Genomic DNA, 45021 nt, shown 5'->3' with positions numbered 1-45021 from the left:
CCTCCCTCCCTCCCGTTGCGTCGGCTCAATGGCCCGTCCCGGCTCACGCCGGGGCGGGCTTTTTTGTTTGCCCACGAAACGAAACCGCCTCCGGCAGGTTCGGAGCCCAAGGAGGGTTCCGATGAGAGACAACGACAACGGACGCGAAGATGACAAGGGGCTTCAGTTTCTTGCTCGGAGGCTGGCTAAAGAGGTCGGCATCTCCGAATCGGAAGCGCTCGGCCTGATCAAGCTCATCGGTGCCGACTGGAGTTCTTTGCTGCGCGAAGCCCGGTTCCTGAAAAATCCGCGTCGCCAGTCTTGATGGCGGCAGGCAGGGTCACAGCCCCGTGAAGCCCTTGCGCGGCCGGGGGGCTTACTGCATGTTTCGCCGTTGGGCTTCCGGGAGAAAGATCATGCCAATTCAACGAAAAGCAGCTGAGGCCGGTATTTTCGACGAATCCGAGTTGGCACTGCTTGGGCGAGTCTTCGACAAGCTTAAGCTGGACGATCCATCGCCAGATGCGCGCGACTTGATTGCCTCCAGGATCATTGCAAATTACATGGCAGGTGTGGTCGATGAGGCCGAACTGGTCTTGCTTTCAAAGCAGCCGCTGGGTCGTTAGGGACGTCTGGCCAGGCTCTCCAATTCGGGCTCGGCGGGCTTGTTGGAGGGTGCACTGCGGTTGATGCTGTCCGCCTTCGGCTAGTCACGAAATACCTGGAACCAGAAGCGGAAATCGGGCGTTCGCCCGGCGAAGTGCGCTTCCAAGGCGCAGTAAGCAACAGCGGTCGTCGCATCAGGCCCATAAACGTCCCGGCAGCCTTTGCAGCGGAAGCGCGGTCGACAATATCCGACAACATCAACCCGCGGTGGCATTAATGTCGTTCTTACTCCGGACGGTCAATGAGTGCCCTCAGCTTCGCTGGCAACTTAACCTTTCACCAGGCGCACCCAATCGATCGCAATCATGGTTCCAAAGCGCCACAACGACCTTGCCTTTATCGATCCTGGCAACATCGTCTGTCAACTCAAGATGAGTGGAACCTAAAATCTCCCGGCAGCTTGTTGCGGGATAGACGACCGAACGAACCCTGAAAAGATGGTGCCTCCGCCGCCGCCAAGATGGCAGAACGGCAGAGGCATTTGATAGCGGCTTCAGCCTTTGTGGTTGGGGTTTGCGCGCTGACCGTCTGGTGGTTGTTCTCTCGATGAACCAATTTCCTTCACAAATAGATATCAAATAATATCCCCGAGACAGTCGGTGCGGACGTCATCTCGATTGCCGAACTCACCCAGAAGCTTTTTGCGGATGCGAAAGCCTTGGCATCAGCAGCGCAGAAATCTGGGAAGACACCGTTAGCGTGTACAACACAATCCTTGATGCGAAAGTACACTATGAGGCCGGCATGGCGGACTGAGGGGGAGCGTCTAGCCTTCCGTTTCGATTGCTCCTGGGCGGAGCCGCCGTCTCAGGCCCGCCATTTTCTACATCCTGGGTCCTGAGCGCTTTCGGCGAGTTCCGGGTTCTCGATCACTTGTTGCAGTTTTGTGTTGGCGATGTGGTCGCACCACTGGCCGTGTTGTTGTCAACGTCGTTACCTGCGGAATCCTTGCAACGATCGTTCATCCCGTTAGGGCCTGTCGTCGTCGAGTTCGTCGAGTTCGTCGAATCCGGATCGGTGTTCACTGTACCGGTACCAGCGCCGTTGACGCTTGCGCCACCATTCACGGTTGCACCACCATTGGCACCACCGCTACCACTGGCATTGCCGCCTGTACTTGTCCCATTCGACTGCGCCAATGCGGAACCGGCTAGGGCGATACCCAGCAAGGACGCGGCTAGAACTTTCTTCAGCATGGAGGCCTCCTTATTTGAATCGCTGAATTGCGATCACTTCCGAACGAGGGTTATTGCTGATTGTTCCCAGTGAAATCGATCGTGATCGCGCCTACGGGTTCTGTGAATTCGGCCGTCCAGGTCCAGCCGACGGTGCACCACCGATCGAACCAGCTTTACATTCGCTCGTCAAAATAGGATTATTTTCTTGGGTGGGGCGACTCTTGAAAAGGTGTCACGATGGCTAGAAGGAGACTTTCCAAGCAGCTTTCACAGGCTGAGATCGAACGCTTCTTGGCAGAGGCTGAACGGCTTCACAAGAGCATTGTCCAGCCGCTTCTGTCGCCTACAAGCGATCACTACCGGGCACTCCAGCGCACCCATGAGGCGTTGCTAAAGACGGTGAAGGATATTACCGGGGAGGATGCACCGTTCATTAGATGGAATGGGACCGGACCGGTGCAGCCTCCTACGGCACTTTAAAGGGGAGGACCGACCAATCTCGCCAGGGTACAACGGCGCCCAGAACCGGCCCGACGGAACATTAGCCGCCTCTAAAGGTTGCATGCTTGCGGCAGGTGGTGCCCAGCACCACATGCTGAAGATCGGGACTCCGATCGGCCCGCGCTCACCGGCAAAGTGGCGCGGGTTTTCACTGACCAAGGGAAGAGATGACCGTAAAGCCTTCCATCACGTACATTGTCAGCGTTTTCGAGAGGGCGCATTGGCGAACGATTTTGCCAGCAGACTTGGTATGCTCGAGCCGGAGGAAATCTCCCAACTTCAGTAGATTTTTGAGTACGCGTGCAGCTTGCTCGGCCACGACCCTCACTCGCTGGAAGCGGAACACATTGCCCTGAAGATTATAGCGTCCTACTAAGCCGGAACGCTTGAAAAAGACGCTTTCCTGGACTCCCTGAAGGCCAGAACCGCAGCGATCAACAGTGCTCAACTTACAAAGATCCCGAGGCCGGATTCTTAACGGCAGTTCGGAACTACGGGTCCGGCTCGACGTTATTGCCACGTTTTTGAAGGGCGTTGGGGAAAATAACGACAGACAAGCCTAGTCTCCGGAAGTTTGCCTCCTATAAAAGTCTGCGTACAGAATTTGACTGATTGGCTATCGCTCGACAGACAGTTCTCTGTCGAAAACTGACGTTGCGGGCCAGCGGCCAGCAACTGCTAAAGGTGAAGGCAGACATGGCAGAACGAAAGAAGCAGCCCGTTGTAAGTTCTGGGATTGACGGCCTTGATGAGATTCTTCGAGGCGGATTGCCAGCCTCTAACCTTTACATCGTGCAGGGCGATCCAGGTGCGGGTAAGACGACTGCTGCTTTGCAATTCTTGCGTGCCGGCGTGGCGGCGGGAGAACGCTGCATTTACGTCAGTCTCTCGCAGACAGCCTCTGAGCTCCAGGCGATTGCATTTTCGCACGGCTGGACACTTGATGGAATTCGCGTCGAGGAATTGTCTGCCTCCGAGGCAGTGAGCGATGCAGCCGACCAGACAATCTTCCAGACCGCCGACCTTCGGCTGGATGAAACACGAAAGGCCATTGAAAGCGCGATAGAGGAATACAAGCCACACAGGCTGGTCTACGACTCGCTTCTTGAAATCCGACTGATCACCGGCGATACACCAAGATTTCGCCGCGAGCTCATTGGCTTCAAGACCTTCCTGGCTAGGCGAGGCATCATAGCGCTGCTCCTTGATACACAGACAAATGGCGGCGATCATAACGGCGAGGAAATCGAGGGGATCGCTCACGGCGTCATCCGGCTTGATAAATCGCTTGAGGATTACGGTGCCGTGCGCCGACGCATCGAGGTCAGCAAAATGCGCGGCGTGCCTTTCGCCGACGGTTATCACGACATGGCCATTCGCGAGGGCGAAGGCATTGTTGTGTTTCCGAGGATCGTGCCCGGATCCGGAGCCGAAATTGCCAAGCCACAACTGATAAAGTCCGGGGTCGAGGCTCTCGACGAGATGTTTGGTGGCGGTCAGGAATCTGGGACGATAACGCTCGTCATCGGCCAGTCAGGCACCGGAAAATCAACGATGTCATCCCTCTACGCAACAGCGGCGTTGCAGCGAGGCGAAAGCGTCGCGCTGTTTCTATTCGAGGAACGGTTGGAGACGTTCTTTCGACGCTCCGAAGGCTTGGGCATGGACCTTCGCCAGTTCCACAAAGATGGCCAGCTTGTCATTTATGATTTCAGCCCGAACGAGATCTCGCCTGGCGAGTTTGGCCAAATCGTGCAGCAGGTCGTCGCCCGCAACAATATACGCGTCGTGGTGATCGATAGCTTCACCGGCTATCTGAATTCACTGCCTCACCGCGAGAAGGCCGTGCTGGATATCCAGTCTCTGTTAAAGCATCTCGCGCGTGCGGACGTGCTGACAATGCTCATTGTAGCGCAGCATGGATTGTTGGGACAGAATGTCGGCATTGATGTGGACGTCAGCTTTCTCGGCGACACGGTGCTCCTGCTTCGGATGTCCGAGCATGAGGGTCGGCTCAGGCGCAACATCACCGTCGTTAAGAAGCGCCACGGCCCGCATGATCTCGATGTTCGAGAGCTTTTCATCGCTAGTTCGGGCGTCACAGTCGTTGCCTACAATCCCCTGCCCGAGACGTGAGCGACATCAAGCAAAACGGACTGGGTAGGCTTGATTGGGTCCTCATCTTGGCGCCCTACCGCAAGGATGCCGCCTACCTGGCCGCATTGCTGCAAGAGCGTGGCGTGCAAGCCAAAGCGGCAAGCGCGGCCGATTTCGAGGATTTTCTTTCGGAGTTCCCCGGAGTGCTTGTCGTTACCCATGAGGCGCTCAATCCAGCTGTGATCGCTGTCATTGCCAGATTTCTGCAAGACCAGCCAAATTGGTCGGAGATCCCCATTGTCGTCTTACTCGATCGCGTAGCACCCCAATCGCGCATCCTAGCGACGCTGAGCGCCGCCTGGCCGCGCTCACGCCAGATATTCTATCAGCGCCCGGTGGCCGCATTGGAGCTGATAAGCGGCATACAGTCGGCACTTCTCACCAGGTTCCGTCAGCGTGAGGTCCGCGATTACCTCGAGCGGGAAACAGAACTGCGGCTGGAGCTAAATCACCGCGTAAAGAACATCCTGGCAAGCGTGCTGTCCATTTTCGAGATGACGCGGCGCGGCGCTGTCTCGGCAGACAGTCTCGCCGAGGATTTCAGAGGTCGATTGACCGCCCTGTCAAACGTTCACTCAGCGGTTTTCCTTGCAGGTGGCGAGGCGGTGTCGTTAGCAGCCGTCGTGGATTCGACCCTCGCTCCCTACCGATCGGATGGACAAACTGCCATTGCTGTTGAGGGGTCTGAAGTCTTGGTTTCGCGCGAGGCCGGTACAACCTTGGCCCTCTGCCTGCATGAACTTGCGACGAACGCCATTAAATATGGTGCCTTGTCACAACCGACAGGTAATATACTACTGAAGTGGGAGTTGTCTTCAAATGTTGACCCAACACTGACTTTAAGTTGGATAGAATCCGGAGGGCCGCCAGTCGTCGAGCCTTCCCAGAAGGGCTACGGCACGCGCTATATGCGTTCGGCTCTGGCCGGTATGTTCGGAGAACCTCCTGAGTTTATCTTCGCTGTAGGCGGCCTGCGCTGCACCATTCGTGGACCGCTTTCTCGTTTTTCGCAAACATCTCGGTAACTTCCGTTTGCCCTTCGGCGACCACCCGCAAGGGCTAAGGCGATCCTCGATCGACGTGTCGGGCGGCTATGCCGATCCGTCGGAAAAAGCCTGAACCGGTGTCCTGAGCATAGAAGCTCGGAGCGCCGCAAGAATCCGGCAAAGTGTTTTGCCGGAGAAGTAACGGAATGACGATGGGCAGGAAGGTGCGCACTCCAGTTACTTGCGTACGCCTTTCCGGCCATGGATCACGGCAGCTGCGTCAGGGAGCAAGAGCGCTGGATCCAGGAATTCTCCGGCCAACGAGATGAGACGAGGCGGCAGGAGTCTTGTGTTCCGGAAGGCGGCAGTCCGAACACCGATTTGAGAACGAGAAACGAGAACCTGCTCGCAGTGACTCGCAAAGCACGGCTCTGCGGGCTGGTGCTGTGTTCTATGTGTGGCGCGATGGCGGCAGGAATGCGACACCGGCCGGTGCTCTCAACAATATTGCACAGTAATGCTCAACTCTGGGGTACTTCTCAAGTATAGAATTGAGTCGCGGGAGGAATGGATGAGCATATTAGCCGTCCGTAATACTTAGGCGGAGAGGCGACATGTTAGAATTGCACGATCGCGAGGCGGCCTGTCGCTTTCGCGCCTGGTGCGGGCGCGTGCGGCAAGTCTCGGCCTGGTTGCCGCGCTGGGCTTCATGCTGATGGTATCGCTGGCGGCAAGCGCAGCGATCACCGCGCTAAGCGAAGTCATCAATCACCACCTGCCGTTCGGCGAACTGGTGCTCGGCACGGTCAACACGGTTGTCTCTTTCTTGCTGATTGGGCTGCTCTTCGCAGCGATCTACAAGGTCTTGCCGGATCGCACGCTCAAATGGCGCGATGTTGCCGTCGGGTCGGTGGTCACTGCGTTGCTGTTCACCATCGGCAAGTCACTGATCGGCTGGTATATCAGAACCAGCGCGATAGCGACTTCCTACGGAGCGGCAGGCGCGCTGATGGTGGTGCTGCTTTGGGTCTATTATTCAGCGCAGATATTCCTCTTCGGCGCAGAAATTACGCGCGCTTACTCGGTCAGGCGTGGAAGCCGGCCAGATCTTGCGCCGGTAGTGGTGTTGAGCGGCAACAAGATAAATAAGCCGCGCCGGCCTGAAGTGCATGACGGCGAGATCGCCGCATGGATTGTCGTAAGCAGCCTGATCACCGCGCTGGTCTCGCAATGGTGGCGGCGAAAGCAGGATTGACGCCGCGCGGGGGCACCGTTGCAAAAAGCGAAAGCCGTAGCATCTTGATCCAGCCCCATATGGGCGCTGCACTACTGAGGATAACAGGATCCCGGCCGCTGCGCAGGAGCAAGGCGAAGGTTATCCCTGCTGTCCGGCAGCCTTGATCCGTGGAGCGCGGCGCGGTCGTCCCCGCGCGTTTGGACGCTCGACGCCTGTGGCTTTGGCAGAAGGAGTCGGTCTGCCACAGCGGGAGGTTCGGCACAGCGCAGGCCCGCGCTGTGCTCCGGCATTCAGGTCCCGTGGGGAGGACTTAGGCGGTGCGAAGGCACTGTTTCGTTACCCTCGGACCTGCAAATCGGGGCCTTGGTCTCAGCCCTGAAACATAAGCCCATCTAACGGCATGGAAAGCCGCACCATCCGTGATGCGATCGCGTGCGTCGATGCTGATCAGGCGGGCGGAACGGAACGATCCGGCTGACGTTTGTGCCAAGGATCGGCGCGACAGGAGGACTGCATGGCGGCCCCACGAGCAGTTTGGAAAGGGTTTCTAAAAGTCGGGTCCGTGTCGTGCGGAGTGAAGCTTGTGGGTGCAACCAGCGAGGCGTCGAAAATCCACTTCAAGATTTTGAATCGGAAAGATGGATTGCCCGTCAAGGCTGCCTATGTTGACGAAGAGACGGGCGATGTCGTCGATAGCGAAAACCAAGTCAAAGGCTATGAGGCAGACGCGGGCGATTTCATAAAGGTCGAACCGGACGAGATCAAAAAGCTCAAGATGACGTCTGAGCACACGCTTGAGGTCGACGAGTTTGTCGCCATCAAGGATATCGACACGCGCTACCTGGAAAAACCTTATTACCTGATCCCTGCCGACGGCGCCTCCACCGAGGCCTTCTCAGTGCTGCGCGAAGCGATGGCCAAGAAGGGTGTGGCGGCGCGGTCCTGCGTGGTGCTGTACCAACGCGGGCGCGAAGTCGTGATACAGCCCTATGGCAAGGGAATGCTGCTCACCGAGTTGCGGGCCCATGACGAGATGATCTCGGAAGACACGGTATTTGAAGATCTGAAAAGCCATGAATACGATCAGGACCTGCTCGAAATTGCGGGCCTGCTGATCGACAAGAAAGTGACCAAGTTCGATCCGTCGAAATTTGAAGATACCTACGAGGATGCGCTCATCGCGTTGATCGACGCAAAGCGCAAGGGCAAGCAGCCGCCCAAACCGGTTCCCCCGCCGAAGGAGAACGTTATCGATCTGGCGTCGGTTCTCCGCAAGAGTCTCGCCAAGGAAGGCATCAAGGACCGTCCCACAGCCAAGAAGGCCGGACGCAAATCGGCATAATCGCAGCTTCACTGCCGCTCAAGGTCCCGTCCACCAGACTGAACTCGATCTGCCTCAGGCCGACGACATCGGCATCAACGATCCGGCGAGCGACCCCGGCGATGCCATCGAGCTCGCCTCGATGGCGTTCGGGTCTGCGCCGGCCGGACCGAAAGGCGGGCCTGTGTTCAATTCGCTCCGAAAGGCCGGCAATTCGGTAAAAAGAAACGCTGCCTCGTTCCGGCTGCCGCGTTTTTCGAGTTCACCGGCACGAAACACCCGAAGGCGAAGCATCGCTTACGCTTAACGGCCCACCGTTCCTTGCGGTTACTGGATTTTGGCGGGAAGGCCGTCGGCAACAAGCCGCCGACCTTCCCCATGTGACGACCGACCTCGGCCCAGAGGTCGCACCAGGTGGTAGCACTTCAGCCGGAGAATTGGACGGCGTGGATCAATCTCACCGGGCCCGAGGCCGAGCTTTTGCGGGCGCTTCCCGCCGGATCGCTCGCGGTGGAGACGGTGCGCCTCAAGCGCTCGTGACTCAGTTGCGCAAGGATCTCGGGAACGCTCAGTAGCGCAAGATCGAGGATGCGCTTGTATTCTTCGGTTCGTCGACGGACACCCGTCACACCGCCGTTCTCTCGGTCGGTCCTTGGATGGCGCCGGATCCGAAGCAATGCAGCCGCCATTGCCATCGGGCACACCGCCGAGCAGCTTGTGGGTCATGGCAGAAGTCCGCGATCCAGGGAGGTTTCGATCAAGGCATAGTCATCTGGGAAAGCGACCTGATGCGGTCAACAGCGCTCGATGTTAGATGGGGCAGGGGCCCAGCTGGGTGGGAAAGCGGCATATAGGCGACAGCTACCGACTAACGAGGTCTTTAGCCAATCGAAGGCCCTGTCGGTCAGCCGGCCCGAAGATCGCCACTCAAAAAGGGCGCTGCGGTGTGACAGCGCCATATTTGATCTGAAACGATCCCTACCAGCCCTGCCGACCATACCAGTCGTCGACATCCCTACGAACACGATCCTTCTCGATGCCATAGCGTTCCTGAATCTTGCCTTCGAGCTGGTCGCGGTTGCCGGCAATTCGGTCTAGATCGTCGTCTGTGAGCTTGCCCCACTGTTCCTTGACCTTGCCTTTGACCTGCTTCTAATTTCCTTCGATGCGGTTCCAGTCCATGGTCTTTGACCTCCCTTAGGTTTCGGGTGAAATTGAAACGGGCGGCAGGCTCGGGGGTTCCGATCAGATCAATCGGATACCAAGGATCGATTACCTATTTTGATGATCAATAGCTGCGGGATCGCGCCGGATAGCAACAGCACCAGAGTATTGGGTGACATAGCGCCCCCTCGGACGGCGCGGCGTACGCTCTTCGGTTGGCGTTACCCGTCAACGGCTGCGGCGTGCAGGGGAAGTCTACATATTAGAGGCACTTCTGTATTGGAGCGGAGGCGGCCTGGTTGAAAGCTTCGGCGCCTTGCCGACGATGGGGCGATCCGCGAGCATTTTGGCGATAGGTGTCGTTTTGGGCTGCGAAGCGACCGCACGCCGACGGTTCAAGATCGCACCCATTAATTTTCTAACGTCCAAAGACATGATGACCTCCCATAATCATCAGCCCCTCCGCATACCCACACTATGCGCTTGCCGAGCATCCTGCATGCAAAATTGTGGTCCCGGTGAGCTTTTTTTCGCCACGCGTCATTCAACAGTCCTCAAGCACGCCACCCAGCCACTCTTGGTTGCCGTCGAGGCGCGGGTCTCTTTCAGCCTTCACAAGATGCCAACGAGAGTTTCACCATTGCCTGGAGAGGCTAAGCCACCTCATCGTTGCTGGTATCCGTAGGGGTGATGAACGGCTGTTTGAACCCGGCCGCCTGATGCGAGGAAGCCCGCGCCTCCGGCGGGAGGACGCGGGCCGATCGAGAGCCGATCTTCGACAGACATCGGAGGGCGATGTCAGTCGCCAACCTAGAATAATTAGAAAGCTCTAACGTTCCAAGCGAGATGTTTGACGGCTGGCTTCGGACCCTGCGCGTGGTCGACTAATGCCTTGTGGAAGGCCCAAACGCCGAATTCAGCCGGTTGCTGACATTCAGTCAGCCTTCATCCACAGCACCTGTTTAACTGAATCTTCGGCGGGAACGGGCAGACGTCGACATTCGTTGATGCCCCGAGGCGACCGGCGCAATGCACACTGGCGTTCTGGCGCGTGAGTCGACCGACTGAGCCCGCTACCTGCAATCCCCCGGGGCCTGAATTTCTCGGTCAAGGTTTGACACGCGGGGTTGCCGGCGCCGCTCCGTTTGAAGACACCCTTGCCACCGCCCTGAACCAAACTTCGACGACAGCAACGGAGTACGCGGCGCGCCATGCCGACATTTCTCGTCCCCTTTGAAACATCTTGGCTGTGCCAAACGATAGGATCGCGCGGAAGCAGCATGGTCGGACGGATCGCCTCGTTCAGAGGCGTCCTCTGGGGGATTCCGCTTCTTTGTCCTGAAATTGCGCAACGGCGCTTGTCAGCGCCTTCTCGGAAACGGGCTTCGACAACTTCGGGATTTGCTTGAACGCCTCGGGAATAATTGTCACGCTGTCATAGCCGGTCAGAAAAAGAAACGGAATACCACGCGAAGCGAGCAATTCCGCTATCGGGAAACTCTGTTCCCCGGCGAGATTGACATCGAGCACGGCACCGTCCAGCGGAACGCTGTCTATCTTTTCCAGTGCCTGTTTCACCGATGAAGCAGGGCCGATCACCTCGCATCCCGATTCCATCAACTGGTCGGAAAGGTCCATTGCGATCAGAAAGACATCCTCTACGACGAGGACGCGAAGGCCACGCAAAGGGAACTGGTCATTCATGCAATGGTCCGGAACGGAAGCGACGTATCGCTTCTCGTGCCCGTGCTGGAAAGCGGAATTTTCAAAAGGCAAACCAAGCCCGTTTTCCTGAACTGCAAATCGGCGCTTCCGCCCAACTCATATTCCAAACTCTGCTGAATGAATGTCGTTCCGAAATTCCTCTTGATCGATTCCTCCACGGCCGGCCCGTCGATTTCTTTCCAGGAGACAGACAGGGGACCGTCGGGCTCTCCGATGCGCCAGTCGATCTCGACGCGCCCGTTCTCGACAGCGAGCGCTCCGTATTTGGCGGCATTGCTCGCAAGCTCGAAGAACACCATTCCCAAAGTCCCGGCAGCACTCGCATCAAGCTGGAACGGAGCGCCTTCCAGGATAACATTCCGCTGACGGTCGGCCGCATAGGGAGCGAGCGTTGTCCGCAACAGTTCCTTGAGGTCCGTGCCCCCCCAGTTATGCCGCGACAGGAGTTCGTGGGTGCGCGCCATCCCCTGAAGGCGTTCCTGAAAGGCGGTTGAGAAATCGGCTATCGAATGGGAGGAGCGCACCATGCGGGAGGTCAGGGCGGCGACCGTGGCGAGGATGTTCTTTACCCGGTGCTGCAATTCGTGCAGCAGTCTTTCCTGGTTGCGCTCGGCCTGCTTGTGACGCGATATGTCGACCACGGTGCTGATCGCCCCGCGAACTTTTCCAGCTTCGTCGAACAGTGGAGTCGCGGAAACCATGACGTCTACGCCGACGGCGCCCGGTTTCTCGATGCGCGCCTCGTACTGCGCCACCGCCTCGCCCGTCCGGATCGCCGTTGCCAACGGCTGATTCACGGCTTGCACGGCCTTTCCCTGCCTTGTAACGTCGAAGCCACCCGGTATCGACGTCAGCTTGGCGCCGCTCAACGGTTCGCCAACCAGTTCAGCGGCGCGTTGATTGACCCGAAACTCTTGGCGATCGCCATCTTCGGCAATGACGATGCCCACGGGCACGAGATCCAGCAGCGTTTCCAAGCTTTCGATCCGGTTGCGCAGATCATGAGTCAGCGCGTCGATCTTCTCCTCCGCGCGGGCGATCTTCGTAACGTCGACGAAGGTGACGACCACGCCGGCGATGACATTGTCGAGCGTGCGGTATGGCAGCACGCGCATGATGTAGCGGGTGTTGCTCTCGGCGGTTTGGACCTGCCGCTCGATCGTGCCGAGCCGCCGCAGCACCTGCTCGATATCGGCCTGGAGGCCGTCGGCGGGGAATCGGGGGCGAACATGCGCAAGCGGCCGGCCCACATCGCTTTCGACGAGCCGGAACAGATCCCTGGTCGCCGGAGTGAAGCTTTTGATGGAGAGATCCCGGTCCAGGAAGATGGTTGCGATCTGCGTGCTTTCCAGCAGGTTCGCTATGTCGTTGTTGGCGCGGCTAAGCTCGTCGACACGGATATTGAGCTCCGAATTGACGGTCTGCAGTTCCTCGTTGATCGATTGCAGCTCTTCCTTCGAGGTCTCCAGCTCTTCGTTGGACGACTGGAGTTCCTCATTGATGGAGGACAGTTCCTCATTGGAGGATTTCAGTTCCTCATTGGAGGATTCCAGCTCTTCCGTGGTGATCTGAAGCCGCTCCCTGGTCTCTCGGAGTTCCTTTTCGAGTTGGCTGACATTCGCGCTTTCTACATCCGCGGTGAGGTGCGCAGACCCGCTTTCGGCGTCCGGCTTCAGGTCGCCGACATCCCGGAACACCAGCATGTAAAGCGGATCGGACGCGTCATGCGGCGGAAGCGGCTGCACGACCAGGCTGATAGTCTGGTCGCCGCCATTGGTGGCGATCGTGATGTTGTTCTGGAGCGACACCTGTCCCGTGTTGACCGATTTATGCAGGCCGGCCCGAAGGTCCATTCGCAGGCCGCGCCGCGCCATTGCGAAGACGTTGTGATCGGGAGCGCCGGCCGCCAGTTCAAGGTATTTTCCGGTACCGGCTGAACTGTGCACCAGTTCCCCAGCCGCGTTGACCACGACATAGGCAGGAGAATACCGGTCGAGAAGCAGGCGCTCCGCGCGCTCATGCGCTCCTCCTCCAGCCACCGTAGAGCGCGCCTGCTGGGGTGCACGCCGCGGGGCCGCAGCAAGGGGAAATTCCGGCAGTTTTTGGGCCATGCCTCCGCGCCTTTGGAAAATGCGACTTGGCTTGTCAATGGTGGCGAACAGGCGCGCGTGGCGGGTGACGTTTTCCGAAGAGCCGAGAAAGAGATAGCCGTCCTGGCGCAGCGCATAGTGAAATAGCGGGATGATCTTTTCCTGCAATTCGGACCTCATATAGATGAGGAGGTTACGGCATGAGATGAGGTTGAGTCGCGAAAAGGGCGGGTCGCGCAACAGATTGTGCACTGAAAAAAGGCACATTTCCCTCAGTTCGGAGGCAACCCGGTACGTTCCATCCTCCTGCGAGAAGAACTCCTTCAACCGCTTCGGCGACACGTCCGTGGCGATGGCCGCCGGATACCGGCCTGCACGTGCTACTTCCAGCGCGCGCTCGTCGATATCGGTCGCGAATATCTGCAGTTTGGGCGATGCCGTGCCCCGGAGCGCATTCTCCCGCAGCAGCATGGCTATTGAATAAGCTTCCTCTCCGGTGGCGCAGCCCGGCACCCATACCCTTATCGTTTCATCGGGTTTCAGGTCCTCGAAAAGCTTCGGCACGACGAGGCGTTCCAGCGCTTGGAACGCCTGCGGATCGCGAAACAAGTTGGTCACGCCGATCAAAAGGTCCTGGAACAGCAGATCGATTTGCTGTGGCTCCTCCCGCAAACGTTGGTAGAACGCGGTCGGATCGTCGATCTGTAACACCTGCATCCGGCGCTGAATGCGTCTCAGTATCGTGTTATCCTTGTAGCCGCTAAAATCGTGACCGGTGCGGGCGCGAAGCAGGCCGGCGATCCGGGAGAGCTGTTCGGAGACATCGCGCTTGCGGCGGTCCCCTTCACCATCGGCCGCGACGCGGCTGGCGTGCCGGAAATAGTCCATCAGCTTGGCAGCCATGTCCTCCGCCGGCACGACCATATCGACCTGGCCGGCATCAACGGCGCTGCGCATCATGCCATCGTATTCGGCTGCCTCCTGCGCCAGCGTAAGTCCGCCATGCTCCTTGATGGCTCTCAGCCCAATGGTGCCGTCGCTGCCGGTACCGGAGAGAATAACCGCGGCAGCGTTTTCCCCCTGGTCTTCGGCAAGCGAAATGAAAAAGTCGTCGATCGGGGTTCGCCTAGCGTGGCTGCCCGCCATCTTCACCATATGGAAGTTGCGGCCCTTCACGGTCACTGAGACGCCCGGGGGGATGACATAAATCCTGTTCGGCCCGATGGCGGAGCCCTCGATTGCCGTCTGGGTCTCGATGGAGGTGCAGTGCTGAATGATACTCGCAAGCACGCTCTCGTGCTCGGCGTCCAGGTGCTGGATTACCACATAGGCAAGCCCACTGTCGGGCGGAACATTGGGAAAGAAGCTTTTGAGTGCTGCTATTCCACCTGCCGACGCGCCGATGGCGACGATTGCGAAGGAAGCGCTCGGCTGCGCCGCGGATGCGCCGTTGAACTCAGTCCTCGAAGCCGCTTGCGTCGCCTTGGTCGGCCGTTGCGTCATTTCTCGTTACCGTACTCGCCTGCTCTCGAGAATGTGCTCGATCACCTCGGCATCTGCTTGATATTCTTTCGCCCGATCGCGCAGCTGCGTGGCGATTTCGGACCGGTCCTTCGCTTTTTCGCGATCCGCCATTCGTCGGGTGAATTCGGCCCGCTGCTGATGCGCCCTGAGAAGGCTCCACAGTATTTCGTCCGCCTCGGCCGACTGCGCCTCCATTATAGCGTCCGAGGTAAAGGCGTGCCCGGTATGGCATCGATACCGGATCATGTCACCGTCCTCAATCTCCCACAGAGGCCCATGGCATTCCGGGCATGTAAACACCGACAATTCGCCGAGTCGATCTTCTTCTTTCATGGTAGAGTGCTCCTGTGTGGCGATCGCCGCTTCGAGCCTCATGGCCGCAGGGGCGGGAAAGGTTTCGCCAGCCGGTTCGGCCACCAGTGTTGCCAAGAGACTGCCCAGTTCCGCGGCCGGTGCGCAATGGTCAATTTCGACATAGCGCAGCGCGTTCTGCACCATGTCCGGCACCAAGGCGTCGTTCGGGTGCTGAAGCACCGTGATTCCTCCGACGGCCCTGACCGCCCGCAACCCCGCCGTTCCGTCGGAGAGGGCTCCCGACAGGAGAACGCCGATGACTTGCGCGCCGTAACTCAATGCAGCCGAACGAAACAGGGGGTCGATGGCCGGCCGAGCCAGGTTTTCGCGCGGTCCGCGCCGCAACATCATGTGGTTATCGTGAAGCAGCAGATGGAAGCCAGGCGGCGCCACATAGATATTGCCTACGGTGAATGTCGCGCCGTTCATGGCCTTATAGGTGGGCAGGGGCCCGATGCGATCGAGGATTTCCGGCAAATAGCTCGCCGGGCCGACATGCAGCACAACAAACACTGCTGCCCTCAGCTCGGCTGGAAAATCGCTGACCACCTGTTTCAGCGCCTCGACACCGCCGGCGGACGCTCCGATCACGACGATGGAATGGTTGCGCGGACCGAATTCTTCCCCTGCCCCAGGGCGGTCTGCCTGCGCAAGAGTCACATGCGGAACATGGATGCGACGCTTGGCCATGGCTCACCTCCGGGCTCGAAACACTCTCGCAGCAACGGCCGCCGGCGACCCTTGCCAACGGATGCATCAAGACAATGGGTGGGTACGAACTATGTTCCGGCTGAACCATAGCCTCGAAGCGGGGAAACTCGCGCGTGTGGGATTGCAGTGGCCAAACCTGCCTTCGGAAAATGTGAACGCTCTTCGGGTCAGCGTTGGGAGGATCGCCTGCACCAAGTCGATCGTCGCTTTCTGGTTTCACTTCGCAAATCCGACGAGCAGGTTCGGCCCCAAATGCAGTCGCTCCGGAACATGCCTGAACGCGCTGGCCGACGGTCCCGTGCGCCGACCTTTCGCTGTCGCTGTCGCTGATCGCTGAGGCCGCGGCCCCGCCATCCTGTCACCAGAGGCCGAGGAGCGGAAGAGGCGGCAGTTGTTGATTTTCACTGAGAACTGACCCGGCATTTCCACCGAGATTTGACCCGCCCTTTATGTATGTTTCGGGTCTGGTGTAGTGGTCAAGTTCCTGTTTTTCTCCTTCGTGTTTTTCGGTTCATGAGCTGAGCTGTTTTTGAAGCGGAAGCTGTCGTTTCCGGTTTCGAGGATATGGCAGTGATGCGTCAGCCGGTCGAGTAGCGGTCGTCATCTTGGCGCCGCCGGGGCCGAGTGTTAATGCCCTCTGTTCGGTTCCGACTCTACCGAAAGCCAGGATTGAAAAAGACAGCCAAAAGGGCATTCACGGTCAACGTCCAGCTAAGTGGCGAGGTGTCGGTTTCCTCACCTGGTATGGTAGCCGAGGCTGTTGGAAACATCGGGGATAGGTCTCCGGAGAGGTTCCGCAATTTGGTCGTCAGGCTGATCGAGAACGTCGCTAAGGGCGTGTGACGCCGCCGTTCATGGCGCCATCATAGTCGAACTGCGCGGTCATGCCGGTCAGCCGCAGCGCCCTGATGAAAGTGGTGGTCTTCCAGGGGCCATGGTACAGGCCGGCCCGACAGCGCTCGCCGCGTGGAGCGCGCCCCAGCAGCCCCATCTTGATTGACAGGCCGCGTCAGCGGAGGCGAACCGGACGGGATAGAGTTCGGGCTAACCATGGGCCGAGGCGGCGTCGCTTCGGGGTGTCTGGCCGGTCCTGCTCCAAACCATGTTTGAACGTGCAGCCGCGACTGCCCAGCGACGCGCTTAGTCTAGCAACGCGTAGCGACCGAGATGTACCGAAACGTTTGTCTGGCAGATTTGCGCTATGGCTTTTCTGCAAGGATTGCCTCAGCGGTTTGCTCGTCGGTGATCAAAACATCGACGACACCGAGACGCAGCACGGCGCGCAACACCGGGACCTTGTCGAGGCCACCGGAGGGCAGGATCACGGTTTCGATGTCGCGCAGGTTTTGCGGGGCGAGGCCGATCACACGATGGTTGAGCGGGTGATCGACGAGCTGCCCATCGGCATCGATCCAATGGCCGCAGATATCGCCGACGGCGCCTGCTGCGTGCAGCGATATGAGATCGTCCTCGCCTATCAGTCCGATCCGAAAGATGGTGGCGTCCTTGTGCACCGCGCCAACCGAAACAAAAGCGGCGTCGACGTCGCGCGCATGGGTAAAGGCATCTTCCAGGATAGACTGGCGCATCAGCAGATCGCGCGTGGCCTCGGTATCGGTGAACACCGGTGCCGCGATGTAGAAACATTCCGCCTCGAAAAGCGCGGCGAGCCGGGAGGCCATCTCATAGATATTGATCGCCGACCCGCGCGTGAGGCCGCCGAGCAAGGAAACGACGGACATCCCCTTGACCGGACGTACGGTCACCGACCGTAGGCTGAGTTGGAGCGTCCGACCCCACCCCACGCCCACCGATATCCCATCGCAGATCCTGAGCGACAGGGCTTGCCCGGCGGCGGCTGCGATGACTTGTGGTAGCAGAGCAGGATCGGGCGGTGTCGGAACCACGATCGGATCCGAGACGCCGTAGCTGTGACGCAACCGGTTCTCCAGCTCGATGCAGTTCGCCACCTTCGAATTGATGCGGATCTGAACGATCCCCCGCTCGCGGGCCTGCGCCAGCATCCGGTTGACGCGAAGGCGGGTTAGGCCAAGAGACTTGGCGATTTGCGCTTGCGTGAGGTCTGCGACATAAGCCAGCCAGGCGGCGCGGACGAGGAGCCCTTCCTCGCGATCGGTTGAAACGGAGTTGGATACGGCCTGGCGGCCGTCGCGTCTTTTTCGTGGTGGTTTCTCCATCACAACATTCTGTCCACTGCGCGGGCTACGAACGGCTCGGCGGCGCCGTGTCCGAATCGATATGACTTTCTGGCATCGCTCTTAGCATCGGTGATAGCGATCGAAGGACAAGGCCAGCGGAGCATCATGGCAAATCGCGTCGATGATGGCAGCCGTGAGCGGCAGGCGATCGCCCGGAAGCGCACCCTGTGCCATCATTTTCTCCAACGTTTGGCCAAGATCCAGCGCCAGTTGCGCCCCCTCGACCGTGTCTGAACTCATATGGTCACGCTTGGCTACGGAATAGGGCAGGCCGCGGCCAAGCAAGCGTCCCATCCGGCCGTTGCGGCCCGCTTGGCAGGTCACATAAAGATCACCGGAGCCCGCCAATCCCTGCACTGTTTCGATTCTTCCGCCCAGCGCTTCGACCAAAATGCCCATCTCGGCGAGCGATTGCGAAAAAAGCGACGAGGCAAGATTGTGCATGAGGGCACCATTTGGCGCCTTGTCGTCGTGCTCCAGCAGCCCGACCGGAGCGCCAACGGCAAGCGTGTAGAAATTCTTGAAAGCGGCGCAGATCTCGACACCGATGAGATCGGATGACGCTCGCACGTGATAGAAAGGAGCTCGCAGCATGTGAGACGCCTTGGCGATCTGGTCGGGGTCGTGCCCGGCCACAATCACTGAGGTATCACGCTGTGCCGCCAGTTCGCCCGCAATGCACGGTCCGCCAACAGCCATAACGGGGATCGTCAGGGCGGTGCGTCGTTCAATTTCGCGAGCAAGCTGATGTGGCAGGATTTCAATGCCTGCCTCGCTCGCGGCGAGGCCTTTTGTAATCATCAGTATTGGCACAGGCGACTTGATGCTTTCCGCAATGCGGTCGATCGCCCAGGGAACGCCGGCCGACGAGACGCCGAGTACAAGCAGATCGGGTTGCTCATTTATCGCTGCCCCGAATTCCCTCCAGGAACAGGCTGTTACGGCGCCAGGTAGAGTGATGTTGAGGCGCGGATGACGACCTGTACCCGTCACGGAGCCAATGATCTCCTCATCGAGATGGGTGCCAACGAGAGTGATGCGGTTACCTGCGTGAGCAGCCGGAAGAGTCATGGCAGAGCCCATGACGCCGGCGCCGAGGATAACGATTCGTGCCATTCAATTTCTCTCGTTGTCCAGCCGTTTGCCGGTGTCTTGATCGAATAGGTGGATTCGGTCAGGGGTGGGCTCCAAATGGATCACCGCTCCGGGAGAGAGTTCCATGCGGTCATGCAGCACCGAGCAGATCGCGATGTCGCCCATGCTTGCAAAGATATGGATCTCGGGGCCAGTCGGCTCCACGACTTTGACTGTCGTTGCGATGCCGCTTCCGTTTGCTACCGGTCGAAGATGTTCGGGGCGAATGCCATAGATCACCTTTTGCCCGGGGTGGACCGCAGCCTTCGGGGGCAGCGGGAGGGACAGCTTGTCGGATCGCACCACCCAGGCGTCGCGCTCAGGTGCCACCTCGCCATGGAACAAGTTCATTGCAGGCGAGCCGATGAAGGAGGCGACAAAGAGGTTTGCCGGGTGATCGTAGACATCGAGCGGCCGGCCCATCTGCTCGATGTAGCCGTCGCGCATGATGACGATGATATCGGCCATGGTCATAGCCTCGATCTGGTCGTGCGTGACATACACGGTGGTGGTCTTCAGGCGCTGATGGAGTTCCTTGATTTCAGTCCGCATCTGCACGCGCAGTTTGGCGTCGAGGTTGGATAGCGGCTCGTCAAACAGGAATACGGTTGGATCTCGCACGATGGCTCGGCCCATGGCAACGCGCTGCCGCTGGCCGCCCGAGAGCTGGCGGGGATACCGTTCGAGGTAGGGAGTGAGGTTGAGGATCGAGGCTGCCCATCCCACCTTCTGTTTGATCTCTTCCTTGGACCGTTTCTTCAACTGCATGGAGAAGGCCATATTGTCGAAGACCGTCATATGCGCGTAAAGCGCGTAATTCTGGAAGACCATTGCGATGTTTCGATCCTTGGGATGAAGAGTGTTGACGACCTTGTCGCCTATGGCGATCCCACCGGACGTGATTGGCTCAAGACCGGCTATCATGCGCAACAGAGTGGACTTGCCGCAGCCGGACGGTCCCAACAAGACGACAAACTGGCCATCTTCGATCGAAAGATCGAGCCCATGGATGACCTCGATGGCGCCATACTCTTTCCTGATGTTGTTGATGGTGACGGACGCCATAGATGCGATTCCTTCGATTGCCCTTGCCCTTGGCTATCACTTCGCCGTGCGAGACACCGGTAACGATCCAATGCGGTTCACCATTCGCCCTCCAGGAACTCTTCTAGGAGTCCCGCATCGGCGGCCAGATTGACAAAGGACCAGCGACCGCGGATTTCTCGCGAGTAGCGGATGGCGTCGTGCCAAAGCTGTCGCGGCAGGCCTAATTCTGCGCCGGTGAGCGGTCCTCCGGCAGCCTTGAGCGCCGCCTCCATGCGGGCAACCGGTATCGCCATCGGCCGAAGCTCGCGGCGCAGAGCCGGCCAGATTTCCCCAAGTTTGCGATTGAAGGCTTCCGTCTGGCTGCGATCGAGTGCTGTCTTCTTCATCTCGGCAACGCAAAGTGGCCCCAGTTGCGCCCCATAGCGGGCCAGCATAGCGGCCTCATCGACAACGGTCGGCCTTGCGAGTGGCGGCTCTTGCCTGTCCATCAGCCAGGCTTGCAGACGCGCCATGACCAGCGAGGCAACGCCAACCTGCTGACCATGAGTGGTGCCGGGATGATGCTCTCGCGCGAACATGTCGATCCAATGGGAGATTTGGTGCTCTCCCATGGAGCCGGGATGGGAAACGCCGGCGAAGCAGACGCCCATCGAGCATAGCGTCAAGACGCGATGGAGGTGCCCGACCGCGGTGATGTCATGGCTGGCAAGGCCAGACGCATGCGCCAGCATGGGTTCCTCATCGCCCGCCTGCAGTAGGTAGGGCACGTCGGAATAGTAGGTGCCGAACAGCCGATGCGAGGCCCACCAATCAATCTGGGCGGTGGAACGGCAAAGGCTGTCGCCAAGTCCGGCCGCACTGAGCCAGGTCGGCGCCGCGGCTGAAATGCCAAGGTCCAGGAAGATGCCGCGCGGAGCATGCGAGGGCAGTGAGATTTTGAGCCCTGACGCCAAGGTCACCGACGCTGTCGAGGCGCCATAGCCATTCATCGACGCTGCCGTGCCGAAGACGGCATAAGGCCGGTCGTCAAGGAAGGTCGCTTGTTTGCAGCTGTCGTTGAGGACCCCGGATCCCACGGCCACGACACCGTCGGCGGGCCCCGTTCTGTCCCGGATCATCTGGATCGTGGCCTCGTCGCAGTCGAGATCTTGAGGCAACACGATTTCGTCGACATGGGCGATGGAACGCAGCGCCTTCGCGACGCGCCGGCCCATCACCTCGACGGTATTGGCGTCGGATACGACAGCGATGCGGCTGCCCAGCGTCAGAGGAGCAACGAGATCCGCCTCGCGGCCCTCCGTCGTCTCCAGCAATTGGATCGTTTGGAACGGCAGGTCAGCGGCCGCGCCTGTGTTGGGGTCCTTCCAGCGTCCTGCGACAACATCCTCGATCAGGGCGTTCCAGTTGACCATTTCAGGCATGGTCAGCCTCCGCGAAAGCCGCGAGTCGCTGGTTCCAAGCGGAAAGCGCTGGCCAAAGATCGGTATGAATCGCAAGAAGTTCGGCATAGCGGCTGGCACGGCCGGCATCGGGTTCGAAGGACTTGGCGGGTTCGGCGGCCATCGTGAGCGACGCTTCTGCGATCGTGGAAAACCAGCCCACCCCCTTTGCCGCAGCCATTGCCGCGCCGAGCGAGGAGGCTTCCACGGTCGTGGACCGTTTTATGGGACGGTTGAGTGCATCCGCCAGAATCTGCATCCACAGGTCGGACTTCGCTCCTCCGCCGATCGCTATGAAACGGTCGATGTTCTGACCAGCCGCGGAAGCGGCCCGCTGGCTTGTCGCGGCTTGGTGCAGCGCTATTCCTTCCAGCACGGCGCGATAGAGACCGCCGCGACGGCTCGAGCCGGAAAGCCCGGCTATTACACCGCGGGCTGCACTGTCCCAGTGCGGATCCATGACGCCCTGCCAATAGGGCAGGAGCATTATGCCGCCTGCGCCGATCGGGCTGGCGGCGGCTTCGGCTTCGAGCGTCTCCAGGGCGCCGCTGGACCCATGTAGATCGACACCAAGCATTTCGCGCGTCATCCAATCGACGAGAAAAGTGCCGGCGCGAAGGCACGTTTCGTAAATATATCCAGCGTCGGCGACCGCCGTTTCGGTGCGAAAGGCCGGGTCATGGACGTAGTCGAGGCCGAAGCTGCCGGACACGACTGCCGTGCCCAGGTTTATGTAGGCGCATCCCGCTTGCAACACACCAGCGCCCGTGCCGGCACATTGACCGTCGCCGCCGCCAGCGACGATCGGCGTGCCCTCCCGCAAGCCCGTCAGCATGGCGGCTTGCGACGTCACTCGGCCCAAGACGGTGCCGGGCCGCGCCAGGTCCAGCATCATACGTCGCGCGACCCCGGCCGCGTCCAGTATGTCCTCCGACCAGTCCATGGCTCGCATGTCGAGCACACCCATCGGGTCTGCGGAGGCGGTCGACGTTACCCACCGGCCGCTCAAGCGAAAGACCAGGTAGCCATGCACTTCGGCCATTCGCTCCACGCGCGCAAAGGTCTGGGGCTGCTCCTGGCGAAACCAGATCATGCGATAGAGACAAGGGATGACGTCCAGCGGCTTGCCGGATATTGCGTGGATGCGTGCCGCGCCGAAGGACGCGCCGAAGCGGTGCGCCTTCTGGCGGGCGCGCTCATCGAGCCAGAGCGTCGCAGGCCCGATCGCCTCACCCTGCTCGTCGAAAAGGCCGAAGCTTTCGCGCTGGTTGGAAATGGCAAGGCCCGCAATGCGTCCGGGCGAAACTGTTGCCGTCACGGTGCGGAGCGCTGTCACCGTCGAGGCCCACCACTCAGCCGGATCCTGTTCGAAATAGCCCGAACGAGGGTTGGACATTGAAATCGACGCACGACCCTCCGCCACGGCGCGACCGTTGCGGTCCCAGGCAATCGCCTTGGTTGCCGAGGTCGAGGAATCAATGCCGATAACGAGATCCGGAACCATTGCCGCCACATTGCCAAAGGGCGAGGGCGGCCGAAACCGCCATCGCCGAACTCACCGGAGTATCCCGCTAAAGGCCGGCATCCTTGACTTTGCCGTCGACGATACCGGCAATGACATCCAGGCATGCCTTGGCGTTGCCACCATAGTCTTGGCCCGTCAGCAGCTTGCCGAGTTCAACCGGGATGTCATTGTTCGACAAATCAGCCCAAATCGGCATGTCGGGCTCCGACCCCATCTGGTTGTCGATGGTGTATTTGATCGCGTCGAAATGGCGTGTCGTTCCGGGTCCAACAACGGCCTTCTCCTTGACCCGAGGATCGGTGAAGGAGGAATTGCGCATCGGCGAGGCGCCGCCGCCGAGCGTCGAGACCCGCGCCATCACGTCCTTCGAGCAGACCCACTGCATGAACAGCCATGCCGCTTCCTTGTTCTTGGAATATTGCGACAACGAGATCGTCGAGCCACCTTGGTGGCCGACGGCCGGAATTTCGTTGAAGCCGCAATCGGCGGCGGCGCGACGGCCAGGAACCTCCTTGGGCGCGGGCAAGGCCTCGAACAGGCCTTTGACCTTGGAATCGTTGGCATCGAAGCCGGGGAAATCCTCGCCCCAGGTGATTGCCATGGCCGCCTGGCCCTGTGTCAGGGCCTGCCCCTGACCGTCCCAGGTCCATGTCGTCGCGGAGGGCGGCGAGTTCTTGACCAGCTCCTGGTAGAATTGTAGCCCGGCCACACCACGCTCGTCATTCCCGACAAACTTCTTGTCCTTGTTGAAGATCGAACCCCCATGCCCCCAGAGTGCGAACGTCCAGTCGCATTCGAGCGAATAGTGGCCGGACTTGGCCTGGCACGCGGTGCCAAAGATGCCATTGGCCTTTTCGGCCTCTGTGAGAGCCTGTACCGCCTTGAGATAGGCGTCGAGATCTGTCGGCAAGGCGATATTGTGTTTGTCGAAAAGATCCTTCCGGTACATCAGGATGAAGATCGGGATATCGAAGGGAATTCCGCACTGTTTGCCGTTGTACATGGCGATGCCATCGACAAGCGGCTTGGAGAAATCGTCCCAATCGAAGTTTGGCATCGCCAGTTCTTTGTTCTGGCCATAATATTCGCGCGGATCGATGACATCCTGAGCAAACGTCGCCATCCAGGACTGGTCGAGATAGTAGACATCATATGTGCCCAGCTGGCCCTGTACGTCCTGCGTAGCCTTGGCGAGAACCTGCTCCAACGGCACGATCTCGACCTCGACCTCAATGCCGGTTGCCTTGGTGAACTCACCCGCCACAAGCTGGTTAGCCACGATCGTTGGCGGCGTCGCTTCCGAAGTGTAGCGGATTTTCGTGCCGGCATATGGTTTGCCGACATCGGCCAGCCACTTCAACATATCCGTGTCCTGGGCGCGGGCGTCTTCGATGCCCAGGCCCAGCCCCCCGCGATGTGAGCGGCCACCACCCAACATGGCCGACCCGAAGGCGGAAAAGCCAACGCCAGCCAGCGCCATCTTCTTCATGAAGTCGCGTTTGCTTATTCGGCGCGCCGTAAAGTCGTTGCAGGTATCGGCGACGAATGTCTTCTTGTCGTGATCTCTGAAGCTCATGATCGTTCCTCCGTTGCGATTTTGTCGTCGTTGTTCTCGTCGGGCCTCACTCTTTCAGCGATCCGAGGGTGAGGCCCCGGACCAGATGGCGTTGAACCAGCAGGATAAAGATGAAGCTGGGAATGATCGCGGAGGTACCGAGTGCTGTGATGTAGCCCCACTCGGTCGCGGTCGAGGTGACAAAAGTCGAGATCTTCACCGGCACGGTGCGGATCGACGTTGTCAGGAACAGTGAGAGCAGGAACTCGGTCCAGGAAAAGATGAAACACAGCACAGCTGTCGCGGCGATGCCGCCTTTCACCATGGGTAGGACCACACGTCGAAAAGTCTGCCAGCGCGTTGCCCCGTCAATCAGCGCCGCCTCGTCGACCTCGCGCGGGACATCGTCGAAGAACGACTTCAAAAGCAGAACCGCCAGCGGCAGATTGATCAAACTGTGGACGAGGATGAGCCCTGTATAGGTGTCGCGCAAGCCGAGATCCCGAAACATGAAAACGACCGGTATGACGATGGCGATTGGCGGCATGAAGCGCTGCGAGAGAATCCAAAAAAGGAAAGACTGCTGGCCGCTGAACTGCATTCGTGACAGGCAATATGCAGCCAGTGTCGCCAGCAACAGCGTCAGCGCCGTCGACCCAACGGCTATGATCGCGCTGTCGAGAAGCGACTGGCGTGAATCGTAGGAACTGGCGCCGCCCTTGATCACCCCCGCCGCCTCGCCGCCCTGTTCCATGCCTATGTCGACGCGCGAGACGCCAAGCAGGGTCACGCGGTAATTGTCCGGCGTCGGTGTGAAGCCCGTGTAGACCGGTCCGCTGCGGTCGAAGATCGCGGAGTAGGGTTTGATAGAAGACAGGGCCCACCAGGCGATCGGAAACATGAAGATCGCCACTACCAGCACGGCGAGCACGTCTCTGGTGATCATCTTGGCGCGGGACGGTTCCATCAGAACCTCACCTTGAAAAGCCTGACGAAGACGTTCGACACGCCGATCAGAACGACGAGCACGATCAGCGACAGGGTCGCGGCGTAAGGGAAGTCTCCTGTGAAGTAGATACGGCCAGCATAGAACGAAAGCGTTTCGGTAGCGGTGCCTGGCCCGCCGGCCGTGATGATGTAGACGTAGTCGTAGATGCGAAAGAGATCGACGCCGCGGATCAGTACGGCGACCGCAATCACCTTGCGCAGCATCGGCAATGTAAGCCGCAAGAATGTCTGGATGCCGTTTGCGCCGTCGATCGCTGCCGCTTCGAAAGGTTCTTTCGGCAGCGCGCGCAGGCCTGCCAGGATGATGAGCACCATGAACGGCGTCCATTGCCATATATCTGCCAGCAGGATCGCCAGCAAGGCGGTAACCGGCTGCGTCAGGATCGGCTGCGCCGGCGAGATCAGGTTGAGAGCGTAGAGGTAGAACGACAGGACGCCGAAAGAGCCGTCCTGCATCAGCAAGAACATCATTCCAGTCACGGCCGGCGGCACGACGAGCGGCAGCGTCATCAGCGCCCGCAGGATCCCATAGCCCTTGCGATCGGTATCAAGTAGCAGCGCAATGAGAATGCCGAGTGCAAGCTGAACGGCCAGTGCGACAAAGGTGTAGATCAGCGTCGTTTCCAGCGAGTGCCACATACGCGTATCCGAGAACGCTCGCGCCCACTGGTGCACTCCGGCGAAATCAAGCTGCCGGGAGACGACATTGCGTTTGTGAAACGACAGCCAGACCGAATAGGCGAGAGGATAGATGCCGAAAACCAGAAGCATCACGGTGATCGGCGCGAGCCAGGGAAAAGGATGCTCGGCCGTCATAAACCGGGGCAGGGCCCATGTGGACCTCGCGCGCGCGAAGGTCGCGGTGGTCACGCGCAAGTCTCCGCTTGGTGACAGAGATGCATTGGCCTTCTCCTATCGGCCAGGTCGTGCAACGTTGAACTTTTGTAAGTTTGTTGTGCCTTTTGTTAAGGCAGCGTGTGGGACAGGCGCCGACTTGTCAAGTCCGATCGGTGTCCACGGGGCGCTGCCGTCGCGCGGCGTCCGTCACGTCCGGAGGTGGATTGTCTTCTGGAACACGACGCACCAGCTAACCGGCTGCATCAGGCAAGCCTGTTTGCCCGGGCCTTGTCTTAATCCGGCAGTCTAATCTGCAGCTTCACGTCCGCCGGCCGGCCTTCGACCGCTCGGTCGAACGCCGCGATGGAGTCTTCGAAGGGGAAGGTCGCCGAAATCAGTGGCTTGAGGTCGACCCGTCCCGATCCCATCAGCGCGATCGCCCGGTCATATTGGTGGGCATAGCGAAAGACCATCTCGATCCGGATTTCCTTGGTCGAGGCCGTGGCGATGTCGAATGCCACCGGCGCCACCGGCAGGCCGACCACCACCACGGCGCCGCCGGGTCGCGGCAGATCGAGCAACGTCTCCCATGCTTTGGACGAGCCGGAGCATTCGAAGATGACATCGGCGCCCCAGCCGTCGGTCAGGCGCTTCACCTCCGCCGCCAGGTTCTTGTCGCGGATGTTGACCGGGACCACACCCTGGAAGCTTGCGGCGATGTCGAGCTTGGGTTGAGCGAGGTCTGCGACGATTGCCCGTGCACAGCCGCCGGCAAGAGCGGCGATCGCCACCATCGTGCCGATCGGCCCTGCGCCAATCACCACCGCCGTGTCACCCGGCACGATCTTCGCCTTGGCCGCAGCCTGCATGCCGACCGCGAAAGGCTCGACCATGGCGCCTTCGGCGAAGCTGACATTGTCGGGCAATTTGAAGGTGTAGTTGGCGGGGTGAACGACGTGGGCTGTCAATACGCCATGGATGGGCGGCGTCGCCCAGAACCTGACCGCCGGGTCGATGTTGTAGAGGCCGAGCCGGCTCGCTCGCGAATTGGGGTCGGGGATGCCCGGTTCCATGCACACGCGGTCACCGACCTTCAGATGCTCGACGCCTTCGCCTGTTTCCACAATGGTGCCAGCGGCCTCGTGGCCCAAGACCATCGGCGCTTCGACCACGAATGGGCCGATGCGCCCATGGGTGTAGTAGTGCACATCGGAGCCACAGACACCCACCGTGTGGATCTTGATACGAACCTCGCCCGGGCCGACTGTCTGCGGCAGATCGACATCACGCAATTTGAGTTGGTGCTGACGTTCAAGGACAAGGGCGCGAACTTTCGTCATCGCCGTAACCTCCTGTAGAGCAAATTGCCGCTCTCGCTACACGACCGCCTGCCATCCTCGTCGAACAGCGAACCATGGGTGGTTGGACATGGACCGCCGTTGACAATCTATCGGATTCTGCTGGTCCGCGTCGATATGAACGAGCATCGAATGCGTCCAACTGTTCAGCGGGCACCCTGGCGGTCCTCTTCATGGGGCGGGAACATATGCGCGCAGTCAGGGTTCTTACCCTGGGCCGTGTCACCCGATGCGGCCTCGCCTCCTATCAGTTGCCCCGCGGGCTTCGGCTGGCGGGGCTTTTTGCATCGGCGAATATCCCCGAGCATTAAGGTTTTGACGCCGACTGCTTGGCGTGGCGGTTTCTCCCGACCACCGTCCGCTGGCTCCGGCTGCCCGGCCTTTTGGACCCAGTGTCGCTGTCGCTGACAACAGCGACCTACGCAGGCCAGCCGGAAGCGTTTCGACGAGATCCGGTTGCCGCAGGTCATAACGGCGCTGCGAGCCTACTTGCTCAACAGCAGCCGCCGACCGAGCCGACTGCGCCAGCCGAAACCTTGGCGATCCATTCTGCCGGAGGATCAACTGAGGCCTGTTCCAACGATCATGAAGTTAATGGCGAGCGCGAAGATCGGTCCGAGCATCAAGAGTGCTGAGCCGACGAAATGCTATATGCCGGCTGGGAAGTGTCTCAGTTTGAAATTTATGAGCCGCCTTTTCCAACCTTCTTCAAGGCACGGGCATGGAAAAGAAGCGAAGAAGAGTTAAGCCCCAGCAGTTGCACCAACTCTAGCGCCTGCTCCGCTGATATCCCGGTTTCAACCGCCAAGCCTTTTGCGACCTGCGCTTGCTTGCTTGGATTGGGATTGGTGTCCGACAACGTGCTCGCTCCCGTATAGGCGGGAGCGCAATGCGGTCTCTCAGCCGGGTGCGCCTTTTGCCAGTTTGCACCCGATGTCATCCAAGCTAGAGCAAAGAATCCGATTGGGCAACGCCCTTAGCGGCAATCTCAGTTACGCAGGATCTCGGGCACGCTGGCGGCCCAAGGTGCAGAATGCGTTCATACTGACCAGTCCGGCGCCAGACGCCGCGAGCGCGCCCCTTCTCCCTGTCTCGTTTCGGATCGAACATGATGCCGCCGAATTGGTCAAGGAACGTGCTGGCGGCGGCCAGGTCAGCGAAGCAATGCAGCCGCCATTCTTCGTACTTGCCGTCGGGCCATGTCGCCTGCACTTTGCGAGTTAGGTACCGGATGCCCTGCGCCTTACAGAACTCCGTGATCCGCGTGAGATTTCGGTCAACGCACAGCTCGTCAGGCAATGCGACCTGGTGTGGCCAATCGCGATCGATGACAGACAGGGCAGGGGTGGCCCTGCTGCGCTTTGGCATCAGTGCGATGTCGGCTTTTCGGTTGCCGCCTCAAGAGCATTGATGGCGAGCCTTGCATGTCACTGCCACCGGGTTGCCTTCGCAGGAGAGGTCTGCAATAAATTGCCTCTGCGCCAGCTTCCTGGTTTTGCTTGCGAAGCTGTAGAAGGCCAGGAACGACACGACGAATATCCTGGGCGCGACGTCTCAGGATCGTGGCTCACTCCCCCGTGGGTTCCAACGTTCGGCCTCGCAGCGCATCGCTGTCCCGCGCCGGACCCATCCGCGGGAGTCTTGGCGTGCCGAAAATTCACTCCACCCAGTCTGGTATCGGCTATGGTAAATTGACGCTGTGGGAATTAGCGGATCCGGCGGCGACGGTACAGGCAGCGATTGAGCTTTATGGTTCGGATGCCGCAACCGCTGCGGCATGGTGTGCATTGACCGCGAATTTCGACGGGCGCGAAGACGACTACCGCTTCTGGTGCGCGGTTTTCTCGAAACTGGGCAAAAAACTGCAGGCTTAAGGCACTCAGCCTTACGCCGCTCTGAGGATGAACATTTGCCACTGCAACCGATTCGAACCATTGGAACAAATCGTTCCGGGACTTGCGTTGGGCACGGCAAAGCCATCGGCAAAAGAGCTCGAGCTCTTCAATGTACGAACAATATATTTTAGCCCCGTAACATCATTTCATTTAACTTTAGTACGGCTCCCGGAGGCGATTGGGTTATTCTTCCTTGCACACCCGTTTCGAGGAGAAGCTGTTTCTCAGATGGACCCAAAAACGATCTCCGCGGCACGCGAAGATACCCCTCCCGGGAGCGTCGTTTATCGGGATCTTGACCTTGTGGAGCCCACTTGTTTCGATCCTGGAAGAGTGACTGGACAAAGGCTCACTGGAACCGTCGGGTGGCAACTGGCCAAAGACGTTGATGGGGCGCTGCGCGCCGGTCCAAACGCTCGAACATATTAATGACGGCGCGCCGGGACGATAGCGGCTGCCACCGCGCCAGACCCGCAAATTCGCCCACCGCCATGGCGCGCAGCATCGATCGGCATCGGCGCCTCCTTGCCGCGGTCGACAAATTCTCCTGTAACCGGAGCGCCAATCGCTGGGCCGCGCGATGGGTTGCTTTCAGGTTGGGCCTGGCTTTAAGCCGTCTTCTCGAGCGAGCGGCGCGGCGGCGATTGATCGAGCTTGAGGCCATTGACGGCTGTGATGCCAACCAGAAGGTTCTCTACCTAGTCGCCGCAACCCTGGCGCGGAAGACGGAGTTGCTGCCTGCGGACGTCGCGGAGGTCGAGGCCAGTGTCGAGGCGTTCCGGCCCGATATTGCTGCTTTTCTGCGGAAACATCACACCTGAGTTCCGAATTAATTCATGGGATGGAACCGGTGGCATCGGTCGCCGTCCAAAGGCCTGGGCCCAGCTATCCGCCAGCAGTCATGACACTGTTCAGTCGCTATGGGTGAACACATCAGTGGCCGGCGTCAGACCCAGAATACTGATCGCCCGCGCACCGCCATCGATCTTGATAGTACCATTCCAGAGTGCTGACGTTACGTGCGCGAGGCCTTACCGCACTGGCCTATCTGTGGGCTCGCAAAGGCGGGCTCGATCAGGCCGCCCGGGGGCTGGATGGTTGAAGGTCAAAGTGCTTGTTGTGGGAGCGCCCGCGTTGCGGCGCAAAGATGCAGCGCTTCAGTCTCGCTTACCGCCCTGGAGCTGATAGCCGCCCAGGTGGGCCTCCACCAAGAACCTGCCGCGCACATCGTTTCACAGGTCGTTCCCGGGCTGCTTAAGGCGCGTTCGGTTCGTCGGACCCGGGGGCCCTTCTCCCAGCCGGCGAACAAGTTCGGCACTTGAATGGAACCTTTTTTCCGTTCGGGAATTTGCGTGGGTCAAAGGGGATTCGGGACCGCAGCATGGAACAAGGAGTTTCGCCGGCTGGAACCTGCGCAGCGGGCTCCCAGACCCATGAGACGAGGTGCGAAGCGGAAATTCCGGACCTCGTGCTCAGCAGCGAACTGGACGATTTCTTCGAGAATGCGGCGGTCGGGCTCCATCTTGTAGCAAGTGATGGAACCATTTTACGTGCCAATCGCGCGGAACTGGACATGCTGGGTTATTCGGCCGACGAATATATTGGCCGAAACATCCGCGAATTTCACGCCGACAGCACGGCAATCGAGGATATTCTAAGCCGCCTGTCTCGGCATGAGCGACTTCAACATTACCGCGCCAGGCTACGAGCCAAGGACGGCTCCATCCGTTGGGCCGAGATAACGTCCAATGTGCGCGCCATTGGCGGGCGGTTCCTCAATACGCGTTGCATCACCATCGACGTGACGGAAAAGGTCAAAACGGAAGAGTTGCTGCTCGAACAGGAGCAGAGACTTGCGCTTACCTATGACAGCGCCGGTACAGGCATTGTGGAAACGGATGCCGAAGGCCGGCTCCTGCGGGTGAACGCGCATTTGTGCAATCTTTTAGGCTATACATCGGAGGAACTGGTCGGACGATCGATTTTCGATCAGACTTTTCCCGCCGACGTCGAAGCGGACCGCGAGCAATATCGGCGGCAGGTTGCAGGTGAGATCAAGAGCTACACGATGGAAAAGCGGTTCGTTCGAAAGGACGGGTCGGCTTTTTGGACTGACATGACCTCCTCCAGCGTCTACGACAGCAGCGGCCAGTTTTGCTATGCGGTGCGGGTGCAGCATGACATCAGCGAGCGCAAGCAGATCGAGGCTATGCTCGCTCAAAGGGCGGAAGAGCAGGCGGCGTTGCACCACTTCACCGAAAGGCTCCAGCATGCGCGCGCGCAGAAAGATGTCTACGAGCCGGCGCTCGACGCAATCCAGCGCGCGCTGGGCTGCCAGCGCGCTTCGATCCTGCTGCTGGACAAAGAAGGTGTCATGAAGTTCGTTGCCTGGCGCAACCTGTCGCAGGCTTATCGCGCCGCAGTAGAAGGCCATTCGCCCTGGTCGGCAGACAGCCTGGATCCGCGGCCGATCTGTTTGGAGGATGCGCAGAAAGCCGACCTTCCTGCAGGATTGAAGGAGGCGATCCGAACCGAGGGCATTGGCGGGGTCTGCTTCATTCCGATCATGGAATCCGGGCGGCTGCTGGGCAAGTTCATGGCCTACTTCAACCAGCCGCACAGTTGCTCTGTAGAGCAGATCGAAGTGGCTCGGACCATCGCCCGCCAGCTTGGGTTCGGCATCGAGCATCTGAAGGCCGAGAATGCAGCCCACCACCTCGCGGCCATCGTAGAATCTTCCCAGGACGCGATTGTGAGCAAGGATCTCAACGGCATCATCTCGACCTGGAATCGAGGTGCCGAACGCGTGTTCGGCTATTCGGCCGCAGAGGTGATCGGCAAGTCCATCACCGTCATTATTCCGGCCGATCGGCTGGACGAGGAGCCGTTGATATTGCGTCGCATCCGCAATGGAGAACTCGTCGACCACTTCGAGACGGTCCGTCAGCGCAAGGACGGAACTTTGGTTGACATTTCCTTGACAATATCGCCTGTGCGAGACGGAAAGGGCCGTATCATCGGCGCCTCCAAGATCGCCCGCGACATAACCGAGCAAAAGCAGGCGCAAGCGAAGCTGCGCGAGAGCGAGCGCCACCTTCAGGACCTGCTCGCAGCCATTCCCGCCGCGATCTACACAACCGATCAGCAAGGCAAGATTACTTATTTCAATGAAGCCGCGGTGGAACTCGCCGGCCGCAGGCCGGTGATCGGCAGTGACGAATGGTGCGTAACCTGGAAGCTTTACTGGCCGGATGGAACGCCGCTTCCTCACGACCAGTGCCCGATGGCTGTTTCCTTGCGAGAGGGCCGGCCGGTCCGAGGATATGAAGCGGTTGCCGAGCGACCGGACGGAACGCGGGTCCCGTTCATTCCTTATCCGACACCCATGCGGGATGCGCATGGGAAAGTCATCGGCGGCATAAACATGCTGGTCGACGTGAGCGAACGGAAGCAGGCTGAAACCCAACAGCGGATCCTGCTCGACGAGCTTAACCATCGCGTCAAGAACAACATGATGATGCTGAAGTCCCTGCTTTCAGTGTCGGCAAGAACGAGTCGAAGCCCGGAGGCTCGCCGCACACTCGACGAGGCAAGCAAGCGCGTGGCGACCATGGCTGCCGCGCAGCGGGTTCTCTATGATACGGGCGACGCCACCAACTTCAGCGCGCAGCCTTTCCTGGGCGCCGTTTGCGAAACCGCCAAGCAAATGTTCCCGCCTGATATTAAGCTGGTTTGCGAGGCGGATCCTATCCAATTGCCGAACGACGTTGCGATGCCTCTTGCCCTCATTGTCAACGAGCTTTTGATCAATGCCGTAAAATATGGCCTGAACGGCAACACAAGCAGAACCATCCACGTAGACATCCGAAGGAATGGTCACGGCAATGTGCTGGTGGTCGAGGATGAAGGCCCAGGTTTCGACCTGAGCTCGGTACGCCAGTCATCTTCGGGCTTACGGCTGGTCGAGGGCTTGGCGCGACAGATTGGCGGCACCTTCGAAGCACAGCGGGATCCCTGCCGATGCATGGTGACATTTTCTCATACACCGGAGGGGCTTGGCGATGCGACCAGACGAATCGAGGCCTGAGGTAGACCAAGCCGGGGGGCTTGAACGAGGATTTCGCCCGCAACTGGCTTTCTCAAGAGACGACATGGTCAGTGGCCCCCCCGAAATCCCAAAGGGCCCTTTGATACTCATCGTCGAAGACGATTATCTGATCGCGCTCGACATAGAGGACGGTCTGACCGCGGCGGGCTTCTCGCTGGCGGGAACAGCAAGCAGCGCCGATGAGGCGATCCGCATCGCGCTCGCGACCAAGCCGGTGCTTGCCCTGATGGATATCCGCCTACTTGGCCAACGCGATGGCATCGACGCTGCGTTGGAACTGTATCGTGAACACGGCATACGATGTATTTTCACGACCGCGCATAGCGACCGTGAGGTGAGGCTTCGAGCCGAAGCGGCAAGGCCGCTCGGGTGGATGCAGAAGCCCTACTCGGTAGAAGCTGTTGTTGAAGCCATTTGGAATGGCCTCGAAGAGCTCGGAAAGCAGAGCTGAAGCCTGCAAAATTTCGCAACTGGCACTCGCTTCGAGACAAAGCTCAAAACTGCTCTTTGAGCTTCATCCCAAGAACGCTACCGATCCGAATGAATTGAGCGTCTTCTGGCATCCAGGAAAGGCGGCGTGATCTCATGTTCGCGCTCGGCGAGCAGATTGAGATCGGCGATCGGCTTTCGCATCAGGCTGTCATCGGCGGCCTTGGCCCGCCATTCGTCCATGTCGAGAACGTATGTCGCCCACATCCCGTAGCGCGCGGACATGGCCTGGCGTTGCCACTGCCAGTACTCCGGGCGGGCAGGGGAGCGCGTTTCGACCCGTGCCCAGCCCGTGCGCAGCATCTCGATGGCGAGGTCGCGTTCATGCGCGAAACACCTGCCTCTCAGCGAACCGCCATGATCATCAAACGTGCCAGAACAGACGATCATTCTGCCGCCGACCACCCGCCTGAGCCAGGCTTTAGCCAACGGCCCACACGGGACCGGCTTGAGAAAAGGGCTTTCGCCGTGCCGCTGCGGATCGAAGGCCCATTGCGGCAATTCGCAAGTGTCAATGCCCGCGAGGCGAACCTCCAGGGCCGATCGAGGAAACCACAAGGTACGACCATCGATCACGCTCGCACGCCCGACGATGGTGTCGGCGACTTCGCTAAAGTCCTTCGACGCCGGCCGCTGAACCTGCGCTCCACCGGGCCCGTTGGCAAGGTCGACAGCCGACGACGGAGAAGGAAGGCAAGCACAGATCAGCGCCGCCAGTGCCCGCGCGACATGGCGCGCGCTCATGGCCGTGACGCCTCCACCCTGGCAGCCTGGCCAAGCAAGATGGCTGGATGCTGGACATCTTTGAATTGCCACAAGCCGGCGTGTCTGTCGCGCGCGGCCTGCTCCGCGACAGCGTAGCCGAGATGGTAAGGCAATCCGTCGGCGCGCAAGGCAGCAAAGGCAAAGCCGGTTGTGATCATCAGGTTGCCAAGATCGACCCGGTCGCGCCCGATCGTGACGAAACAGGCAACGTGCAACGTATCGCTCACCCTCGCCACGGGCGCGCATTTGGGCTTTGCATCGGCGATGTAGGCGCCAAACATGGCGAGTGAAGCTTCGCCGCAATCGGCACGGCGGCCGTTGCCGCCGGTGTAGAAAGTCCCGCGAAGACAAGCCTGGACACCATAAAGATGATACTTCGTGCCCGCTTCGATCCAGCTGTCGCCGCTCTCCAGCGTCACGCCTGGACGCAACTCGAAATAGCCGGGCGGCGCCGCCCTCGCCGGACTTGCGACCAGTGTAAAGACCAGGAGGATAGGGGCGGTCCTCATCGCGCTTGCGCCTTGATTCTCGGATCGACCCACATGCCGTAACCGCCGCGGCCGATCTTTTCTGCGTCCGCCAGATCCTTGCGCGCCGGCGTGCCATCGGGCTTTCTGGCGATCCAGTGAGTGCCGATCGAGACCAGTTGCTCCTCGAACATGTCGATCGTGTCAAGACTGCCAGGATAATTGTAGTAGCCGTAGCAGGTCGCGTCCTGGACCGGGGCGTTCGCTTCACTGACGAAGGCCCGGCAGAAGATCACCCTGGGCGACTGCAACAGAGTTTCGAGGCCCTTTCTGGCATAGTCGGCACAGCTGCCTGAGAAGTCCTCGCGGCGGTTGACCAGATCTCCCTCGCAGGGCTCGAGGCCGTAAAGGTGGATGACCGTCTTGGCATCGATTCGGAAGTCGGTTGGCGAGATGGCCCTGAAGCCACTGGTGGATGCGAAGCCTTTGCGTTCGGCAATGCCGCCCTGGCCGTCATGGTATTCCACGACCAGCACTGTTTTGCCCGCTGCCGCAAGGGACCTCACATAGCCCTGGTCGATCCGTTCGGCCGCCATGGCCGGCAACAGTGACGCCAGGCAAAGAACGAAGCTGCTGCATACAGTGCCCTTCATGCCGAACTCCCAAATAGCGCGTCATTCTCATCGCAATTTGCCCATTTCCGGTCCGTCGCGCAACAAAAAACAATATCGATTTGACATTCTTTTTTCCGTCGGCTACCGATTTGTCGAAATCGACCACCCGGCAGCAAGAGACCCAACATGGCTCATCGCTTGTCCAGATCGGCGAACCGTCGCCTGGTTGCCCTGCTGACCTCGGCCATCCTGACCTTATGCTGGACGCAGCCGTCGACCTGCTTAGCCGAAAGCCGTCAGCCCGCCCAACCTCGCACCGATCATGCGCCCGGATCGCCAGTGCAGGACGACGGTGCGATCGATGCGATTTTCGACACACGCTGGTCCAACGCGGCGAGGGAGTATGTGCTCGACCCGGACGGCAGCGTTCGTCAACCCGGGACTCCACACAACAGCGGTTTCGGCGCTGCTGAACCGGGGCCGATGGCGGCCATCTCACACGCGGCCAGGCATAGTCGGTTTGACTTTGTTCTAACCGACGCCGCAACTCCGGATATCAGCGAATGTGCACCGTCACCGCTGAGCTCGGATGAGGTCGCAAGGCTGGTGGCGCAAGCTGCCTCGAGACACGGCGTCGATGTGGATTTCGCGCTCGCTGTCGCCTCGGCCGAAAGCCGCCTCGACCGGGCCAGAAATTCTCCTAAAGGGGCGCGTGGCCCGATGCAGCTGATGCCGGCGACCGCGGCCCGCCTCGGCGTCAGCGACATCTGCGATCCGGCCGACAACATCGATGGCGGCGTGCGGCTGCTGCGCGATCTGTTTGCCACCTACCGCAATCCGCTGATCGTCGCGGCCGCCTACAATGCCGGCGAGGCGCGTGTTCACGAACATGGCGGGGTTCCACCATTCCCGGAGACGGTCCGGTTCGTCGCCGAGGTCATCAACCGGCAGCTAAGGCTGCCAGGTCTCAAGCGGGAGACCGGCGGCGATGCCGCCGATCCTGGCTTGGCCGGCAGGGCTACCACTTTCATCGGAATGAACTCTACGGGCAAGCCGCGGCAATGGGTTGGCGGCGTCCTGCAATTCTAGCGGAGGAAGACATGAAGCAAGGTCTCTCGAGCGCGCCCCCGACCTCAACGACGCGAACCGTCAGCGTCGCCATTGTCGTGGGCCTGTCATTGTGTGGCGTTGCCGATGCGGCGTTTGCCCAGACCTCCGGCGCTTTCGCGCCGCTCGAGACGGCCGTGCAGATGATCGTCGATTTCATAACCGGCCCATTCGGACGATTGCTCGCCATCATCGCTGTCATCGGCCTTGGCTTCCTGGCCTTTGCCGGGCGCCTGTCGTGGTTCACCGCAGGCGCGGTAGTGATTGGCATCGGGCTGGTGTTCGGCGCGCCGGCGATCGTCGATCAGATGATATCGGCTGTCGGGAAATGAGCGATGAGTGACCGTTCCGAGGACAAGCCGCAACTGACACCCCTGGTCATCGGGCTCACCCGGCCGCCCATAATGTGGGGCGTGCCGCTCAACGCCTTCTACATCATCGTCGGCATGACGCTGATCGCATTCCTGGTGACCAGCAGTTTCTGGGCGGCGGCAATCGCGCCCGTCACCTACCTTGCCCTGTTTGCGCTCTGCAGCCGCGACGTCCGCATCCTCGATCTTGCCCAGACCGCAGGCCGCCGGACACCGCGCACACCAAACAGGACGTTCTGGCAAACCAATTCATACGGTCCATGATCATGCTCAACATCGTCGCCGAAGAATTGGGCTTTGGACGTCAACGGCGTCGCGACAGACCAATGGCCATGCACGTGCCCTACATGCGCCACCTCTCCGACACGGTGATCGGTCTCGAAAGTGGAGCCCTGCTCAGCGTGATCAAGCTCGACGGCCTGTTCTTCCAGACCGAGGACCAGGCAGAGCTCAACATGCGCGCCAGCGTCCACAACACCATGATCCGGGCGCTTGGATCGAGCCGGTTTTCGCTCTGGTCGACGGTCATCCGCAGGCAAGTCGTTCCCACAATCGGCGGTTCGTTCTCGGACCCGTTTTGCGAGCTCATCAACGCGCGCTACATGGCCGAGCTCAAGCAGCGGCGCATGTTCACCAACGAGCTTTACCTCAGCGTCGTGCGCGCCCGCATGCGCGGGGCATTGGGGGTAGCCGACACGCTGTCTGGCCTGTTCAACCGACCGTCGGACAAGGAGGGGGAGGCACAGCGGGCTCGCGAGCGTGTCAACGAGCTGGAGGAAGTCGTCTCCAACATGACGCGCGAACTGCTGAAATACGCAGCCCGTCCGCTCGGTATCGCCTACCGCGACGGCCAGCCCTATTCGGAACCCTGCGCCTTCTTCAACGCGCTTCTGACCTGCGGCGCATCCAGGCCGATGCGCCTGCCCCGCATGGCCATCCGCAACTATGTGGGCACGTCACGGCTGCACTTTTCCAGGAGAACCCTGCAGGCGCAGGGGCCAAGCGCGGCTGACAGCCGCTTCGGCGCCATCCTGTCGATAAAGGAATACCCGCCTTTTTCGGGACCGGGAATGCTGGATGGGCTGCTGCAGGTCAATCATGAGTTCATCCTGACCCAATCCTTCACCATTGCCGACAAGCCGATCGCGCAGGAGCGGATCGCAAGATTGCAGCGGCAGATCCAGGCGTCCGACGAAGCGGGCAGCACGGTCGAAACCGACATCGATTTCGCCTTCAACAGCCTGGTGAACCAGGAAGCCGTGTTCGGTTATCACCATTTCAGCCTGATGTGCCTGGCGCGCGATCTGGCCGGTGTCGACAAATCCGTGTCGGAACTTGGTGCCTGCCTGACCGACATGAACATCAACTGGCTGCGCGAGGACCTCAACATGGAGGCCTCGTTTTGGGCGCAGCTGCCAGGCAACCACAGCTACATCGCCCGCGCCTCGATGTTGTCGAGCGCCAATTTCGCCGGCTTTTCGTCCATGCACAATTTCGCCACCGGCAGGGCGACGGGCAATCACTGGGGCTTGCCGATCTCGATCCTGGAGACGACGTCGCAGACGCCTTACTGGTTCAATTTCCACCAGCGCGACATCGGCCACTTCCTGGTCACCGGTCCAACCGGGTCGGGCAAGACCGTGGTGCTCAGTTTCCTGCTGGCACAGGCGCTTCGTATCTCGCCCGAGCCGCGCGCGGTGTTTTTCGACAAGGATCGCGGCGCCGAGATCTTCATTCGCGCGGTAGGCGGCAACTACGAGGTGTTGGAGCCCGGGGTCGCCACCGGATTCAATCCTCTGCAGATGGAGAACACGCCGGCCAACCGCGAATTCCTGCTGCGGCTTTTGAAGGCGATGCTGCAACCTGCCGACGGCCGCGGCTTTTCGCAGGAGGAAGAGTACACGCTTGAAGCAGCGATCGGCCGGATCTGCCAGGAGCCGGCGCAACGACGCACCTTGGCCAATCTGTCCGGCCTGCTGATGGGGCGAGCGCGCTCCGATGCCAATGACCTCCAGTCGCGTCTCAGGCCCTGGTTCGAGGGCGAGAAGGGTTGGTTGTTCAATGCGCCGCGCGACGTGCTGTCGTTCTCGGGCAGCCGCATTTTCGGTTTCGACATGACGCACGTCCTCGACAATGCGGAGGTGCGCACGCCAGCGTTGATGTACCTTTACCATCGGCTCGATGAACTGCTCACCGGCGAGCCCGTCCTGATCTTCATGGATGAGGGCTGGAAGCTGCTGCAAGACCCGACCTTTTCGCGCTACATCGTCGACAAGATGAAGACGATCCGCAAGCTGAACGGCATCGTCGGGTTCGGCACGCAGTCGGCAGCAGACATTGCCAGGGCGCCGCAGGCGCACACCCTCATCGAGCAGTCATCGACAAACCTGCATTTTCCCAATCCGCGCGCCGATGAAGAGAGCTATGTCGGCCGCTTCGGCCTGACCGCAAAGGAGTTCGCCTTCGTCAGGAACACGCCGCCGGAGCGACGAACGTTCTTGATCAAGCATGGCAAGGATTCCGTCATTGCCCGTCTCGATCTCTCGGCCATGCCCGATATCCTCAAGGTCCTTTCAGGCCGCAAGGACACCGTCGAGGCATGCGCGGCCTTGCGCGTGCGCCTGGGCGACGATCCGGCGCTGTGGCTGCCGGAATTCTGTGGCTGGGAACAATCCCGATGATCCGGCGTCTCCCTCTGCTGTTAATGCTTCTTGCCTCGCCCTCGGCCGCTGATGTCGCGACCATCGACCAGCCGGTGCTCGAAAGACGAAAGGATCGCAACGGCAACGTCGCCGCCATCGAAAAGGCCGATCGCGACCGCTACGGCATCAATGAGAGCATCACGTGCTCGATGTATCGGCCAGGTCGAAAGGACGATCCCGTCGCGGCCGCCAATGCCAACCCGTCCATAGCGGGCCTTGTCCGGCGCGTGGCGCGGGAGGAGGGCGTCGACGAGAACCAGTTCCTGGCCCTGGTCTACCAGGAAAGCAGGTTCAACCCGTGTGCAAGATCCGGCGCCGGCGCCATCGGGCTGGCACAGCTGATGCCCGGCACCGCAGCGGACCTGGGCGTCAACGCCTACAGCATCGAGCAGAACCTGCGGGGCGGGGCGCGCTACTTCAAGCAACAGCTCAGGCGCTTCAACGGAAACATCTCCTTGGCGCTGGCGGCTTACAATGCCGGTGCCGGCAATGTTGATAAACACGGCGGCATTCCGCCCTTCCGCGAGACACAGACCTATGTCGCGGCCATTACGCAAAAGTGGCTGCCGGCCTTCGGCGGCTCCGACAAGTCAGGCATTCCATTGAACTATGGCGGCACTGGCGGAGCCTATGAAGGCATGCGCATGGCGACGTTGAACGCCATGGCGGCGACCAGCGCCGCCGGCGATGGATTGGGCGATGTCGCATCATGGTTCCAGCAGTTTGGGGCGCTCGAATCCGGCACGCTCCAAGACAGCTGGGACCACAATTCCGGAGCCCGCAATGCCAATCTCGAGATGTTGAACCGCCTGATCCAATTGGGCGCGAGCCTCGCCGATCTCGTCAACTCCAACAACGCGGTGACGCTGAGCGACGTGTCGGGTGCGAGCCGTTCGGCAGACTACGCAAAACCCGCTAATCGGCGGCCTACGAACGGGGGCTTGTGCGACGTGCGTCCCGGTCTGATCTGGAGCGGCGAAGCTCAGGGCTGCGTGCAAAAGCGCGAACAGGATGACGAGTTGCTGCTCAATGCGCAATAATGGAGGTTGCAATGCGTGCTCTTCTGCTTCTGGTTACGACGGCGATCGCCGTCACTTCGGCCAAGGCCGACATTCCCGTCATCGACAAGACGAACTATGCCGTTGCCAGGGACACCGCGGAGAAGACGGCAAGAATCCTCGACATCAACAGGGATATCCTGACCACCGTCGAAAAGACGTTGCAGGCCGTGACGGGGGACCGTGGCAGCGATGCCGGTTCGCTCAAGGACCTTGCGATCGGTAACGGCTTCAGCGTCTCTTCGGTACCCTCCTTCGACAGACTGCTCCAGAACGGTGTGCCCGATTTCGGCGCCATGGGACCGGAGATCGCGAAGGCCGCGACGGTGTTCATCAATGGCATGCAACTGGTGAAATCGCTTTCGGGCAAACAGGGCAGTTCGCTCGCCAGCGACAGATCCTATGAGGAACTGGTCAAAACGGTGCTGGGCGTGTCGGCCCTAATTGCAGGCTCGCGACAGGCGATCGAGACGCGCCGCGCCGCGCTCGAACGCGCGGGGCAAAGGATTGGCCAGGCGCGGGACATCAAGGGCTCGATCGATCAGAATACGCAGTTGCAAGTCCAGACCGGGCTGACGCTCAACGAGATGATCGGTGTCTTGAACAGTGCCGTCCAGTCGCTGCAGGCCGAGAACCAGCGCAAGCTGACCGACATCTCCAACACCAAGAAGGCGCTGACCTACCAATGAAGACGGTTCCGCAGGGACTGATCGCCATGTGCGGGATCATGCTGCTTGCAGGATGCGGCACGGCCAAGGAGAAAACAGCGCCCTGCAAACGGCCGGCCAGTCTCATGAGCTACGCGACGCCCGCTGCAGGTCTCGAATGCGGGCCCATGCAAGCGCTCAATGGCGACGAAGGCGCGGCCCGGGCATTGATCGGCGATCTTCCTGCTCGATCGCAATAGGGGGAAACCGTGGACAATTTCATTGGCGAACTTCTCCAGCGCATCGATGCCTCCGGCGAGAATTTCTCCGAGCACGCGTTCGATGCGCTAAGCAGAGACATCGAGCCGCTGCTTCGTCTGCTCTTCGTGCTGGTCGTTCTCTTCTACGGGGCTCAACTGGTTCTCGGCACGGCGAAGGTGAGCGCCGCGGAAGTCGTCGGCCGCATCGTCCGTGTCATGCTGATCCTGGTCCTGGCAAGCACCTGGTCCAATTTCCAGGCGCTGGTCTATGGCTGGATCACGAAGGTCCCGGAGGCAGCGGGACGCGCCATTCTGGCCGCGTCCGGCACGGGGGTGACGGAACCGAGCAATGGGCTATCGGAAATCTGGCAGACCGCCAATGTGGCCGCTTCGACATTTTCCGAACAGGCCGGCTATTTCTCGGTGCTGCCTGCATTGATCGGGATGATCATCATGGCCTTCGCAGGGCTGTTCGTCTCCGTCGCCCTGGGAATCCTGGTGCTGGCAAAAGTGATCCTTTGGGTCCTGCTTGGGACGGCACCGGTGTTCATCGCCTGCATGTTCTTCGATGTGACGCGCCACTACGCGATCGGGTGGCTGAACCAGTCGCTGCTTTATGCGCTGATCCCGTTGTTCGTCTACGTGATCGCCGCCTTCCTGATTGCGGCCATGGCGCCGGAACTCACAAAGATCAACCAGTCCTCCGGCACTCGCGAACTGACACTGAGCGACCTTGGAGCCTTTGTGATGTTGTGTCTGGCCGGCAGCTTTGTCCTTTTCCAGATACAATCGCTGGCGCAAGGTATTGTCGGCGGACTTGCGATGCCCATCGGTCAACGCTCACGCGCGCTGACCGCCAGCGGGGTGCTGGCGGGACGCGTGGCGATCGCCAGTTCGGCCCGGCAAATGCAGGCCGCCACTCATCGCGTGCAGGCAAGGCTGCACAGCACTCAAACGCTGCCCCGCGAGGCCATGCAACGCGCCATCACCGCCAACGGGCAGACGCGATAGCGACCGACGCGGCGACAGACATCTCACCAAGGTTGCGACAGAAACCATGGCCCGAACCACCGACGAAAAGTTGCGATCCTACTTCCAGGATGGGGCCATCTGGGAGCACGAGATCGTCAAGCGCGCCAAACGCTCCAGCCGCATCGCCTGGACCATCGCGCTGATGTTTGCCGCCATCACAGCCCTTGCCCTGCTGGCGCTGGTGCTGATGCTCCCGCTGAAGAGCTTCGAGCCGTATCTGGTGGAGGTGGACAAGAACACCGGCTACATCGAAGTGAAGTCGGGACTGACGCGGGTCTCGAATCTCACCGATCAGGAGGCGGTCACCCAGGCCAATGTGGTGCGCTACATCCGCAACCGCGAGGGTTATGATCCCTTTGCCATTGACGAATATTTCGGGATCGCAGCCCTCTTGTCGACGGGCGAAGCGGCCCACGACCTGCAAACGCAGTTCAGCGCCGCCAACCCGCAAAATCCAGCAAAGCTATATGGCCGGTTGCGGCGGGTTATGGTCGACATCAAATCCGTCAGCTTCCCCAATGCCAGCACGGCCATCGTGCGCTTCTCGACGACCCAAAAGAGCGAGACGGAATCCATCGACAGGCATTGGATCTCAGTGGTGAGGTTTCGCTATACCGAGACGCCGCTGAAGAACGAATGGCGCTTTGAAAACCCGCTAGGCTTCCAGGTCTACAGCTACCGTCGAGACCAGGAAACGGTGACATCGGGCGCCGAATGATGGCGAGCAATGTTGTCGCCTTCGCATCCCTGATCCTGGCCGGGCTGACCGCTCCCGCGCTGGGGGCGCAGACGCCGAAGGGCGGCCGCCTGGACGCGCGTGTCACCAGCGTCACCTATCAGGAAAACAACGTCGTCCAGGTGTTTGCCACCTATGGCATATCGACCATGATCGTGTTCGACGAGGACGAGAAATTCGAGACCATATCGCTCGGGGATACCGAAAGCTGGCAGGTGGTGCCGGCCGAGAAGGGCAACATCCTCTTCCTGAAGCCGATCGCCCGGAACGTGACGACGAACATGAACGTCGTCACCAGCAAACGCATCTACTTTCTGGAACTGCATGACAGCGCTCCAGACAAGGGCAGGCAGGTCTTCGCCATCCGTTTCACTTATCCGGACAAGAAGCTGAACGCGGCGCTGAGGCAGGAAGCCGAGCAGCGCGCCGCCTGGCCCAGCATCGCAGCCATCGACAAGGCCAACGTCAATATCGACTACTCGTTTTCAGGCGATGCGCGGCTGAAACCATCGTTGGTCTTCGATGACGGGAAAAAGACCTTCTTCCGTTTTGGCGGGCGTGCTCCTGCGATCTTCGCGGTCAATTCCGATTTCTCCGAGACGCTGAGGAATTTCCGCAAGGAGGGCGAGTATATCGTGGTCGACGGCGTGGCCACCCAATTCACGCTGCGCGACGGCAATCAGTGGATCTGCATCTTCAACCTGGGAAAGCCCGATTTCGGCGCCGCCGATCCGGATGTCCTTGGCCCCGCGCAGGATGGTGAGGCCACGATCCGCAGGAGGAGCGGCAATTGATCCAGCGCAGTCCCGAACTGGAGGCTTTGGCCGGCGCCGACGATCCCGCTGTTGGCGACGCCTCGGTGCGGCGCAAGCAGCTTGCCGGCCGTCTCGTCTTGATGCTCTTTGGCCTGTTCGCGGCCTACTTTGTCCTGGCCGGCCGCAGGCCTGCTCAGCGCAGCGTGGTCGCCGACGACGAGCAATTCTCCACGATGGGCTTTCGGCCTCCTTCGTTCATGCGCGAGCATGACCAGCCGGCCAAGCCGGCAGCGCCCGAAG

At 60.2% G+C, this 45021-nt stretch carries 39 protein-coding genes and 4 pseudogenes; 22 read left to right on the top strand and 21 right to left on the bottom strand.

The window, feature by feature from the left end:
- Positions 1–121: 121 nt before the first annotated feature.
- Both FJ964_RS29990 and FJ964_RS29985 read left to right on the top strand, forming a co-directional pair.
- Positions 122–304 carry a hypothetical protein gene (locus tag FJ964_RS29990; RefSeq protein ID WP_140554266.1) on the top strand — a complete coding sequence of 61 codons (183 nt, stop codon included), beginning with the start codon at positions 122–124 and terminating at the stop codon, positions 302–304.
- A gap of 91 nt (positions 305–395) precedes the next feature.
- Positions 396–605 (top strand): hypothetical protein, encoded by a 210-nt coding sequence (locus tag FJ964_RS29985; RefSeq protein WP_140554265.1) that lies wholly within the window; start codon positions 396–398, stop codon positions 603–605.
- A 909-nt stretch (positions 606–1514) separates the two neighbouring features.
- Here the strand turns inward: FJ964_RS29985 and FJ964_RS29975 are convergent.
- Positions 1515–1841 carry a hypothetical protein gene (locus FJ964_RS29975; protein WP_140554263.1) on the bottom strand — a complete coding sequence of 109 codons (327 nt, stop codon included), beginning with the start codon at positions 1839–1841 and terminating at the stop codon, positions 1515–1517.
- A 631-nt stretch (positions 1842–2472) separates the two neighbouring features.
- The gene (locus FJ964_RS29965; protein ID WP_140554260.1) at positions 2473–2772 is read right to left on the bottom strand and encodes a hypothetical protein; all 300 of its coding nucleotides are present in this window, start codon (positions 2770–2772) and stop codon (positions 2473–2475) included.
- Positions 2773–3020: 248 nt separating this feature from the next.
- Between FJ964_RS29965 and FJ964_RS29960 the strand changes: the two genes are divergently transcribed.
- The 5 genes from FJ964_RS29960 (at position 3021) to FJ964_RS31735 (ending at position 8565) form a co-directional block, all read left to right on the top strand.
- Positions 3021–4460 carry an ATPase domain-containing protein gene (locus FJ964_RS29960; protein ID WP_140554258.1) on the top strand — a complete coding sequence of 480 codons (1440 nt, stop codon included), beginning with the start codon at positions 3021–3023 and terminating at the stop codon, positions 4458–4460.
- A complete protein-coding gene (locus tag FJ964_RS29955) occupies positions 4457–5506 on the top strand; it encodes a sensor histidine kinase (protein ID WP_140554257.1) in 1050 nt (349 codons plus the stop codon). The genes FJ964_RS29960 and FJ964_RS29955 overlap by 4 nt, the downstream gene beginning before the upstream one ends.
- A 622-nt stretch (positions 5507–6128) precedes the next feature.
- A complete protein-coding gene (locus FJ964_RS29950) occupies positions 6129–6722 on the top strand; it encodes a YihY/virulence factor BrkB family protein (protein ID WP_318013070.1) in 594 nt (197 codons plus the stop codon).
- A gap of 496 nt (positions 6723–7218) precedes the next feature.
- On the top strand, positions 7219–8046 hold the full coding sequence (locus FJ964_RS29945) for a Ku protein (protein ID WP_140554254.1): 828 nt from the start codon (positions 7219–7221) through the stop codon (positions 8044–8046).
- A gap of 393 nt (positions 8047–8439) precedes the next feature.
- Positions 8440–8565: a hypothetical protein gene (locus tag FJ964_RS31735; RefSeq protein WP_263493820.1), complete on the top strand. Its 126-nt coding sequence runs from the start codon at positions 8440–8442 to the stop codon at positions 8563–8565.
- A 438-nt stretch (positions 8566–9003) separates the two neighbouring features.
- On the opposite strand, the pseudogene FJ964_RS29935 reads toward FJ964_RS31735, so the two are convergent.
- The 16 genes and pseudogenes from FJ964_RS29935 to FJ964_RS31150 form a co-directional block, all read right to left on the bottom strand.
- A pseudogene (locus FJ964_RS29935) lies at positions 9004–9207 on the bottom strand (CsbD family protein).
- Between the two features lie 1284 nt (positions 9208–10491).
- A complete protein-coding gene (locus tag FJ964_RS29930) occupies positions 10492–10893 on the bottom strand; it encodes a response regulator (RefSeq protein WP_140554252.1) in 402 nt (133 codons plus the stop codon).
- Positions 10890–14507 carry a CheR family methyltransferase gene (locus tag FJ964_RS29925; protein WP_140554251.1) on the bottom strand — a complete coding sequence of 1206 codons (3618 nt, stop codon included), beginning with the start codon at positions 14505–14507 and terminating at the stop codon, positions 10890–10892. Before FJ964_RS29925 ends, FJ964_RS29930 begins: the two co-directional genes overlap by 4 nt.
- A 6-nt stretch (positions 14508–14513) precedes the next feature.
- Positions 14514–15572, bottom strand: a complete 1059-nt coding sequence (locus FJ964_RS29920; protein ID WP_140554249.1) for a chemotaxis protein CheB — start codon at positions 15570–15572, stop codon at positions 14514–14516.
- Positions 15573–16040: 468 nt separating this feature from the next.
- Positions 16041–16187: pseudogene (locus FJ964_RS31250) on the bottom strand (ATP-binding protein); the annotation flags it as partial.
- Positions 16188–16434: 247 nt separating this feature from the next.
- A pseudogene (locus FJ964_RS31605) lies at positions 16435–16758 on the bottom strand (IS630 family transposase); the annotation flags it as partial.
- Positions 16759–16792: 34 nt separating this feature from the next.
- Entirely contained in the window at positions 16793–17791 is a 999-nt protein-coding gene (locus tag FJ964_RS29910; RefSeq protein WP_140554247.1) for a sugar-binding transcriptional regulator, read from the bottom strand.
- Positions 17792–17872: 81 nt separating this feature from the next.
- Positions 17873–18928, bottom strand: a complete 1056-nt coding sequence (locus FJ964_RS29905) for a glycerol-3-phosphate dehydrogenase (protein ID WP_140554246.1) — start codon at positions 18926–18928, stop codon at positions 17873–17875.
- Positions 18929–20011 carry a sn-glycerol-3-phosphate ABC transporter ATP-binding protein UgpC gene (gene ugpC / locus FJ964_RS29900; protein ID WP_140554244.1) on the bottom strand — a complete coding sequence of 361 codons (1083 nt, stop codon included), beginning with the start codon at positions 20009–20011 and terminating at the stop codon, positions 18929–18931. It lies immediately after the preceding gene.
- Between the two features lie 77 nt (positions 20012–20088).
- A complete protein-coding gene (locus FJ964_RS29895; protein ID WP_140554243.1) occupies positions 20089–21414 on the bottom strand; it encodes an iron-containing alcohol dehydrogenase in 1326 nt (441 codons plus the stop codon).
- Entirely contained in the window at positions 21407–22936 is a 1530-nt protein-coding gene (locus FJ964_RS29890; RefSeq protein WP_140554241.1) for an FGGY-family carbohydrate kinase, read from the bottom strand. The genes FJ964_RS29895 and FJ964_RS29890 overlap by 8 nt, the downstream gene beginning before the upstream one ends.
- Positions 22937–23003: 67 nt before the next feature.
- On the bottom strand, positions 23004–24533 hold the full coding sequence (locus FJ964_RS29885; RefSeq protein ID WP_140554240.1) for an extracellular solute-binding protein: 1530 nt from the start codon (positions 24531–24533) through the stop codon (positions 23004–23006).
- 46 nt (positions 24534–24579) lie between these two features.
- On the bottom strand, positions 24580–25479 hold the full coding sequence (locus FJ964_RS29880; RefSeq protein ID WP_140554239.1) for a carbohydrate ABC transporter permease: 900 nt from the start codon (positions 25477–25479) through the stop codon (positions 24580–24582).
- Positions 25479–26390 carry a sugar ABC transporter permease gene (locus FJ964_RS29875; protein WP_224661300.1) on the bottom strand — a complete coding sequence of 304 codons (912 nt, stop codon included), beginning with the start codon at positions 26388–26390 and terminating at the stop codon, positions 25479–25481. Before FJ964_RS29875 ends, FJ964_RS29880 begins: the two co-directional genes overlap by 1 nt.
- A gap of 260 nt (positions 26391–26650) precedes the next feature.
- Complete coding sequence (locus FJ964_RS29870; RefSeq protein WP_140554237.1) at positions 26651–27697, bottom strand: NAD(P)-dependent alcohol dehydrogenase; 1047 nt, start codon at positions 27695–27697, stop codon at positions 26651–26653.
- A 700-nt stretch (positions 27698–28397) separates the two neighbouring features.
- Positions 28398–28574 carry a hypothetical protein gene (locus tag FJ964_RS31150; protein ID WP_181172663.1) on the bottom strand — a complete coding sequence of 59 codons (177 nt, stop codon included), beginning with the start codon at positions 28572–28574 and terminating at the stop codon, positions 28398–28400.
- Between the two features lie 787 nt (positions 28575–29361).
- Here FJ964_RS31150 and FJ964_RS29865 point away from each other — a divergent pair.
- The 4 genes from FJ964_RS29865 (at position 29362) to FJ964_RS29850 (ending at position 34169) form a co-directional block, all read left to right on the top strand.
- On the top strand, positions 29362–29589 hold the full coding sequence (locus FJ964_RS29865; protein ID WP_224661299.1) for a hypothetical protein: 228 nt from the start codon (positions 29362–29364) through the stop codon (positions 29587–29589).
- A 449-nt stretch (positions 29590–30038) separates the two neighbouring features.
- Positions 30039–30431, top strand: coding sequence for a hypothetical protein (locus tag FJ964_RS29860; protein ID WP_140554235.1), 393 nt, complete (start codon positions 30039–30041; stop codon positions 30429–30431).
- 560 nt (positions 30432–30991) lie between these two features.
- Positions 30992–33697 (top strand): PAS domain S-box protein, encoded by a 2706-nt coding sequence (locus FJ964_RS29855; RefSeq protein ID WP_140554234.1) that lies wholly within the window; start codon positions 30992–30994, stop codon positions 33695–33697.
- Positions 33698–33761: 64 nt separating this feature from the next.
- Positions 33762–34169, top strand: coding sequence for a response regulator (locus tag FJ964_RS29850; RefSeq protein WP_140554232.1), 408 nt, complete (start codon positions 33762–33764; stop codon positions 34167–34169).
- A gap of 77 nt (positions 34170–34246) precedes the next feature.
- Here the strand turns inward: FJ964_RS29850 and FJ964_RS29845 are convergent, their stop codons facing one another.
- From FJ964_RS29845 to FJ964_RS29835, 3 genes are read right to left on the bottom strand one after another with little or no spacing between them, the layout of a single operon-like run.
- Positions 34247–34951, bottom strand: a complete 705-nt coding sequence (locus FJ964_RS29845; RefSeq protein ID WP_140554231.1) for a thermonuclease family protein — start codon at positions 34949–34951, stop codon at positions 34247–34249.
- Positions 34948–35481, bottom strand: a complete 534-nt coding sequence (locus tag FJ964_RS29840) for a thermonuclease family protein (RefSeq protein WP_140554229.1) — start codon at positions 35479–35481, stop codon at positions 34948–34950. Before FJ964_RS29840 ends, FJ964_RS29845 begins: the two co-directional genes overlap by 4 nt.
- On the bottom strand, positions 35478–36092 hold the full coding sequence (locus tag FJ964_RS29835) for a hypothetical protein (protein ID WP_140554227.1): 615 nt from the start codon (positions 36090–36092) through the stop codon (positions 35478–35480). Before FJ964_RS29835 ends, FJ964_RS29840 begins: the two co-directional genes overlap by 4 nt.
- Before the next feature lie 366 nt (positions 36093–36458).
- On the opposite strand from FJ964_RS29835, the gene FJ964_RS29830 reads away from it, so the two are divergent.
- The 11 genes and pseudogenes from FJ964_RS29830 to FJ964_RS29780 form a co-directional block, all read left to right on the top strand.
- A complete protein-coding gene (locus FJ964_RS29830) occupies positions 36459–37142 on the top strand; it encodes a lytic transglycosylase domain-containing protein (RefSeq protein ID WP_224661295.1) in 684 nt (227 codons plus the stop codon).
- 11 nt (positions 37143–37153) lie between these two features.
- Positions 37154–37492: a TrbC/VirB2 family protein gene (locus FJ964_RS29825; protein ID WP_140554226.1), complete on the top strand. Its 339-nt coding sequence runs from the start codon at positions 37154–37156 to the stop codon at positions 37490–37492.
- A 3-nt stretch (positions 37493–37495) separates the two neighbouring features.
- A complete protein-coding gene (locus FJ964_RS29820) occupies positions 37496–37795 on the top strand; it encodes a VirB3 family type IV secretion system protein (RefSeq protein ID WP_140554224.1) in 300 nt (99 codons plus the stop codon).
- Between the two features lie 2 nt (positions 37796–37797).
- Complete coding sequence (locus FJ964_RS29815; protein WP_140554268.1) at positions 37798–40212, top strand: VirB4 family type IV secretion/conjugal transfer ATPase; 2415 nt, start codon at positions 37798–37800, stop codon at positions 40210–40212.
- Positions 40209–41273, top strand: coding sequence for a lytic transglycosylase domain-containing protein (locus FJ964_RS29810; RefSeq protein WP_140554223.1), 1065 nt, complete (start codon positions 40209–40211; stop codon positions 41271–41273). Before FJ964_RS29815 ends, FJ964_RS29810 begins: the two co-directional genes overlap by 4 nt.
- Positions 41274–41284: 11 nt before the next feature.
- Entirely contained in the window at positions 41285–41980 is a 696-nt protein-coding gene (locus tag FJ964_RS29805) for a type IV secretion system protein (protein ID WP_140554221.1), read from the top strand.
- The gene (locus FJ964_RS29800; RefSeq protein ID WP_140554220.1) at positions 41977–42198 is read left to right on the top strand and encodes a hypothetical protein; all 222 of its coding nucleotides are present in this window, start codon (positions 41977–41979) and stop codon (positions 42196–42198) included. The genes FJ964_RS29805 and FJ964_RS29800 overlap by 4 nt, the downstream gene beginning before the upstream one ends.
- Before the next feature lie 9 nt (positions 42199–42207).
- Positions 42208–43209, top strand: coding sequence for a type IV secretion system protein (locus FJ964_RS29795; RefSeq protein WP_140554218.1), 1002 nt, complete (start codon positions 42208–42210; stop codon positions 43207–43209).
- A gap of 46 nt (positions 43210–43255) precedes the next feature.
- Positions 43256–43948, top strand: a complete 693-nt coding sequence (locus tag FJ964_RS29790) for a type IV secretion system protein (protein WP_140554217.1) — start codon at positions 43256–43258, stop codon at positions 43946–43948.
- Positions 43948–44760 carry a P-type conjugative transfer protein VirB9 gene (gene virB9, locus FJ964_RS29785; protein ID WP_140554215.1) on the top strand — a complete coding sequence of 271 codons (813 nt, stop codon included), beginning with the start codon at positions 43948–43950 and terminating at the stop codon, positions 44758–44760. Before FJ964_RS29790 ends, virB9 begins: the two co-directional genes overlap by 1 nt.
- Positions 44757–45021 (top strand): annotated as a pseudogene (locus tag FJ964_RS29780) (conjugal transfer protein TrbI); the annotation flags it as partial. The gene virB9 and the pseudogene FJ964_RS29780, both read left to right, overlap by 4 nt.

Origin of the sequence: Mesorhizobium sp. B2-3-2, from assembly GCF_006442295.1 — a bacterium.
GTDB lineage: Bacteria > Pseudomonadota > Alphaproteobacteria > Rhizobiales > Rhizobiaceae > Mesorhizobium.
This window is presented reverse-complemented; position numbering and strand designations above follow the sequence as displayed.

What these genes read in the sequence shown, in the direction of transcription:
- FJ964_RS29990 (WP_140554266.1), top strand. Translation starts at nt 122, where the DNA reads ATGAGAGACAACGACAACGGACGCGAAGATGACAAGGGGCTTCAGTTT.
- FJ964_RS29985 (WP_140554265.1), top strand. Translation starts at nt 396, where the DNA reads ATGCCAATTCAACGAAAAGCAGCTGAGGCCGGTATTTTCGACGAATCC.
- FJ964_RS29975 (WP_140554263.1), bottom strand. Translation starts at nt 1,841, where the DNA reads ATGCTGAAGAAAGTTCTAGCCGCGTCCTTGCTGGGTATCGCCCTAGCC.
- FJ964_RS29960 (WP_140554258.1), top strand. Translation starts at nt 3,021, where the DNA reads ATGGCAGAACGAAAGAAGCAGCCCGTTGTAAGTTCTGGGATTGACGGC.
- FJ964_RS29945 (WP_140554254.1), top strand. Translation starts at nt 7,219, where the DNA reads ATGGCGGCCCCACGAGCAGTTTGGAAAGGGTTTCTAAAAGTCGGGTCC.
- FJ964_RS29930 (WP_140554252.1), bottom strand. Translation starts at nt 10,893, where the DNA reads ATGAATGACCAGTTCCCTTTGCGTGGCCTTCGCGTCCTCGTCGTAGAG.
- FJ964_RS29925 (WP_140554251.1), bottom strand. Translation starts at nt 14,507, where the DNA reads ATGACGCAACGGCCGACCAAGGCGACGCAAGCGGCTTCGAGGACTGAG.
- FJ964_RS29920 (WP_140554249.1), bottom strand. Translation starts at nt 15,572, where the DNA reads ATGGCCAAGCGTCGCATCCATGTTCCGCATGTGACTCTTGCGCAGGCA.
- FJ964_RS29910 (WP_140554247.1), bottom strand. Translation starts at nt 17,791, where the DNA reads ATGGAGAAACCACCACGAAAAAGACGCGACGGCCGCCAGGCCGTATCC.
- FJ964_RS29905 (WP_140554246.1), bottom strand. Translation starts at nt 18,928, where the DNA reads ATGGCACGAATCGTTATCCTCGGCGCCGGCGTCATGGGCTCTGCCATG.
- ugpC (WP_140554244.1), bottom strand. Translation starts at nt 20,011, where the DNA reads ATGGCGTCCGTCACCATCAACAACATCAGGAAAGAGTATGGCGCCATC.
- FJ964_RS29895 (WP_140554243.1), bottom strand. Translation starts at nt 21,414, where the DNA reads ATGCCTGAAATGGTCAACTGGAACGCCCTGATCGAGGATGTTGTCGCA.
- FJ964_RS29890 (WP_140554241.1), bottom strand. Translation starts at nt 22,936, where the DNA reads ATGGTTCCGGATCTCGTTATCGGCATTGATTCCTCGACCTCGGCAACC.
- FJ964_RS29885 (WP_140554240.1), bottom strand. Translation starts at nt 24,533, where the DNA reads ATGAGCTTCAGAGATCACGACAAGAAGACATTCGTCGCCGATACCTGC.
- FJ964_RS29880 (WP_140554239.1), bottom strand. Translation starts at nt 25,479, where the DNA reads ATGGAACCGTCCCGCGCCAAGATGATCACCAGAGACGTGCTCGCCGTG.
- FJ964_RS29870 (WP_140554237.1), bottom strand. Translation starts at nt 27,697, where the DNA reads ATGACGAAAGTTCGCGCCCTTGTCCTTGAACGTCAGCACCAACTCAAA.
- FJ964_RS29860 (WP_140554235.1), top strand. Translation starts at nt 30,039, where the DNA reads ATGACGGCGCGCCGGGACGATAGCGGCTGCCACCGCGCCAGACCCGCA.
- FJ964_RS29855 (WP_140554234.1), top strand. Translation starts at nt 30,992, where the DNA reads ATGGAACAAGGAGTTTCGCCGGCTGGAACCTGCGCAGCGGGCTCCCAG.
- FJ964_RS29850 (WP_140554232.1), top strand. Translation starts at nt 33,762, where the DNA reads ATGGTCAGTGGCCCCCCCGAAATCCCAAAGGGCCCTTTGATACTCATC.
- FJ964_RS29845 (WP_140554231.1), bottom strand. Translation starts at nt 34,951, where the DNA reads ATGAGCGCGCGCCATGTCGCGCGGGCACTGGCGGCGCTGATCTGTGCT.
- FJ964_RS29840 (WP_140554229.1), bottom strand. Translation starts at nt 35,481, where the DNA reads ATGAGGACCGCCCCTATCCTCCTGGTCTTTACACTGGTCGCAAGTCCG.
- FJ964_RS29835 (WP_140554227.1), bottom strand. Translation starts at nt 36,092, where the DNA reads ATGAAGGGCACTGTATGCAGCAGCTTCGTTCTTTGCCTGGCGTCACTG.
- FJ964_RS29825 (WP_140554226.1), top strand. Translation starts at nt 37,154, where the DNA reads ATGAAGCAAGGTCTCTCGAGCGCGCCCCCGACCTCAACGACGCGAACC.
- FJ964_RS29820 (WP_140554224.1), top strand. Translation starts at nt 37,496, where the DNA reads ATGAGTGACCGTTCCGAGGACAAGCCGCAACTGACACCCCTGGTCATC.
- FJ964_RS29815 (WP_140554268.1), top strand. Translation starts at nt 37,798, where the DNA reads ATGCTCAACATCGTCGCCGAAGAATTGGGCTTTGGACGTCAACGGCGT.
- FJ964_RS29810 (WP_140554223.1), top strand. Translation starts at nt 40,209, where the DNA reads ATGATCCGGCGTCTCCCTCTGCTGTTAATGCTTCTTGCCTCGCCCTCG.
- FJ964_RS29805 (WP_140554221.1), top strand. Translation starts at nt 41,285, where the DNA reads ATGCGTGCTCTTCTGCTTCTGGTTACGACGGCGATCGCCGTCACTTCG.
- FJ964_RS29800 (WP_140554220.1), top strand. Translation starts at nt 41,977, where the DNA reads ATGAAGACGGTTCCGCAGGGACTGATCGCCATGTGCGGGATCATGCTG.
- FJ964_RS29790 (WP_140554217.1), top strand. Translation starts at nt 43,256, where the DNA reads ATGGCCCGAACCACCGACGAAAAGTTGCGATCCTACTTCCAGGATGGG.
- virB9 (WP_140554215.1), top strand. Translation starts at nt 43,948, where the DNA reads ATGGCGAGCAATGTTGTCGCCTTCGCATCCCTGATCCTGGCCGGGCTG.